The sequence below is a fragment of the Saccharothrix luteola genome, assembly GCF_020859565.1.
In the GTDB taxonomy this organism is placed as follows: domain Bacteria; phylum Actinomycetota; class Actinomycetes; order Mycobacteriales; family Pseudonocardiaceae; genus Actinosynnema; species Actinosynnema luteola.
The window spans coordinates 171,992-227,014 of the sequence record NZ_JAJHUO010000010.1 but is presented as its reverse complement, the minus strand read 5'-3'; the positions used below and the strand labels follow the sequence as shown (position 1 = coordinate 227,014).

Below are 55,023 nucleotides of genomic sequence, written 5' to 3'. Positions count from 1 at the left end.
GTCGCCGGTGGCGTCCCACGGCTCGGCGATCAGCTTGCACCGCGACAGCACCGGGTCCTGCGTGATCGCGGTGAGCATCGCCGACGCCCGGTCGAACCGGCCGCCGCCGGGCCTGCCCAGCGTGGACGCGAGGTCGAACCGGAACCCGTCCACGCCCAGCTCGGTGGCCCAGTACCGCAGCGAGTCCGTCACCAGCCGCACGAACTGCGGCGACCCGGCCTCGGTGGTGTTGCCGCAGCCGGTGATGTCGAGCGTGCCGCCGCCGTCGATGTGCAGGTAGTAGCCGGGAGCGTCGAAGCCCCGGTAGGACAGCGTCGGACCCTCCGGGCCGCCCTCGCACGTGTGGTTGAACACCACGTCGATGATCACTTCGATCTCCGCGTTGTGCAGCGCGGCGACCATCGTGCGGAACTCCTCCACCTCACGCCCCGGCTCGCTGGCGTAGGCGGGGTGCGGCGCGAAGAAGCTCAGCGGCGAGTAGCCCCAGTAGTTGTGCCTGCCGTCGCGGATCAACGACGGCTCGTCGACGAACGCGTGCACCGGCAGCAGCTCGACCGACGTCACGCCGAGCCGCGTGAGGTGCTCCAGCACGGCCGGGTGCGCCAGCCCCAGGTAGGTGCCGCGCTGGTGCTCGGGCACGGCCGGGTGCTGCTTGGTGAACCCGCGCACGTGCAGCTCGTAGAACACCGCCTCCTCGAACGGCACCTCGGGCTTCACGCCAGTGTCCGGCCCGCCGGGCGAGGTGACCACGGACAGCGGCACGCTGCCCAGCGAGTCGACCGGTGACGGTCCGCCGAGCATCGGGTCGTCCACGTAGCCCAGCGCCGCGTCGAGGTCGGACAACGTCCCCGTGATCCGCGTCGCATACGGGTCGACCAACAGCTTCGCCGGGTTGCACCGCAGGCCCCGTGACGGGTCGTACGGCCCGTGCACGCGGTAGCCGTAGCGCTGGCCGGGCGTGACGCCGGAGATCAGCCCATGCCAGACGCCGAACGTGCGCTCGGTGAGCTCGACCCGCTCCTCGGTGCCGTCTTCGCTGATCAGGCACACTTCCACGGCGTGGGCGGGCGGCGCCGAGACCGCGAAGCGCACACCTCCGGCCTCGGGGTGCGCCCCGAGGGGGAACGGTCGGCCCGCGAGCAGGATCGAGTCGGCAGCCATGCGCCCGATCTTTCCAGCACACACGCCCCGTGTGGGCATGAGCGCGCTGAGGTTCACCGACCCGCCCATACCTCCCCCCACCGGACCACCCGCGGAACGGGGTGCAGAACAATGGCGGCGGCGGCGCATCGACGGGGCGAGGGCAGGCGTGGAAAACGAAGATCTGGTCATCCACATGCAGGGTGTTTCGGTTCGACGTGGCAAGACCACGCTGGTCGGGGACGTCGACTGGAGCGTGGAGCTGGACGAGCGCTGGGTCGTGCTCGGGCCGAACGGCGCCGGCAAGACGACGCTGCTCCGGTTGGCCGGCGCGGAGCTGCACCCGACCAAGGGCAAGGTGCACCTGCTCGGCGAGCGGATCGGGCGGACCGACGTGGCCGAGCTGCGGCCCCGGATCGGGCTGTCCTCCTCGGCGTTGAACGGGCGCATCCCGGCCGACGAGAAGGTGGTCGACCTGGTGGTCAGCGCCGGGTACGCGGTGCTGGGGCGCTGGCGCGAGGAGTACGACCGGCTCGACACCGGCCGCGCCAGGGAGCTGCTGGCCGCGATGGGCATCGAGCACCTGGCCGACCGCACCTACGGCACGTTGTCCGAGGGCGAGCGCAAGCGCACGCTGATCTCGCGCGCGTTGATGACCGACCCGGAGATGCTGCTCCTGGACGAGCCCGCGGCGGGCCTGGACCTGGGTGGGCGCGAGGACCTGGTCGCGCGGCTGTCCGAGCTGGCGATGGACCCGGACGCGCCGGCGACGGTGCTGGTCACGCACCACGTGGAGGAGATCCCGCCCGGCTTCACGCACGCGCTGCTGCTGCGTGACGGGGGCATCGTGGCGCAGGGCCTGCTGGCCGACGTGCTGACCGAGGAGAACCTCTCGAAGACGTTCGACCAGCCGCTGGAGCTCCAGCGGTCGGGTGACAGGTACTTCGCCCGCCGCAAAACTACCGAGGGGTAACCTGCGAGGCGCACCGACGTCAGGGTCGAGGAGGACCGCGTGGCTGAGTTCGTGAGGCTCGAAGTCGAGGACGGGATCGGCACCATCCGGCTGGACCGCCCGCCGATGAACGCGCTCAACCGGCAGGTCCAGGAAGAGATCCGGTCGGCCGCGCTGGAGGCGACCGACCGGGCCGACGTCTACTCGGTGATCGTGTACGGCGGGCCGAAGGTGTTCGCGGCGGGCGCGGACATCAAGGAGATGGCGGAGCTGTCCTACGCCGAGATGGCGGCCCGCGCGGGCGCGTTCACCTCGGCGTTGCGCGCGGTGGAGGAGATCCCGAAGCCGACCGTGGCGGCCATCACCGGTTACGCCCTCGGCGGCGGGTTCGAGCTGGCGCTGTGCGCGGACCGGCGGATCGCGGGCGACAACGCCAAGGTCGGCCAGCCGGAGATCCTGCTCGGCGTCATCCCCGGCATGGGCGGCACGCAGCGCCTGCCGCGGCTGATCGGGCCGTCGCGCGCCAAGGACCTGATCTACACCGGCCGGTTCGTGGGCGCCGAGGAGGCGTTGCGCATCGGCATGGTGGACGAGGTCGTGGCCCCCGACGACGTCTACGAGGCGGCCAAGCGGTGGGCCGGCCGGTTCGTCAACGGCCCGGTGCGCGCGTACGCCGCCGCCAAGGCCGCGATCGACGGCGGGTTGGACACCGACCTCGGCAGCGGGCTGAAGCTGGAGAGCCAGCTGTTCGCGGCGATGTTCGCCACCGAGGACCAGAAGACCGGCATGGCGTCGTTCATCGAGAACGGCCCGGGGAAGGCGAAGTTCAGTGGCCGTTGATCCCAAGCCCAACCCGCACGCCACCGCCGAGGAGATCGAGGCGGCGTACTCCGACCCCAAGCTCGCCAACGTGCTCTACCACGACTGGGAAGCGGGCACGTACGACGAGAAGTGGTCGATCTCGTACGACGAGCGCTGCATCACCTACGCCACGGACCGGTTCCGCGCGGTCGCGGGCGACACCGGGCCGTACGAGCACGCGTTGGAGCTGGGCTGCGGCACCGGGTTCTTCCTGCTCAACCTGATGCAGGGCGGTGTGATCAAGCGCGGCTCGGTGACCGACCTGTCGCCGGGCATGGTCGAGGTGGCGCTGCGCAACGCCGGGCAGCTCGGCCTGCCGGTCGACGGCCGGGTGGCCGACGCCGAGCGCATCCCGTACGACGACGACACGTTCGACCTGGTGGTGGGGCACGCCGTGCTGCACCACATCCCGGACGTGCCCGCCGCGATGCGCGAGGTGCTGCGGGTGCTCAAGCCGGGCGGCAAGTTCGTGTTCGCGGGCGACCCGACGAACGTCGGCAACCTCTACGCCCGCAAGCTCGGCCAGCTGACCTGGTGGCTGACCACGAACGTGACCAAGCTGGCACCGCTCAACGACTGGCGCCGGCCGCAGGAGGAGCTGGACGAGTCCTCGCGCGCGGCGGCGCTGGAGGCCGTGGTCGACCTGCACACGTTCGACCCGTCGGACCTGGAGCGGACCGCTCGCGGGGCGGGCGCGGTCGGGGTGCGGGCGGTGACCGAGGAGCTGTCGGCGGCGTTGTTCGGCTGGCCGGTGCGCACGTTCGAGGCCGCCGTGCCGCGGGAGAAGCTGGGCTTCGGGTGGGCGATGTTCGCCTACAAGACCTGGCAGCGGCTGTCCTGGGTGGACGAGAACGTGCTGGCCAAGGTGCTGCCGCGCGAGGTCTTCTACAACGTCTCCGTGACGGGTCGCAAGCCGGTCCGGTGAGCTACGCCTTCAGCCTCGACGACGTGGCGTACCTGCGTTCGGACGCCGGGTGCGCCGCGTTGTCGGCGCTGGCCGACCTGCCGCTGACGCCCGCGTCGCGGCTGGCGGACGTGAACCGGGCCAGGCAGGTCTCGCCGACGCACTTCGCGGCGGTGCTGGAGACGTTGTTGTTGCGGCGCAAGGCGGTCGGCAAGGTCGGTTTCGCCGACGGGCTGTTCACCTCCGACGCGTTGCAGCAGGCCACCGCCCACCCGGTGGCGGCGCACCGGGCGCGCCGGTTCCGCGGACCCGCGCACGACGTGACCTGCTCGATCGGGGCGGACCTCGCGGCGCTGCCCGAGGGGTCGATCGGGTCGGACCTGGACCCGGTGCGGTTGGCCATGGCGCGGCACAACCTGGGTGACGCGGTGCCGCTCGTGCGGGCGGACGCCCTGCGGCCGGTGTCGCGCGGCACGGCGGTGCTCGCCGACCCCGCGCGGCGTGACGCGAGCGGGCGGCGCACGTGGCGACCCTCGGACTTCGCGCCGCCGTTGGACGAGCTGGCCGACGCCTACGCTTCGCGCGACCTGGCGGTGAAGTGCGCGCCGGGCGTGGACTTCGCGGTCGCGCCGTGGGCGGACGAGGTCGAGCTGGTGTCGTTGGACGGGCAGGTGCGCGAGGCGTGCCTGTGGACGCGCGGCCTGGCCACGCCCGGCGTGTCGCGGCGGGCGACCGTGCTGCGGTCGGGCGGTCCGGAGTGGACGATCACCTCCGCCGACCCCGACGACTGCGGTGTGCGCGAGCCGGCCGAGTGGCTGGTCGACCCGGACGGCGCGGTGGTGCGGGCCGGGCTGGTGCGGCACTACGCGGCCCGGCACGGGTTGGCGCAGCTGGACGAGCGGATCGCCTACCTGACCGGGCCGGTGCCGCCGCCGGGCGTGCGGGCGTTCCGGGTCGTGGAGCACGGGCACTACAGCGAGAAGGCGTTGCGGTCCGTGCTGCGGGCGCACGACGTGGGCCGGCTGGAGATCCTGGTGCGCGGGCTGGACGTGGATCCGAACGCGTTGCGGCCGAGGCTGAAGCTGTCCGGGTCGGGTGAGGCGACCGTGGCGCTGACCCGCGTCGGCCGTCGTCCCGTCTACCTACTCGCGCACGCCGAGCGCACCTAGCCTCTCGAAGAGGAACGCGCGCAGGCCGTCGAGGTCGGCGTCCAGGGTGATGTCGAGCGTCTTGGGCGCCTCCACCTCCAGGCGCTGGTCCACCGCGAGCGCGCCCCGGTTCGGACCGTACGAGCAGTCGACGTCCACGGGGAACGGCGTGCCGCTCAGGATGCCGGGCCGGACCGCCTCGGCCACCGCGACCGCGTCGTGCACCGCCATGCCGTCCCAGCCGAGGAACCGCCGGTAGGTCTCCAGGTAGGCGGGGGTGAGGCCGACCAGGGTGGCGGCGACCCGGGAGGTCTTCGCCAGCGCGTCCAGCCACTCGGCGCTGACCGCGCAGCGGCGGGTCAGGTCCATCGGCACGAGCGTCGTGGGCACGTCCTCCTCGACCAGGACGCGGCGGGCGGCCTCGGGGTCGCTCCAGACGTTGAACTCGGCCGTGGCGGTGACGTTGCCGCCGTTCACCCCGCCGCCCATGACGACCAGCCTGCCGATCTTCGGCTTGAGACCGGGGTGCGCGGCCAGCAGCAGCGCGATGTTGGTGAGCGGGCCGATGGGGACGATCGTGACGGGTCGGTCGGCCTGCTCGAGGAGGTCGCGCAGGAGCGTGACGGCGTCGCGCGCGTCGGGGCCGCGAGTGGCTTCGGGGAGCGTGTCGGCGTACCCGGAGAGACCGTCCGCGCCGTGCGCGCTGGACAGGTGCGGGTGGGGGTGGACGAGCGGCCGGGCCGCGCCCACGCCCACCGGCACGTCGTCGCGGCCCAGGAGCGCCAGCAGGCGCAGGGCGTTGCGGGTGGTGTTCTCCAGCGACACGTTGCCGAAGACGGTGGTCACCCCGATCAGGTCGACCTCGGGGCTGGCCGCGGCGAGGGCGATGGCGAGCGCGTCGTCCACGCCGGGGTCGGTGTCGATGATCAGAGGTGTCGTCACGGTGTCATCTTGCCGCTGCTCCGCGGACGGCGGTGGTCCTGGTGCGGGTAGTGGAGCCGGACGCGGTCGTGCCGGGTCACGGCCCCGCGCGCGACCTGCTGTGTCTGTCCGGGGTGTCCGCTCGCCCGCGCTGCGGCGCGGGGGGGGGTCCTGGTGCGGGTCGGTGGGCCGGCGGAGCCGCCGTCCGCGGAGCAGCGGCAATTCAATACAGTGCGCTCGTGACGAGCATGTGGGGTGCCCCGGTGTGGACGAGGTGGCGCCGGTCGCGCCGCGATCCGGCGCAGGCCAGGTTCCTCACCCTGGCGTCGCTGCGCTGGGTCCTGCGGCACCGCGCGTACACGCCCTGGTACCTGGTGCGGTACTGGCGGCTGCTGAAGTTCCGGATCGCGAACCCGCACGTGGTGCTGCGCGGCATGGTGTTCCTGGGCAAGAAGGTCGACCTGCACTGCCGCCCCGGCTACGGCCGGCTGGAGATCGGGCGCTGGGTGCACATCGGCGACGGCAACGCCATCCGCTGCCACGAGGGTTCGCTGCGGATCGGCGACAAGGCCGTGTTCGGCAAGGACAACACGGTCAACTGCTACCTGGACGTGGAGATCGGCGCGGCCACGCTGATCGCCGACTGGGTCTACATCTGCGACTTCGACCACGTCACGGCGGACATCACGCTGCCGATCAAGGACCAGGGCATCGTGAAGTCGCCGGTGCGCATCGGGCCGGACTGCTGGCTCGGCACGAAGGTCACCGTCACGCGCGGCACGCGGATCGGGCGCGGCTGCGTGATCGGCGCGCACGCCGTGGTGCGCGGCGACGTGCCGGACTTCAAGATCGCCGTCGGCATCCCGGCGAAGGTCGTCAAGGACCGCCGCGCGGACTACGAGGCCGACGCCGTGCGCCGCGCCGCCGTCGCCGACATGGCCCGCAAGGCGCAGGAAGCCCTCGAACAGTCGCGCAACGGCTCCTAGACGGGCTGGAGCTCCTCGCCCGCCTTGCGGTCGTACTCCTCCTGCGCGGCGCGGATGTCGTCGATGTGGGTCTCCGACCACACCCTGATCGCGTCCATCAGGCCGCCCACGTTGTCACCCAGCGGCGTGAGGCTGTACTCGACGCGCGGTGGCACGCTCGGGTAGACGGCGCGGTGCACGAGCCCCGCCCGTTCCAGGTCCCGCAGGGTCTGGGTGAGCATCTTCTGGGTGATGCCGTCGAGGCGCCGCCGGAGCTCGCCGAAGCGCAGGGTGCCGGGGCGCAAGCCTCCGATCACCAGGCACACCCACTTGTTGGTGAGCAGGTCGAGCACGGCACGTGACGCGCACGTGCGGAGGTAGGCGTCCGCGCCGCCGTGAGCGCGCAAGTCAGGGGTGGTATACACGAGGTACCTAATTACCATTCAGGTGCCTACTTCACAAGAGGTACCACCGAAGATGATCCTTTGACCATGACGAACGAGATGCGAGCGGTGATGGTCGAGGCCTTCGGCGGGCCCGAGGTCATGGAGGTGCGGACGGTCGCGCGGCCCGAGCCGGCGCGGGACGAGATCGTGGTCGAGGTGCGCGCGGCCGGCGTGAACCCGTTCGACTGGAACGTGCGGCGCAACGGCTACTGGTTCACCACGCCGTGGGTGCCCGGCTGGGACGTCTCCGGCGTGGTGGTGGACGTGCCGGCGGGGGAGAACCGGTTCCGGGTCGGCGACGAGGTGTTCGGCATGCCACACCTGCCGCGCCAGGCCGGCGCCTACGCCGAGTACGTCGCCGCGCCCGCGCGCCACTTCGCCCGCAAGCCCGCCAACCTCGACCACGTGCACGCGGCGGCCCTGCCGCTGGGCGCGCTCACCGCGTGGCAGGCCCTCACCGAGGCCGCCGACGTCAAGCCGGGTGACCGGGTGCTGGTCCACGCCGCCGCGGGCGGTGTCGGGCACCTCGCCGTGCAGCTCGCGAAGTCGCTCGGGGCGTGGGTGATCGGCACCGCGAGCGCCGGCAAGCACGACCTGCTGCGCGAGCTGGGCGTGGACGAGCCGGTGGACTACACGACGCGGGACTTCGGCGAGCTCCGGGACGTCGACGTGGTGCTCGACCTGATCGGCGGCGACTACGAGCGGCGGTCGATGGGCGTGCTCAAGCCCGGCGGGCTGTACATCGGCCTGCCGGACCCGACCCGGCTGCCCGCCCTCCGCGTCATGGCGGACGAGCTCGGCGTGCGCGCGGCGGTCGTGTCCGTGGTGCCGGACCACGCCGTGCTGGAGCACGTGGTCGGGCTGGTGGAGCGCGGTGAGCTGAGGGTGGTCGTCGCCGAGACGTTCCCGCTGGAGGACGTCGCCAAGGCGCACGAGGTCGGCGAGGCGAACCGGACCACCGGCAAGCTCGTGCTCACCGTCTCAGACCGCTGACGACCAGGTCGACCGTGCCGACGAGGAAGTCGTCGGCGACCGGGCGGCCGGTCACCAGCAGGTGGAAGTAGGGCGGCCCGAGCACCGCCTCGATCACCTGCTCGGCGTCGACGGGCGCGATCTCGCCGCGTGCGACGGCGCGGTGGACCACCTCGGCGTCCACGGCGAGGCGCTCGGCCCAGAACGCGCGGCCCGCGGCGGCCAGGGTGTCGTCGTGCGGCGAGAGCGCGATGGACGCCCGGACCATCGCCTGCACCTCCGCCGTGGTCAGGTTCGCGATCGCGGCCCGGACCAGCGCGAGCAGGTCCTCGCGCAGGTCGCCGGTGTCCGGGATGGGCACCCGGGCGGTCGCGCGGGCGCGGATCGCGTCGAGCAGCAACGCCTCCCGCGTGCCCCAGCGCCGGTAGAGGGTCGTCTTGTTCACGCCCGCGCGCCGGGCCACGCCTTCCAGGCTCAGGTTGTGGTAGCCGGCCGACGCCAGCTCGGCGAGGCCGGCTTCCAGCACCGCGGCGCGGACCTGCGCGCTGCGGCCACCGGGGCGACGGCGTGGCTCGGACACGGCGAGGACCTTAACGCAACCCGTAGTTGCGCGAACGGTGATCCGTCTAGAGACTAAAAGCAACACCACGTTGCTTTTAAGGGTTCGGAGGGGGATCGTTGTGATGAGCGGGGACCACAGCAGGCGTGCCGTGCTCGGCGGGTTGCTCGGCGCGGGGGTGGTCGCGGCGGCGCCCGGCCTGGCCGCCGCCGAGGAGCGGGGCGCACGGGGCCGTTACGCGGGCAAGGTCGTGCAGATCACCGGGGCGACGTCGGGCATCGGCGCGGCCACGGCGCGCGCGTTCGCGGCGGCGGGGGCGAAGGTGGCGTTCTGCGGCAGGCGGACCGCGTTGGGGCAGGAGGTGGAGCGGTCCATCCGGGCGGCCGGCGGCGACGCGACCTACATCGCCGCCGACGTGCGGGTGCCGTCGTCCGTGCGGCAGTTCGTGGACGGCGCGGTGCGGCGGTACGGGCGGGTCGACATCGCGTTCAACAACGCGGGCGTGCAGGTCAACGCCGACCTGGCCGACGTCACCGTCGAGCAGTGGGACGACGTGATGAACACCAACGCGCGCGGCGTGTTCCTGGCGATGAAGCACCAGGTGCCGCACATGCGGGCGGGCGGGGGCGGGCACATCATCGTCAACTCGTCGATCGGCGCGATCGTCGGCAGGCCGGGTCTGTCCACGTACCAGGCGTCCAAGCAGGCCGTGCGGGCGCTGGTGCAGTCGGCGGCGCTGGAGTACGGCGTGGACGGCATCCGGGTCAACGCGATCATGCCGGGCATCACCGACACCCCGATGATCCGGCCGGCGGGGCTGGACGACGCGACGTGGAACCGGGCCAAGGTCGCGCTGGGGCAGCTCAACGTGGACGGCCTGAAGCGGATCGCGTCACCGGACGACATCGCCCGCGCCGTGCTCGCCCTGGCGTCGGACGACCTGGGGTACCTGACCGGCGCCGCCGTCCCGGTGGACGGCGGCATCGTCGCGGGCCGCCGGATGCTCCTGCCGGAGCTGCCTTCGTGAACCCCTAGGATCGGCGCAAACCCGCCCTCCTGCCTCGTGGAGCGCCCGTGTCACGACCCGACTTGTTCACGTACACGGGCGCTCTGCGCGTGCTGGGGAAGTACGAACGGCCGTGGTTGGACAAGGTCGACCTGGCGTTGGGCGGCGCGATCCTCGCCGGTGGCGCGCTCGGCGGCGCGGCCGTGCTCGGGCTGGTCGACCCGAAGAACGAAGCCATGTCGTCGTTGCGGAAGGTGCTCGACGGCACAGCCGCGAAGCTGACGGGCTTATCCGGCGTGCACCGCCAGGAACTCGTGTCCGCCGCGCACACCGTGATCGCGGTGAACTCGGTGTTCGACGCGTTCCGCGACCTGGTCGGTCCTGGGTTCGACCGGCTCGAGATCACCGATCGCGAGAAGTTCCGGGCGCTCGGCGTCGAGCCGACCGGGAAGAACGAGGCGGCTGCCCTGCCCGCGTTGGCGGACCTGGACGTCCCGGCTCCCAACGCCACGCGCGGCTTCCAGCAGAACCTCGACGGCCCGCTCACGCACTTCTTCGCGACCACGGCCGAGGCGGTGGCGGACTTCCTGGCAGGGCTGTCGGTGGTGATCGGATCGGACGTGCACCGGGTGGCGGCTCGGGGGAGCCGCGAGAAGTACGTGCACCACTACCTCGGGTTGGCGTCGGCGGTCCCGGAGTTCGAGGTCTGGACGTTCATCGGCGAGCACTCGGCCACGCGCGCCGCCGTCGAGGAGGGCAATGCGCGGCTGGCGCGAGCCCTGGCCGCCCAGACGGAGTCCCTGGAGCGGTTCGCCCGGCTGCTGGCGCGGTCCACGCCGGCCACGCCCCGGCCGGACCGGTCGTACCGGGGGAAGTTGGAGAAGGCGGCGCTGGCCACGCTGTCCAAGCCCTTGCTCCGGACCAACCCGGACAACCAGCCCGTCAACGCGCGGTTCCCGTCCGTCGAGCGGGGTTTCGTCGCGCCCCGGTACCGGGTGACGGTGCACGACGGGAAGGCCGTGCCGTCGTCCGAGGAGTGGTGGGCCTCGCACACGGCGGTCGAGGAGGACATCGACGCGTTCCTCGCGGCGCACCTGTCCAGCCCGACGAGCACCGACCGGCCGCTGCTGGTCCTGGGTCACCCGGGCGCGGGCAAGTCGCTGCTGATGGAGGTGCTGGCGGCCCGGTTGCCCGCCTCCGGCTACACCGTGGTCACCGTCCCGCTGCGCAAGGTCGACGCGGACGACGGCGTCCGCGGGCAGATCGAGACCGCGTTGAGCGACGTGCTCGCGGAGCAGGTCGACTGGGGCAGGCTCGCCGACGAGTGCGGCGACAGCATCCGGGTCGTGCTGCTCGACGGGTTCGACGAGCTCGTGCAGGCGAGCGGGGTGACGCAGTCCAACTACCTCCGGCAGGTGGCCGACTTCCAGGAGCGCGAAGCGGAGATCGGGCGGCCGGTGGCGGTCGTCATCACGTCGCGGACCCTCGTGGTGGACCGGGCCCGCATCCCCGACGGCGTGCCGATCGTGAAGCTGGAGGAGTTCGACAACGCCCGGGTGGGGAAGTGGCTGGACGCGTGGAACCAGGCGAACACCGCCACCCCGGACTTCCGGCCGCTCGCACCGGACGAGCTGCTCCGTCACGGCCGCCTGGCCAGGCAGCCGCTGATCCTGCTGATGCTGGCCATCTACGCGGCCGACGCGGAGAGCAGGCGACTGGACGACGAAGACCTCTCCCAGGCCGAGCTGTACGGGCGGCTGATCGACTCCTTCGTGCTGCGGCAGGCCCGCGACAAGGGCCGCGTGCGGCCGTCCGAGGCGCAGGTCGCCAAGCGGGTCAAGCAGAGCAAGTGGCAGTTGGGCATCGCGGCGCTGGCCATGTTCAACCGCGGTCGGCAGTACGTGGAGAAGGCGGAGCTGGAACGCGACCTCACGCCGTTCACCCCGGCGCCGGAGGTGGTGCAGCGCAGCACTTTCGACGACCCCCTCGGGCTCGCCGACCGCACCGTCGGCGACTTCTTCTTCATCCACACGGCGCAGCTCAACGAGCGGGACGGCACGTCCGCGGGCCGGCGGACCTACGAGTTCCTGCACGCCACGTTCGGCGAGTACCTGATCGCCGAGGTGACCCTGAACCTGCTCCGCACCATCGTCGCGGACCGGGAGCGGAGGGAATCACGGCCGTTCGACGACTTCGAGCTGCTGGACGACGCCCTGCTGTACGCGCTCGTCTCGCACCAGGCGTTCACCAAGAGGCGACCGATCCTGGACTTCGCCTCCGGCCTGTTCCGGGCCCTCGACGAGCCCACCCGCGCCGGCGTCCTCGCCGTGCTGGACGAGCTGATCCGATCGGTGCACCAGCGGGTGAAGAACGACCAGCACCCGGCCTACGACCCGTCCGGCGCGACGCTGGTGTCGAGGGTGGCGGCCTACTCGGCGAACCTGATCTGCCTCCGCGTCCTCCTGGCCGGCTCGCCCGTGCCGCTGGGCGACCTGTTCCCGAGCCTGGACGACTGGCGGTCCACGGTTCACCTGTGGCGTTCCGGGCTGGACGCGGAGGGGTGGAAGAGCCTGCTGCCGTTGCTCACGTTGGACGGAGATCACCTCGTCGCCGGGGTGGACATGTCCTACGGGTTCAAGGTGCGTGAAGCCCAGCTCCTGGGTGATGCCCACCTCGAAGGCATGGTCCGCACGGGGGAGATGTTCGTCGGCCCGGACGTGACTTCGTCCGCGGCCGAGCAGGCTTTGTTGTCGAAGCTCGCCGACTGGATCGCCATGAACACCGGGATGGCGGGCTTCCCGATCACCCTGCCCTTCGACCTGCGTGCGCTGGAGAAGATCCTCGACGACCTCGACGCCGGTGTGCCGCTGAACGAGAAGACGCGCAACGTGTTCCTCTTCGAGGTCTCGCGGGAGTCGTGGCGACTGTCCGCGGACGTCGTGCGCCGGGTGGTCGAGCACATCACTTCCGGGGAAGACGGGCAGTTCGAGGTCATGCCGTCCGAGGTGTGTTCGGTGGTCTGTGCTCACCCGCACCTGCTGGACGACGTCGCGGGCTTGGCCGACCGCATTGTCGAGGGGTTCGCCGGTGACCCGGCCGACAGCCTGTCCGGCCTCGTGATCGCGTGGCGCGCGGACGAGGCTGCGGGTGGTGGTCGGCCGGGTCTGCGCAGGCTCCTCAGGCAGCTCGACGCCATTGCCCGGCGAATCGACCACGGGAAGTGGAGCACCAGCTACTTCCCCGTGGAGTTCTTCGAGTACCTGTGCTCGCCGGCCGCGGCGGAGTGGGTGTTCGACGAACAGCTCCTCATGGTGTTGGAGCGGTCGTCAGACGACGCGTTGAGCCGGGTCGATCCGCGGCACTTCCGGGCGGTGATCGGGGAGTTCGAGCAAGGGCCGGCTCCCGAGAGGCGCGTCCTCTACTACGTGCGCGGATTCCTCGCCGCGCACAAGGTCGAAGGACGCTTCGCGGATCTTCCCGAGGCCTTGGCCGCACTCGACCGCCTGGCGGAGGACTAGAGGAACACGTTGCCGGTCGGGATCTTGGGACGGCCGAGCGGCGAGTGGTCGCGGACGGTCGTCGAGCGGTAGACCGCAGCCGTGTCCTCGGCGATCTTCGACCAGTCGAAGTCGGTGGCCAGGCGGGACTTCGCGGCGCGGGCACGGCGGACGGCGGCGGGGCGGTCGTCCAGCACGGACCGGACCGCGCCGGCCAGGGCCTCGGTGTCGCTCGGCGCGAACGACAGACCCGTCACGCCGTCCAGGACCACTTCACCAAGGCCGCCGGCGGTGGACGCGACGAGGGGCGTGCCGGCCGCCGCAGCTTCCAGCGCCACGATGCCGAACGGCTCGTACTTGCTCGGCAGCACGACCGCGTCCGCCGCCGCCAGCGCCGCCGCCAGCGCCCGGTCCGACAGGTGGCCGACGAAGTCCACCGCCCGTCGCACCTTGTGCTTGCGCGCCTGCTCCACGAGCCAGTCGCGGTGCGTGCCGGTGCCGGCCACGACCAACCGGGTGCCCGGGTGGATGCGGCGGATCCGGGGCAGGGCGGCGATCAGGTCCTGCACGCCCTTCTCCCACTCCAACCGCCCGAAGAACAGGAGCAACGGCGCGCCCGACGGGCTGTGCGCGGCACGCGCGGCGGCCACGTCGGACGCCCGGACCCGCCACCGGCGCGGCTCGATGCCGTTGTGCAGCACCGTCACGGACGACGGCTCGACCTCGAACAGGTGCGCCACCTCCGCCCGCATCGCCGACGAGCACGTGATCAGCGCGTCCGCACGGTTCGCCAGCCACCACTCGACCGAGTGGACCTGCTGGTTCAACGTCTGCGACAGCCACCCGCTGTGCCGACCGGCCTCGGTCGCGTGCACGGTCGCCACCAGCGGCGCGCCGCACTGCTCGGCCAGCGCGATCGCGGGGTGCGTGACCAGCCAGTCGTGCGCGTGCACGACGTCCGGCCGCCAGTCGCGCAGCAACGCCGACCCGGCTCGCGTCATCGCGTGGCCCATGGCCAGCGTCCACGCCACCAGGTCCCGCTCGAACACCAGGTGCGTCGGGTCCTCGGCCACCCGGATCAGCCGCACGCCGTCGACCGCGGTGTCGGACGTCGGATGAGTGACCGCGTCCGTCCCCGAGGGCTGCCGGCACAGCACGACCACGTCGTGCCCCTGCGCCGCCAGGTGCCCGGCCAGCGCGTGCACGTGCCGGCCCAAACCGCCGACGACGACCGGCGGGTACTCCCAGGACAACATCAGCACGCGCATGGGCCATCCTCGCATCTCTGCACCGCTACCCTGGGAAGCTCTGGAGAAATCGGGGGTACGGTCATGCAGCCTTGGGTCTGGGCGGTCCTGTTCTGCGCCGTGGTGCTGGCGATCGGGTTCGTGGTCGACCGGAGGGCCCGGGCCAAGCGCGCCGGCCTCGAACGACCCGCCGACACGAAGGGCCGCTCGAAGGCGGACCCGGTCGTGCAGGCCCGGATCGACAACCCGGGTTCGGCGGGCGTCGCGCTCCGCCAGCACGGCAACGACCTCTCGGGCGGCGGGGGCGTCAACTAGCCAGCCCCCGCGCGTCGAGGTGGCCGAACGGACCGTCGACCAGGCGCAGTTCGGCCGCCCGCTCACGCCCGCGTCCCGCCCGCCGCAGCGCGACGAGCTCGTTGAACCGGTCCGCGTGCACCTTGGCCCGGTACCGGGCGTAGTCGGCGGCCGAGTCCTTGGTGACCATGAACGCCCAGTCGCTGGACAACGCCAGCAACGCCTCCCGCACGGCCTGGTCGGCGACCGGGTCGCGCGCCGCGCCGGACAGGTCGAGCGCGAGCAGCTCCCGCTGCACCTCCGCGTTGCCGTGCACGATGTCGCCGACCTGGGGCCCGTTCCACACCTGCCAGTCCTTGCCCGAGCCCCACGACGACGGCGGCACGTCGACCGGCGCGCCGACGTGCCCGGCCTCGACCGCCCCGCGCAACGTCGTGACGCGCACCCCGGCCTCGGGCAGCCGCCGCAGCACCGCTTCCAACCACGCCGGGCCCTCGTGCCACCAGTGCCCGTACAGCTCGGTGTCGTACGCGGCGACCACCAGGGGCGGCTCGCCGTGCTGCTCCTTCAACGCGCGCAGCCGCCGCACCACCGTGTCCACGAAGTCCGCCGCGTGCCGCCGGACCGCCTCCGCCGCCAGGTCCGGGTCGTAGGGCCGCTTGTCGGCCGGCTCGACCTTCTTGCCCGTCACCCGCGACGGCTTGAGCCCGCTGGGGTGGTCGTAGGTGTGGAAGTCCCGGTACGCCGGGTCGCCCGGGTAGCCGACCTTGGGCGACCACACCCGGTACGAGACCTCCAGGTCACGCCCGAAGGCCACCACGTCCGACGTGCCGACCGGACGGCCCGCGGCGGTGTCGCCGCGCAGCGCCGGGCCGTCCACCAGGAACCGCCGCACGCCCGCACGCGCGTAGTCGTGCTCCATGCCCGGCGCGTAAGCGCACTCCGGCGCCCAGATGCCCTCGGGCGTCGAGCCGATCCGGTGCGCGGTGTCGGCCAACCCGGTGCGCAACGAGAACGCCCGCAGCCGCGGGTCGAGCAGCGGCTGGAACGGGTGCGCGGCCGGTCCGCCGAGGAGCTCGACGGTGCGCGAGTCCACAAGGGACCGCAGGATCGGTGAGAAACCGTGCCGCCACCGCGTTTCGAAGCGGTCCAGCGCCCACGCCGACGCGCGGTGCTCGCGTGCCGCCAGGTCGGGCAGCCGGGACGACGCGCTGTGCGCGCGCAGCTGCCAGTTGCCCAGCCAGTCGTGCAGGCCCCGCAGGCTGTACGGGTCGTCGAGCTGCGCGGCCAGGACCGGCGTGACGCCCAGCGTGAGCACGTCCTCGCGGCCCTCGGCGGCGAACCGCTCCAGCAGGTCCACCACGGGCAGGTACGAGTGCGCCCACGCCTGGTACAGCCACTCCTCGCCGACCGGCCAGGCGCCGTGGTGCGCCAGCCACGGCAGGTGGCTGTGCAGGACCAGGCAGAACGTCCCCTCGCGCGTCACGGGCGCACCGCCACGGCGACCAGGTCCAGGCTCGCGTCCAGGTCGTCGGTCGTGATCTCGAAGTCCTCGCTGCGCACGGACGCCACGGCGGCCAGCAGGTCGTCGGGCCACGTGCCGCCGTCCACCACCACGGCCACCTGCGCGTCGATGATCGAACCGCCGAACCGCTCGTCCAGCGCGCGCAACGCCGGACCGTGCCGCAGCCCGGCCAGCAGCTCGACCCGCAGGCCCGCGCCGACCAGCAGTTCGTGCAGCTCGGCCGGCGCCAGCTCGCGGGTGTGGAAGGGGTTCAGCGGGGTGTCGCGGCCGGGGGAGAAGGTGATCCGGTTCGGTGTCGTGACCAGCAGCCTGCCGCCGGGCCGCAGCACCCGCGCGCACTCCGCCAGGAAGCCCTCCTGGTCCCACAGGTGCTCGATGACCTGGAGGTTCGCCACCACGTCCACGCTCTCGTCGCGCAGGGGCAGCGACGCCAGGTTGCCCCGCAGCACCGCCAGTTCCGGGTACGCCCGGTGCGCGTGCGCCGCGGTCAGCCGGTCGTAGTCGAGCGCGACGACCCGCGCGGCGTGCCCGGCGATCAGCGCGGCGCCGTAGCCCTCGCCGCAGCCCGCCTCCAGCACGACCGCGCCGACGCAGTGCCGGACCAGGTCCAGGTACGCCGCCTCGTGGCGCCTGAACCAGTAGTTCTCCTCGGCGATCCCGGGCACGGTGCGCTCACCGGTGAGGGGCAGCGGCTCGACGGTCACCCGGCCAGCGTAGTTGCCCGTTACTCGCGGGTAGGCATCGCCTGTCCGTAAGAGCGTCACTGTTTCGTGTGAACTTTTCGCCGGTTCATGGCGGATTTATGTTGCTGTGCGCATTCACAATACGCCGGTTGATTACCGTGGAATGACTCCATTGGGTGACCTGAACCAAATTCCCGGTGATCTTCCCTGATGGTGTTTCGCCTGCAAGAACGGTGCTTGGACCGTGTCGCACCAGGGTAGTCGTGGGTGGTCATGTGCCGGTTGGGTGCCTTACGCTCGTACCCTCGGCCAATCTTCGAACGAGCGGGGCCGCCATGGGTGCGAAAGAGTCGGACATCGTTCCGCTGCACGCGGGTTTCGACGTGGTCTACCGGGGTTTTCACCGCCGACAGGTGATCGAACACCTGGAGAACCTGGACGAGCAGCTCAAGTACACGACCCTCGACCGGGCCGAGGCCCTGGCCCAGGCCGCCGACCTGCGCAAGCTGCTGGAGATGACCAGGGGCGACCTCGACGCGGCCCGGGCCCGCATCGAACGGCTGGAGATGTCGCCCAACACGACCTCCGGCGCGTCCGAGCGCCTGCACCGGATGCTGACGCTCGCCGAGGACGAGGCGAACGACCTGCGGGTGCGCGCCGAGCGTGACACGGAGGCGTTGCGCGAGCGCACCGAGGCCGAGTTGGCCGACCTGCGGCGCCAGGTCGACGAGGAGTGCACCGCCCGACGGGCCGAGGTCGAAGCGCACGCGCGCGACCGGCGCGAGGCGGCCGACCTGCGTGCCGCCGACCTGGACCAGCGCGAGGTCGACCTGGAACGTCGTCAGGCCGAGGTCGAGGCGCACCTCAGGGCTCGCGCGGAGGAGGTGGAGGCCGAGTGCGCCGCCGCGCTGGCCAAGGCGGAGCAGGACGCGGAGCAGTTGCTGCGGGAGGCCGCTGAGCGGTGTGCGCAGCTGGAGGCCGAGTCCGATGCCAAGCGCGCCAAGGCCCAGAACTTCTTCGAGCTGACCATGAACCGGCGGCGCAACGAGGCCCAGCAGCACTTCGCCGAGCAGGAGGAGCTGGCGAAGGCGCGGGCGGCGTTCCTGATCAAGCTCGCGGCCCGCGAGGCGAACCGGCGGATCGAGGAGATCCAGCGGCAGTCCGACGACTTGCGCGAACTGCGCCACCTGGTGGCCGCACAGCTGGCGTCGGCGCGCGTGGCGCTGGACGAGGCGGCCGACCGCGTGCCCAACCTGATCCCGGAGCAGACGACCGTCGAGCAGGCGAGCGCGGGGGAGACCGCTGTGGGCCAGTCGGGTGTCAGCCAGTCGAGTGCGGGCCAGGCTGGTGCGGGCCAAGCGGGAGACGGGGCCGCGGGCGACGGGCTCGCTGAACCGGTCGAACCGATCGCCGCCGAGACGATCAGCGCCGGGAAGTCGAAGGGCGAGCAGGCGGACACCGACGGCCAGCGGGTCGGTGCTTGATGGCGGCAGCGCCGGCGGCCGGCCGGTCGAGTGAGGATGCGTGATGTCCGGGGTGGCGTTCGTGTTCGGGTTGTGCGCCTTGTCGTTCGCGGCGGGCTGCGTGCTGACGGCGGTCATGCTCCGCCGCGAACAACCGCCCGAACCGACGCCGCAACCGGCGCCCGCCGCGCCGATGCCCCGGTTCGAACCGCACTTCCCGCCGGAGGACTACGCGACGAAGCCCATCCACCGCAACCCGGTGATGGGCATCCCGACCGCACTGCCCGAGCCGGACCGCCCGACCCCGCGCCCGAACCTGGTCGCCGTCCCGGATCCGGTGTCGCGCAACGGGAAACCCGCGCGCCAGGACGAAGTGCGGCGGATGCACGTGGTCCGCGCCGAGCCCGAGCCGGCAGGGCGGGTCGTCGGCATCGCGACCCTGGCGGGACCAGCGGAGCCCGCCTTGGCGGCGATCGAGTCGACCGAGCCGAGCGCCGGAATCACCGACCCGGACAAAGCCGCCGACCTCGACGAGGTCGATGAGGTCGACGAGCCAGGCGGGACCGTGGAACCAGGCCCGGAACCGGCTGCTGGACCCGAGGTCATCCAGGTGGTGGCCGGGCCCGAGCCCGGTGGGCCCCGCCGCGCGTTCGAAGCGGCCCGCCCGGAAGTCAACCGGTAGCGGGCCGCTGAACGTCGGCGCTCGGTCAGCGCTTGCGGAGCTTGCGGAGCAGTTGTTGGGCCTTGGCCTTGTTGCGGGGGTCGCGTGCCACGTGCTTGACCTGCTCGGTGACCCGGCGGCCCTGCGGACTGCGGGCGAACGCGGCGAGTTTGCTGAACAGAGATGCCATGTCCACCTCCTTCCCTGTCCGCTCAACGCTCAAACCCCGCACCGAGTTCCCAACCGGGCTAAACCGGCGAAACGGTCACGCCCACCGCGCCCGGCCCGACGTGCGCGCCGATCGCCGAGCTGACCTGGGTCACCAGGAACCGCCGCACGTTCGGCAGCTTGGCGCGCAACTGGTCGAGCACGGTCCGGGCGCGGTCGGCCGCGTCGAAGTGCTCGACCGCGATGTCGACCTCCGCCCCGCCCGCCCGCTTGGCCGCGATGTCGATCAGCTTGCGGATGGCCCGCTCCGCGCCGAGCACCTTGTCCAGCGGCGTGATCTGCCCGTCGGAGACGGTCAGCAGCGGTTTCATCGACAGCGCCGAGCCGAGCAGTGCGGTGGCCTTGCCGATCCGCCCACCGCGCTGCAGGTACTCCAACGTGTCCACGTAGATCAGCTCGGTGCTGCGCCGGACGCTGTGCTGCGCGGCGGACAGCACGCGGTTCGCGTCACCACCGGCGGCGGCCGCGGTCGCGGCGGCGACCACGGCGTACCCGAGGCTCATGCCGCACGTCTGCGTGTCGACCACGTGCACCGGCACCTGCACCTGGGCGGCTGCCTGCCGGGCCGCCTCCACGGTCTTCGACAGACCGGTCGACACGTGCAGCGACACGATCGCCTCGGCGCCGGAGGCCGCCGCGTCGGCGTAGGTCCAGAAGAACGCGCCGGGGTCCGGTGGCGCGGTGGTCACGTCGAGCTGCCCGCGCAGGGCGTCCACGAGCTTCGGCACGGGCACGCGGACCTCGTCGTCCACCCAGTCCCCGATGCGCACCTGGATCTGCGCGACGGTCACGCCGAGCTTCTCGGTCAACTGCGGCGGCAGGCAGGCGGTGGAGTCGGTGACAATCGCTACTCGCCGTGGCATGCGCTCGAACCTAGCCGAGTAGGGGGAGGGTCTGTAACGCCGTCGTGCGGACTGGCGACAATGTCCGAATGGCCCGGTGAGCGCCAGTGAGCATCATCACCCGCAGCGGGTGCTTGCTGCTGTTTGCACCTCTGCTACCGGTGGGTAACATCCAGGTGGCAGACACCACCATGCCAATGCGGCGATGACATGGCAGGGTCACGAACAATCCGGCGACCGCAGGCAACTACCGTCGCCCACCCACGTCGCCGCCCGTCCGCAGGAGGTCGAAGAGGACCCATGAACATTGTCGTCCTGGTCAAGCAGGTGCCCGACACCTGGTCCGAGCGCAAGCTCGCCGACGCCGACCACACCCTCGACCGCGAGTCCGCGGACGCCGTGCTCGACGAGATCAACGAGCGCGCCGTGGAAGAGGCGCTGCTGCTCCAGGAGGCGCACGGCGGCGAGGTGACCGTCGTCGCGATGGGTCCCGACCGCGCGACCGACGCGATCCGCAAGGCGCTCTCCATGGGTGCGGACAAGGCCGTGCACGTCTCCGACGAGGCCCTGCACGGTTCCGACGCGCTCACCACCGCCAAGGTGCTGGCCAAGGCCATCGGCACGATCGAGGGCTTCGACCTGGTCATCGCGGGCAACGAGGCCACCGACGGCCGCGCGGGCGCGGTGCCCGCCATGCTGGCGGAGCTGCTGGGCGTGCCGCAGGTGACGCAGGTGCGCAAGCTCACGGTCGAAGGCGGCACGGTCAAGGCCGAGCGGGAGACCGACGAGGGCGTCTCGCACCTCGAAGCGAGCCTGCCCGCCGTGGTCAGCGTGAACGAGAAGATCAACGAGCCGCGGTACCCGTCGTTCAAGGGCATCATGGCGGCGAAGAAGAAGCCGGTCAGCAAGCTCACGGTCGCCGACCTGGGGCTCGACGCGGGCGAGGTCGGCCTCGGCGCCGCCTGGTCGCAGGTGCTGGAGTCGGCCCCGAAGCCGCCGCGCGGCGCCGGGCAGCGTGTCGAGGACTCGGGTGACGGCGGTTCGAAGATCGCCGCGTACCTGGTCGACCAGAAGCTCATCTGAAGGCGAGGAATCCAATGTCTGAGGTACTCGTCCTCGTCGACCACGTCGACGGCGAGGTCAAGAAGGTCACCTATGAGCTTCTATCCGCCGCGCGCCGTCTCGGCGAGCCGGCCGCGGTGGTGGTCGGATCGCCCGGGACGGCGGGCAAGGTGAGGGAGTCGCTGGGCCGCTACGGCGCGGTGAAGGTGTACGCGGTGGAGTCCGACGACGCCGTGAACCACCTGGTCACGCCGAAGGTGGACGCGCTCGCCGCGATCGCCGCCACCGCGTCGCCCGCCGCCGTGCTGGTGTCGGCGACGTTGGAGGGCAAGGAGGTCGCGGGCCGGCTGGCCGTGCGCCTGGACTCCGGTCTGCTCTACGACGCCGTCGACCTCGACGGCGAGGGCGTCGCCACGCAGTCGATCTTCGGTGGCGCGTACGTGGTGAAGTCCAAGGTCACCAAGGGCGTGCCGGTCATCGCCGTGCGCCCGGGCGGCGTCGAGGCGTCGGAGTCGCCCGCGGACGCGGTCGAGCAGGCCGTCGAGGCGCCCGCCGCGAACCCGGCGCTGGTCACCAGGGTGACCGGGCGCGAGCCGGTCGCCGGTGGCGACCGCCCCGAGCTGACCGAGGCGTCGGTCGTCGTGTCCGGTGGTCGTGGCGTGGGCAGCGCGGAGAGCTTCGAGGTCGTGGAGAAGCTGGCCGACAGCCTCGGCGCGGCGGTCGGCGCGTCCCGGGCCGCGGTGGACTCCGGCTACTACCCGCACCAGTTCCAGGTCGGCCAGACCGGCAAGACGGTCTCGCCGCAGCTGTACATCGCGCTGGGCATCTCCGGCGCGATCCAGCACCGGGCGGGCATGCAGACGTCCAAGACCATCGTCGCCGTCAACAAGGACGCAGAGGCGCCGATCTTCGAGATCGCCGACTTCGGCGTGGTCGGCGACCTGTTCGCGGTCGCGCCCCAGCTGACCGACGAGGTCGGCAAGCGCAAGGGCTGACCTGCGGGTTCGTTCGCGGTTCCGATCGAGGGCCGCTCCGCTTCGCGCGGGGCGGCCCTCGTGCTGCCCGCGGCCTCACCGTGCCTTAACCGACCTGCCACTGAGGCGTCATCGGAACGACCTGCTCCCGGTCGCCAACCGGTCGGTAGACCAGACCCATGACGCAGCCGCAACTGCTTGTCAGCACCGGTGACGCCGCTTCCGACGCGCCGCGCTACTCCCTGTTGGTCGCGCGTGACAGCGACGAGGTCGTGGCCGCGCAGCGGCTGCGGCACCAGGTGTTCGCCTCCGAGATGGGCGCCGTGCTGCACAGCTCCGTGCCGGGGCACGACGTCGACTACTTCGACCAGTTCTGCGACCACCTCGTGGTGCGCGACGACCGGACCGGCGACATCGTCGGCACGTACCGGATGCTGCCGCCCGAGCGCGCCGCCGAGGCGGGCCGGCTGTACTCCGACGGCGAGTTCGACCTCTCCGCCCTCGACGCCCTGCGGCCCTCGCTCGTGGAGACCGGCCGGTCGTGCGTGCACCCCGATCACCGCAACGGGGCCGTGGTGTCGCTGGTGTGGGCTGGCATCGCCCGGTACATGCTGCTGTCCGGGCACTCGTGGCTGATCGGCTGCGCTTCCGTGCCGCTGCACGACGGTGGTTCGTTCGCGGCGGGCGTGTGGGACGTCGTGCGGGCGAAGCACCACGCGCCCGAGGAGTACCGGGTCGAGCCGCTGACGCCGTGGGACGTCGACGCCGCGGCGCGGCCGGACCGGACCGTGCTGCCGCCGTTGCTGAAGGGCTACCTGCGGCTGGGCGCGTGGGTGTGCGGGCGGCCCGCGCTGGACGCCGACTTCGGCGTGGCCGACCTGCCCGTGCTGCTCGGGATGGACCGGGTCGACCAGCGCTACCTGAAGTTCTTCCTCGGGGAGACGGCGTGAGCAAGCACGCGTGGATGCCCGTGTCGCCGTGCGGCGACGGGTGCGTGGACCACTCGACGGCCTCCGTGGGCGCGGTGCGGGTGGCGTGGCGGGTGCTGGCGGCGTCGGCCGTGATGCTGTCCGGGCTGGTCGTGGTGCTCGTCGTCCTGTGCGTGCGCGGGCAGGCGCGGTCGGCGTTGTTGCGGCGCTGGTTCCGGGCCCTGCTGGGTGCGTTCGGCGTGCGGCTGCGGGTCGTCGGGCCGGTGTTCCAGGAGAACCCGGGACGTGGCGTGCTGGTGGTGTCCAACCACGTGTCGTGGCTGGACGAGCTGGCGATCGACGCGGTGCAGCCCATCCGGATGGTGGCCAAGCGGGACATCCGGGACTGGCCGGTGCTCGGCAGGCTGATCACCGCGGCCCGCACGGTGTACCTGGACCGGGAGCGGTTGTCGCTGCTGCCGGGGACGGTGGCCGAGCTGGCGGCGGCGCTGCGGGACGGTGCGGCGGTCGGCATCCACGCGGAGGGCACGACGTGGTGCGGCGTGGCGTCCGGGCGCTACCGGCCGGCGCTGTTCCAGGCCGCGCTGGACGCCGGTGTGCCCGTGCGGCCGGTGGTGCTGCGGTACTCGCAGGACTCGAAGACGTCCACCCGGCCCGCGTTCGTGGGTTCCGACACGTTGGTCGACTCGATGCGGCGGGTGCTGCGCTCGCGCGGGCTGGTGGTGGAGGTGCACGTGCTGGACGAGGTCGCGCCCGGTCGTGCGGCGACGCGCCGTGAGCTGGCGGCGCTCGTGCAGCAGGAGGCCGAACGGGTGGCCTACGGGACGGTCGAGGTGCCCTCGCCGCGCCGGCACGCCACCGCGACGACCGCTCAGGCCGCCTGACGGGTCCGGGGGGGGGGGGGGGCCCCCCCCCCCCCCGGCTCAGGGGACCTCAGCAGGCCTTCACCGCCACGGAGTGGACCCGGCCGGAGATGTTGTAGATGGTGACCTTGCCCCAGCCGCCGCTCTTGGTCACGTCGTAGGTGTAGCCCGACTCCACCCGCTGGCTGCGCTTCGCGCCGGCCGCGACGTTCGACTGCTGCACGACGAGCGTGCCCGCCTTCGAACCGCTGGCGTAGATGATCGAGTACAGCTTCGGGCCGGAGCAGTTGTTGGTCCAGCTGATGTAGCCGTAGCTCGCGGCGGACGCCGGGCCCGCCGTGACGGCGAGGCCGCCGAGGGCCAGGCCCAGGGACGCGAGCAGGACGGTCAAGCGTTGGCGCACGGGTTCTCCTTCGGGCACGAATGGATCACGTGCAGCCAACACCACGCCGCTGATCACCACGCCGGTCGTTCGCACCACACCGTCCGCCGCCGGCTGTGGTGAGCTGCCCGGACTGCGTCATATTGCCTTGACCTCCACCCAGGTGGAGGTTGAACCATTGAGCCGTGACGACGACGACCGACACCCCCGCCAAGAGCAACCTGTGGACACCTGAACGGCGGGGCCCGACGGTCGGGATCATCCTGCTCGTGACGCTGCTCGCGTTCGAGAACATGGGCGTCAGCACGGCGATGCCGCGCATGGTCGCCGACCTCGACGGCAACGACCTGTACGCGTGGCCGTTCCTGGCGTTCCTCGCCGCCAGCGTGGTCGCCACCGTCCTGTCCGGACGGCTCAGCGACCTGCGCGGGCCGCGGCCGTCGCTGCTGGTCGGCCCCGCGCTGTTCCTGGTCGGCCTGATCGTCGCCGGCCTCGCCCAGGACATGCCGCTGCTGCTCCTCGGCCGCGTGCTGCAGGGCATCGGCGGCGGCGCGCAGGTGGTCGCGGTCTACGTCCTGATCGGCCTGGTCTACCCGGAACGGGACCGGCCGGCGGTGTTCGGCCTGCTCGCCTCGGCGTGGGTGGTGCCGTCGCTGGTGGGGCCGGCGCTGTCCGGGTGGCTCACCGAGACGCTGAGCTGGCGGTGGGTGTTCCTGGGGCTGGCGCCGTTCGTGCTGATCGGCGTGCTGCTGCTGGTGCCCGTGCTGCGGAACCTGCCGGCGCACACCCCCGACGGCAACGCCCGGCGCGGGCTGCCGCTGGCCGCGCTCGGCGCGGGGTTCGGCGTCGCGGCGCTGAGCTGGGCGGCCCAGCACCCCACCGGCGTCAACCTGGTGATCGGCCTGGCCGGGCTGGTCGCGCTGGCGCCCGCGCTGCGCGTGCTGCTGCCCAAGGGGACGCTCACCGCGCGCCGCGGCCTGCCGGTCACGATCCTGGCCCGCGCGCTGCTGGCGGGCTCGTTCTTCGCCGCCGAGGCGTTCATCCCGCTGACGCTGACCGCCGTGCACGGCTATTCGGCCATCGCCGCCGGCATCCCGCTCACGCTGAGCGCGCTGGGCTGGTCCAGCGCCGCCTGGTGGCAGTCGCGCAAGCCGGACATCCCGCGCGAGAAGCTCGTGCGGTGGGGGTTCGTGCTCAACGCGGTGGGTATCACCGGAGTGACGCTCATCGCACCGTCCTGGGGTCCGGCGTGGGCCACCCCGCTGCTGTGGGCGGTCGCCGGAGCGGGGATGGGGTTGGCCATGTCGAGCTTGAGCGTGCTCACGCTGGGCGCGTCGTCCGAGGTCGACCGGGGGTTCAACTCCTCGGCCCTGCAGATCAGCGACATGCTCGGCTCGGCGCTGCTGGTCGGCCTCGGCGGTGTGCTGGTCACCACCTTCGCCTCGGCCGCGGCGCCGACGGCCGCCGTGGTGCCGTTCGACCTGCTGATGGCGGGCGTCGCGGTGCTCGGTGCGGTGCTCGCGGGACGCCTGGGCCGGGCTACCCTGGAAAGCTGATGGCCTACTTCGACCACGCCGCCACGACCCCCATGCTCCCCGAGGCGATCGAGGCGATGACTCGGGCGTTGTCCACCACGGGCAACGCCTCGTCGTTGCACACCTCGGGCCGGCGGGCGCGGCGGCTGGTGGAGGAGGCGCGGGAGGACATCGCGGACGCCCTGGGCGCGCGGCCCTCCGAGGTGATCTTCACCAGCGGCGGCACGGAGAGCGACAACCTCGCCGTCAAGGGCGTCTACTGGTCCCGCCGCACGTCCCGCCGCCGCCGGGTGGTGGCGTCGTCGGTCGAGCACCACGCCGTGCTGGACGCCGTGCAGTGGCTGGTCGACCACGAGGGCGCCCAGGTCACCTGGCTCGAGCCCGACGGGCTCGGCCGCGTCCGCCCCGAGGCTCTGCGCGACGCGCTGGACGACGACGTCGCCCTGGTCACGGCGATGTGGGCGAACAACGAGGTCGGCACGATCAACCCGGTGCGCGAGCTGGCCGAGCTGGCCGCCGAACGCGCGGTGCCGTTCCACACCGACGCGGTGCAGGCCGTCGGCGCGGTGCCGGTGGACTTCACCGCCTCGGGCGCGTCCGCGTTGACGCTCAGCGGCCACAAGCTCGGCGGGCCGTACGGCGTCGGCGTGCTGCTGCTGGGACGTGACGTGGCGACGACGCCCGTGCTGCACGGCGGCGGGCAGGAGCGGGAAGTGCGGTCCGGCACGTTGGACGTGCCGTCGATCGTCGCCCTCGCCGCGGCGGTGCGGCACGCGGTGTCCCACCAGGCCGCGACCGCCGCCGCGCTCGCCGCGCTGCGCGACGAGCTGGTGGCGTCGGTGCGGCGCGTGGTGCCGGACGTCGAGGTGAACGGCGACCCGGTGCACCGGCTGCCCGGCAACGCGCACCTGACGTTCCCCGGCTGCGAGGGCGACAGCCTGCTGATGCTGCTGGACGCCAAGGGCGTCGAGTGCTCCACCGGCTCGGCCTGCACGGCGGGGGTGGCGCAGCCCAGCCACGTGCTGCTGGCCATGGGCGTCGACCCGGTGGCGGCCCGCGGCTCGCTGCGGTTCTCGCTGGGCCACACGTCCACGGCGGCGGACGTGCGCGAACTGGCCGAGGTGATCGGCCCGGTGGTCGAACGCGCCCGCACGGCGGGCATCGCGGGGTTGAAGAGGCTTGCGGGCAAGGCGACGGCGGAGGTGTGACGGGCATGCGGGTGCTGGCGGCGATGAGCGGCGGGGTGGATTCCGCCGTGGCTGCGGCGCGGGCGGTGGCGGCGGGGCACGAGGTGACCGGCGTGCACCTGGCGTTGTCGGCGAAGCCCGGCACGTTGCGCACCGGCGCGCGCGGCTGCTGCACGATCGAGGACGCCCGGGACGCGCGGCGCGCGGCGGACGTGCTCGGCATCCCGTTCTACGTCTGGGACTTCGCGGAGCGGTTCACCGAGGAGGTCGTGGACGAGTTCGTGGCCGAGTACGCGGCCGGTCGCACGCCCAACCCGTGCCTGCGGTGCAACGAGAAGATCAAGTTCGAGGCGCTGCTGGACAAGGCGATCGCGCTCGGCTTCGACGCCGTCGCCACCGGGCACTACGCCCGTTTGTCCACTGTGGACGGTGTGCCGGAGTTGCGCCGTTCGGCCGACGACGGCAAGGACCAGTCGTACGTGCTGGCGTCGCTGACGCACGAGCAGCTGGCGCACGCGATGTTCCCGCTGGGCGACTCGACCAAGGCGCAGGTGCGCGCCGAGGCCGCCGAGCGCGGGCTCCAGGTCGCCGATAAGCCCGACAGCCACGACATCTGCTTCATTCCCGACGGCGACACCCAGGGCTTCCTGACCAGGAAGCTCGGCGAGCAGCCCGGCGTCCTGGTGGACGACGAGACCGGCGCGGTGCTCGGGCGGCACGTCGGCGTGCACGAGTTCACCGTCGGCCAGCGCAAGGGCCTCGGCATCGACGCGCCCGCGCCCGACGGCCGGCCCCGGTACGTGCTGTCGCTGGAGCCGGTGACCGGCACCGTGCGGGTCGGCGCGGCGGAGAAGCTCCAGGTCACGGAGATCGTCGCGCAACGGCCCGTGACGCGTGTCACGTTCGACGGTCCGGTCGAGTGCGTGGCGCAGGTGCGGGCGCACGGCGGTCTCGCACCTGCGGTGGCCGAAGTTGTCGGTGGAGAGCTGCTGGTCCGCTTGCGCGCGCCGCTGAGCGGCGTCGCCCCTGGTCAGGCGGTCGCGGTGTACCGGGAGGACGCGGCGGCGGGCGACTTGGTGCTCGCCAGCGCCACCATCAGTTCGACGCGTTGAGGTCCGGCTTGGTGTTTTGTCGGTGCCGCCTGCGACACTGCGTGCGTGCCGTATGACAACGCACGACGCCGGAGGTCGCTGGTGGACATCGGGATCCGGGTGAGGGTGCTCTCGAGCAAGCTCGATCACCCGTCCGCGCAACGTCTCGACGCGGAGCAGTTCGAACGGCTGCGCGCGGAGGTCCGCACGCTGCGCTGGGTGGTCCGGGAGCGCCTGCACCGGCCCGAGTGGGCCGACCTGATCGCCGAGGTGGAGGGCATGGTGGAACGGGTGGAGCGGCTCGACCCGGCGCTCGCGCTGGAGGTCGAGGTGCCGTCGCAGGCGGGCGGGTCGCTGGGGCGCGTGGCGCCGGACCGCGGTTCGGCCGAGCGGGGGTCGGCCCAGCCGGGTGACCGGGTGCCGCTGAGCGGTCAGACGAACGCGTTGTAGGCCGCCAAGGCGGCGATGGGGGCGCAGTAGGCGATCGAGACGAGGGCGACGGTCCGGGTGCGGTGGCGCTCGGACCACGTCGTGAGGCTCAACGCCCAGGCCTGCGCCGGCAGCAGCAGGACGCCGCGCATCGCCACGCCGTGCGCGAGCTTCCAGGTGCCGCCGCGTTCGGCGACCACCAGGCCGCCGAACGCCATCGCCACGGCCGGCGTCACCGCGCCGACCCGTGCCGCCAGGCGCAGGTCCGGTGCCAGGTGCCGGGCCCGGAACGCGGCCACGGCCAGGGCGAGCACCGACACCACGATCGTCACGCCGCCCGGCGTGAGGCCGAAGGACAGGCCGAACGTGACCGGTTTCCGCCACGACACCGGGCCCTCCCACGGCCCGCCGACCACGGCGAACACCACGAGGTGTGCCAGGCCGGAGGCGACCAGCATGGCGGCCACCCGGTAGGCGGAGCGCGTCGACGTCATGCCACCCGATCATGGTCACTCCGCCGGGTCACGGCGTCGGGCGCGGAGCGGCGTTCCGGTCTACGCCCGCGGACGTACTAGGCCGTCCAGTCGGTGTTCGCGCCGCACAGCACCACGCAGGCCGGCTCGCCCGGCACCTGCCCCGCCAGCCACGCGGCGAACGGCACGGCCGCCGCCGGTTCCACGGCCAGCCGGAACTCCTCCCAGAGCCGGTCGCGCGCGGCCAGGATCGCGGTGTCGGGCACGAGCACCGACGTCACCGGGTGCGTGCTCAGGACCTCGAACGGGACGTCGCCGACCCGGGTGGCGCCCAGCGCCGACGAGGCGACCGAGACCACCTCGGAGTCCACCGGCTCGCCCGCGGCCAACGCGTGGTGCAGGGCGCAGCACCGCTCCGGCTCCACCGCCACCGTGAGCCGACCCGACGCCAGCGCCGTGCCCGCGGCCAGTCCGCCGCCGCCCACGGCGACCGCGATCGCGTCCACGTCCGGCGCGTCCTCGACCACCTCGGCGGCCACCGTGCCCTGACCCGCGACGACCAGCGGGTCGTTGTAGGCCTCGACGTAGAAACCGGGCGTCTCGCGGGCCGCCAGCACCGCCTCGGCGTACGTGTCGCCGTGCCGGATCAGCTTCGCGCCCGCCGCCTCGATCCGCCGCACCTTGCCCTCCGGCGCGCTGACCGGCACGAACACCGTGGCGTGCAGCCCGAGCAGTTGCGCGGCCTTCGCCACGCCGAGGCCGTGGTTGCCGCCGGACGCCGTGACCACCCGATCCGGTGAACCGGCGGCGAGCAGGGTGTTGAGCGCGCCGCGCAGCTTGAACGAGCCGGTGAGCTGGAGGTGTTCGAGCTTGAGCACGATCGGCCTGCCGTCGACCTCGGTGCGCCACAACGGCGTGCGGCGCACGTGCGGGCGGATGCGGTCAGCGGCGGCGGCGACGTCGGGGGTCATGCCTCCAGCATGCGCTCATCCGGCGAACCACCTGTAGGCCCACATGACCAGCGTCACCGCGCCGACCACGAAGCACAGCAGCACGATCACCAGGCCGACCAGCACCAGCGCGTTCGTGCCCCACGACGAGTCGCGGTCGTCGGCCACCGACAATTCGGCCCGCAACTGCTCGTTGGCCGCGGCCCGCAACGCCACCAGCCGTTCCCGCGCGGTCGCGGTCGACGCGCCGGCCTCGCCGCTGGTCCAGTTCATCGCCCGCAGCCGCGCCAGCGGCGTGCGGTAGGCGCGTTCGAACGCCGCCACCTCCGCCTCGTCGCGCGCCTCGGCCAGGTAGCTCCACCGCCCGGCCTGCGCCGCGTCGCCGAGCAGCCGGTACACCTGCGCGAGGCGCTCGCGCAGGTCCAGCCGGTCGGGGTAGCTGGCGACCAGCCCGACCAGCCGCTGTCGCGCCCGCAGGACACTGGCCAAGTCACCGCGTTCGACCTCTTCGGCGGCCTTGTGGAGCGTCGGCTCGAGCGGCATGAGCGACATCGTCCCAGCACGCGCAACCGTAGGATCTCCGGGTGATCGCGGTGTCGGTGGTGACGTTCGGCCTGGCCTGGTGGCTGGGGCTGTACCTGCTCGTGCGTGATCCACGCAAGCCCCTGCTCCAGCGAGCCTCGATCGGGTTGCTCGCCTACGCGCTGGTGATCGTCCTGCCGTTGCCGACGATGGCGATGGCGGTGCCGGCGGTGGCGTGGACCGGGGTCGTCGTGTGCTGGCTGCCGGTGCGCTACGACCGCTGGTGGCGGTACAGCGCGCTGCCGCTGCTGGTGGCGGCCTACTTCGCGCCCGTGGTGGTGCTGATCCCGTTGGCGGCGGCCCTGGTGCTGTGCCTGCGGGTGCGGCGGGCGTTGCTGGGTGCGGCGACGATCCTGTTCGGGCTCAGCTGCGCGTTGTTGTTGGTGGACGTGCTGCCGGCGCCGCTGGTGATCGCGTCGGCGGGGTTCGACCTGCTGGTGTTCGGGGTGGTCGTGGCCGTGGCGGACGCGTTCGACGAGGGTGAGGCGATCCGGGCGGACATGGTGCGCTCGCTGCTCACGTCGGCCGGGCTGGCGGCGGTGTTCGGCGGGCAGGTGGCGTTGTTCCTGGACGACCGGCTGGTGCCGCTGCTGTTCGGCACGGTCGCCGCCGCCATCGCGGTGCAGGTGCTGGCGAACCCGCTGGCGTTGCTGGTGGACCGGGTCGCGGTGCCCGACGTGGCCGCCTCGCGCGCGGAGCTGCGTGACGCGGCCGAGGCGCTGCCCCGCCGTGCCCCGCTCGACCCGACCGAGTTCGTGAAGCTGACCAGGCGTGCGTTGAGCAATTACGGCGACCTCGGGAAATTGGTCGCCAGCCCGTTGACGGAATTGCCGGTGATCGACGCCCGGCTCGCCGCGCGGGGCGCGTCGGACCAACCGCTGGAACGCGCGGCCGAGTTGAAGTCGTTGTTGCTGGAGAGCATCGGCCGGCTCAAACCGCGGGACGGCGAGTTCGGCACCAGCGACGAATGGCGGCACTACAACGCGCTGTACTTCTACTACGTGGTCGGCATCCGGCCGTACAGCAGGCGGACCAAGCGCGAGGGCCTCGACCCGGAGGCGCGGCGGGCGCTGGCGTGGTTCGTCAACCAGGTGCCGGAGCGGACGCTGCACAACTGGCAGAACGCGGGGGCGAAGCTGGTGGCCGAGGACTTGTCCGCCCAGGTCGAGGCCTCGTGACTGGCAGGCGTTGGCAGTGTTCGGCGTACCGCCGGCAGTACCACCGGCCCTAGCTTTCGAGCCATGACGACAACTCAGGTTCGCAACGACGGTCTCCTCCGCTTCGCCCTCAAGCTCGACGGTGTCGCCTCGGGCGGGCTGGGCCTGCTGGCCCTGCTCTTCGACCTCGACACGGGATTGCCACGCGGTCTGGTGATCGGCCTCGGCGCATTTCTCGTCGCTTACGGCGTCGGCGTTTTCGTGCTCGGCCTCCGACCCGTTCGCCCACTGGTCGCGGTGGTGGTGATCGGCAATTCGGTGTGGGTGCTGGACAGCTTCCTGACCGCGTTCGCCGGGTGGTTCCCGGTGACCGGGCTCGGCGTTTTCCTGATCGTTGCCCAGGCGATCGCCGTGATGGGTTTCATCACCCTCCAGGTGCTGGGTCTGCGTCGGTCGGCCTGAGGGTCCGGCTCCGGCCGCGGAACTCCGCCACCACCTCCTCGCCCCGGCGGACGGTGATGTCGTAGATCCCGCTGCGGCCGAACCGCACCCGTTCCACCGCCTCGGCCACCAGTTCGTCACCCTCGTGCACGGTGGCGATGAAGTCGATCTCCGCCTGCGCCGCCACGGTCACCGAGCCGTGGCGGTTGCACGCGCAGGCGAAGGCGGTGTCGGCGAGCAGGAACACGTACCCGCCGTGCCTGATCCCGTGCCCGTTGACCATCCGGTCGGTGACGGTCATGGCCAGCTTGGCCGTGCCGTCACCGAGTTCGAGCGCCCTGATGCCGAGCGCGGTCGACGCGGCGTCGTTGGCGAGCATCTCCGCGGGTCCGTTCATCCCTGCACCTTAGGGCGGCGGTGTCAGCGGTCGTGTCAGCCCGGTGGCCGCCCGGTGTCAGGACGGCGGGCGATCGTGGTTCCCGTCAGCAGGTCAGCACGGACGAACACCCCGGAGAGCACGATGCAGACGTTCGACACCCCCGCCCCGATCGCCACCGTCCTGGACATCCCCTCGGGGAGCGTCCAGATCATCGCCGCCGACCGGGTCGACACCACCGTCGAGGTGCTGCCGGCGGACGCCGCGAAGCGCCGCGACGTGAAGGCGGCGGAGCAGACGACCGTCACCTACGCCGACGGCGTCCTGCGGATCGAGACGCCGACCGGCAACCAGGTCCTCGGCCCGTCCGGCTCGGTCGCGGTGGCGGTCCGGCTGCCCGCCGGCTCACGGGTCGAGGCGAAGGCCGCCGCCGCGGAGTTCCGGGGCGAGGGACGGCTCGGCGACGTCGTCTTCGACGGCGCGCACGGCGTGGTCACGCTCGACGAAGCGGACAGCGTCCACCTCACCGCCCACGCCGGTGACGTCTCGATCGGCCGCCTGGGCGGTCCGGCCGTGATCAGCACAGAGAAGGGCGACATCCGCATCGCCGAGGCCGTGCGCGGCACCGTCACCCTGTCCACCCAGGCGGGCGGGATCTCGATCGGCGCCGCCCACGGCGTCTCGGCCACCCTGGACGCCGGCACGTCCTACGGCCGGATCCGCAACGCGCTCGTGAACGCCGGGGGCTCCGCCGACCGGCTCGACATCCGCGCCACCACCTCGTACGGCGACATCACCGCGCACAGCCTCCCCGGCGACGCGGTCGACCAGTCGCGGTCGGCCTCCGCCGGGCCGGACCGCCCGGAGTTGCAGCAGGCCGTGCAGGCGGTCGTCGACGCCGGTTTCGCCAGTGCGGAACTGCGCGTGCACGACGAGCGGGGCGACTGGGTCGGCCGCGCCGGCGTGAGCGAGCTGGGCGGGACCGCCGAGCCGCCGGCCAACGGGCAGGTGTGGGCGGGCAGCGTCAGCAAGCCGTTCACCGCGACCGTGGTGCTGCAACTGGTGGCCGAGGGCCGGATCGGGCTGGACAGCCCGGTCGCCGACAGCCTGCCCGAGCTCGGGCTGGACGAGCGGATCACGGTGCGGATGCTGCTGCGGCACACCAGCGGCTTGTACAACTACACGGGCGACGTCGAGCCGGACGGGACGTTCGTGATGGGGCTGCCCTCGACCGGCAAGGCGTGGGTGGACAACAGGTTCCACTCCTACCGGCCCGAGGAACTGGTGCGGTTCGCGTTGTCCAAGCCGGCGCGCTTCGAGCCGGGGACGGATCAGAGCTACGCCAACACCAACTACACGCTGGCCCTGCTGCTGATCGAGAAGATCACCGGCCGGACCTACGCGGAAGAGGTGCGGCAGCGGATCCTGGAGCCGCTCGGCCTGTCGGACACCGTGGTGTCGGCCGACTCGCCGGACCTCCCGGGCCCGCACGCCCACGGCTACTACCGCTACCAGGACGCAGGCGAGTGGAAGGTCGTCGACGTCTGCCGCCAGAACCCGTCCCTGCTGGCCGGCGCCGGCGACCTGATCTCGACCGCCGAGGACCTAAGCACCTTCATCTCCGCGCTGCTGGGCGGCAAGCTCCTGCCGGCCCCGCTGCTGACCGAGATGACCACCCCGCACGGCAAGCTCAACCTCGGCCTGGGCCTCTGGGTCCAAGACCTCGGCCCGCACGGCACCATCGTCCACCACAACGGCGGCGCCCCCGGCGGCTACGGCGCCCTGATGATCAGCACCCCCGACGGCACCAAGACCCTGACCGCTTCCCTGACGACCGGCGAAGTCGACCCGGCCGGGGTGTTCCCCACGGCGTTGGACGGGCTGATCAAGGCGGTGTTCTGCGCCGACCCGGCCCAGCCCGCCGACTGACCACCAACCCGGACGGGCCGCGCTGGACTCAGCGCGGCCCGTTCTCGTTTTCCCAGGTCAGGCGGTGAAGCCCTTGAAGATGTTGGTGAACTCGTACTGGGTCTGGCTGATGCTGCTGCACGTCGGCGAGATGCCGCCGCCCGGGCAGCCGCCGTTGTCCCGGCCGACCGACCAGAAGCCCAGCAGGCCGATCCGGTTCGCGTTGGCCCACGCCACCAGCTTCCGCGCGTGAGCCTGGGTGAAGACCTTGCCGTTGAAGTTGCGGCCGATCATCGGTGTCACGCCGAGCAGCCGCTTCAGCTCCGCGTCCGACTTGGCGGGCCAGATCTGCTTCAGCTGCCGCAGGCTGCTCTCCGCCGCGGCGATGACGGCGTCGCCCCAGTCCGGCCGGGAGGAGCCGAACTCCATGGTCATGGGGTTGACGAGGACGGTCAGGCCCTTGGCCGCCGCGTTCTGCAGGATCTGCACCGAGTACGGGTCCATGCCGTAGTCGTCGCCCTGCACGCGCATCGTGTAGCTGATCGACGTGCCGCGCTCGGTCTGCAGGCGCTTCAACGCCGTGTTCACCATGTCGTGCGGGATGGTGGCCTCGACGTCCACGTCCAGGTGGTTGCTGCCGACGGCGTCGAGGACCTTCTTGTACGCCGCCAACAACGCGTCGGCGCTGGGGCACGAGTACTCCAGGTACGGCCCGGCGGCGCCGCCGGTCGCCACGATCACATCACCGCCCAACGCCTTCAGCGCACGCACGTCGTTGACGATCCGGCTGTCGTTCAACGGGATCGTGCCACCCCACGAGGGGTTGCAGCCGCTGCTGTCCGCGAGCGCGAAGGCGAGCGTGAACACCTTCTGCCCGGTGGCGCGGGCGACCGACTCCAGCGACGGCGTCGGCATGGTGATGTCCACGTACGGCGCGGACTTCAGGCTGCCCGGTAGGGGTGGCTGGTCCGAAGTCGTAGTGGTGGTCGTGGTCGTCGTCGTGGTCGTCGTGGTCGTGCCGCCGGTGCACGGTTGGCCGTTGAGCTTGCAGTTGGCGGGCAGGCCCGTGCCGTTCACCAGGAACCCGAACGACGTGGACGCGCCCGCCGCGAGCCCGCCGTTGTACTCGCGGTTGGTGAACGTGTGGTGCGAGCCGCTGCTGGTCAGCGTGGCGTCCCAGTACGAGCCGGGCGCGCTGCCCGCCGGCAGGTCGAACTCGACCTTCCACCCGGACACCGCGCTCGACCCCGCGGTGACGGTGAACTTGCCCTGGTAGCCCGAACTCCACGCGGAGTCCTGGGTGAACACGGCCGTCGGTGTCGGCGCGGCGCCCGCGGGGGCGGCCAGCAGCAGACCGGCGGCGGTGGCGCCTGCCGCGAGTACGGCCAGGCTCGTGCGCTTGAAGGACATGGGAACCTACTCCCGTGCAGGGGGAACGGGGTGGGAGTGGTGCGGGAGCGCGGGGCGCGGCACGCCCCCACACCACGTCGTGGCGGTGCCCGCGAACACCGTCGGCACCGACAAGGTGACCGTAGGTGGACTGGACCACCTCGTCAATGGGTCTAGACCTTTTCAGTCCCGAACGGCCGACCGCCCGTAGTGGGAGACTGTCCGGGTGGATGCCCTCCCTTGGTCCGCCGGCGCCGCAACCGGCATCGGCTCGCTACCCGGAACCGACCCTCTGGAGGCCGCCAGGATCGTTCTCGGCGAACTCCCCGAGCTCCCTCACCTGCCCGAACTCCCCGCACGGGGCGTCGGCGCGGACATGATCGGCCGCACCGCCGCGCTCCTGGTCGACCTGCCGGTCGAGGTGGTCCCGTCCGGTTGGCGGACCGCCGCGCACCCCGGCAAGGACCACCGGCGCGCGGTCGACCTGCTGCGCCGCGACCTGGACGCGTTCGAGGAGGCCGCCGAGCCCGTGCCGCCGCCGGTGGTGAAGGTGCAGTCCGCCGGGCCGTGGACGCTCGCCGCGAGCGTCGAGCTGCCGCGCGGCCACCGCGTGCTGACCGACAAGGGCGCCCTGCGCGAGCACACCGAGTCGCTGGTCGAAGGCCTCAACCGGCACGTCGCCGAGGTCGCCAGGCGCACCGGGGCGAAGGTCGTCGTGCAGCTGGACGAACCGGGCCTGCCCGCCGTGCTCAAGGGCCTGCTGCCGACGCCGTCCAAGCTCGGCACGGTCGCCGCCGTCCCCGAGCCGGACGCGCGGGCCGTGCTCCAGACCGTGATCGACGGCCTCGACGCGGACGTGATCGTGCACTGCTGCGCGCCGAAGCCGCCGATCACGCTGATCCGCGGGGCGGGTGCCATGGCCGTCTCGTTCGACGTCACGATCCTGGACGACACGATGTGGGACGAGCTCGGCGAGGCGTGGGAGGAGAAGACCCAGCTGTTCCTGGGCCTGGCCCCGAGCACCGACCCGAGCACGCCGAGGACGCTGAAGTCGCTGGCCCAGCCCGCGCTCGACCTGGTGGACCGGCTCGGTTTCCCGCGGTCGATCCTGGGCACGCACGCGGTGCCGACGCCGACGTGCGGCATGGCCGGCGCGAGCGAGAAGTGGGTGCGGCGTGCGTTGGCGCTGACGCGTGACGTGGGCAAGGCGTTCGTGGAGCCGCCCGAGGACTGGTGACCCCCGCTACAGGGCGCTGAACGGCGCGGCGTAGGTGAAAGCGCCGGTGAGGGCGGGTGTGTAGGCCGACAGGGTCCGGGCCTGGAAGTACGGGGCCCAGTCCGGGTCCGGCGGGGTGATGCCGTAGGTCGACGCCAGTGCGAAACCGAAGCGGGAGTAGTACGCCGGGTCGCCCAGGAGGATCACGAGGGGCTCGTCGAGGGCGTCGGCGGCGCCCAGGACGGTGTGCATCAGGGCCTTGCCGACGCCGGAGCGCTGGTGGGCGGGCAGCACGCTCAGCGGGCCGAGGCCCAGGGCGGGAGCCTCACCCACGGACCCGCGCGTGCACACGACGTGACCGACGACCGCGCCGTCCACCTCGGCGACCAGGGACAGGGCCGGGATCCAGCCGGGGTCCGCCCGGAGCGCGTCGACCAGCCACACCTCCCCACCCGGTCGCGCCGCGAACGCGGCCTCCGTCACGTCGTGGACGGCCTGGGTGTCGGCGGTGGTCTCGCGTCGGATCAGCACGACCCAGCACCCTACGACCCCACCAGGTGAACCCCCGAAGGCATTTCCGCCCCGCGCAGGAACGCCAGCAGCACGCTCTGGAACGCACGCCCGGCCGACGTCGGCGCCACGTCCGTCCGGTGCGCCAACGCCACCGTCCGCGTGGTCGCCGGCGTCAACGGCGTCCCGTGCAACGACCGCGTGGCCAGCACCGTGCTCGGCACGATCGCCACCCCCAACCCCACCTCAACGAACCGCAGCACGGCGTCCATCTCCCCGCCCTCCACCGCGAACCGCGGCTCGAACCCCGCCTGCCGGCACGCCGCCAACGTCGTCTCCCGCAGGTCGTACCCCGGCCGGAACATCACCAGCGGCTGCTCGCGCAGGTCCGTCAACCGCATCCGGGACACGCCCAACGGCGCCGCCGACGCCACCACCAGTTCCTCCCGCAGCACCGGCACCACCGTCAACGCCCGATCGGCGTCCGCCGGCGACACGATCACCAGCGCCAGGTCGAGCTGCCCCGCCTCCAACGCCGCCACCAGGTCACGCGACCCGCCCTCCGTCACCGACACCTGGATCCCGGGGTACGCGTCGTGGTACCGCTTGATCACGTCCGCGAACAGGCTGACGCACAGGCTCGGCGTCGCACCGACCCGCACCCGCCCCCGCCGCAGCCCCACCAGCTCGGCCACCTCCAGCCGCGCCGTGTCCACATCGGACAGGATCCGGGCGGCCACCGGCAGCAGCGCCTCACCCGCCGGCGTCAACGTGACGTTCCCCCGCGCCCGGCTGAACAGCTCCGCGCCCAGCTCCTTCTCCAACGCGTGGATCTGCTTGGACAGTGAGGGCTGCGCCACACGCGCCTCCGCCGCCGCACGCGTGAAGTGCCGCGTCCGGGCCACTGCCAGGAAGTACACGAGCTGCTGCAGCGTCATAGCCACAGGCTATCTTCAGGCAGCTCACGATGTATTGGACGACTCGTCACGCCGGTTCCTACCGTCAGCGACGTGGACACGATCGGGCTCTACCGCACCACCGTCGGCAAGAAAGTCGTCATGGCGGTCACCGGCGCCGGACTGCTGCTGTACGTCGTCGTGCACATGCTCGGCAACCTGACCGTCTTCTCCGGCGCGGACGCGATCGACGGCTACGGCCGGTGGCTGCGCGAGATCGGCGCGGTCTGGCCGACGCGGGTCGCGCTGCTCGCGTGCGTTGGCCTGCACTTCGTCGCCGCGTACCAACTGACCGCGAGAGCGCGCAAGGCCAAGGGCCGGTACGAGCACCGCAGGCGCGTCCAGGGCAGTTACGCGGCCCGCACCATGCGCTGGGGCGGAGTGATCATCGCCCTGTTCGTGGTCTACCACCTGCTCGACCTCACCGTCGGGTGGCTCAACCCCCACGGCGTGCCCGGCGAGATCCACGCGAACGTGGTCGCCGACTTCCAGCACTGGTACGTGGTGCTGGCGTACGCGGTCGCCGTGCTCGCGCTGGGCTTCCACATCCGCCACGGCGTGTGGAGCGCCACCCAGACGCTCGGCGTCACCACCTCGCGCGTGATCGGCCTCGGCGTCGCCGTGGCGATCTGCGCCGGTTTCCTCTCCGTTCCCTTCGCCGTCTTCACCGGATTGGTGAGCTGACATGCCCTACCCGGACAGGACCTACACCGAAGGCGCCCCGATCACCGACCAGCGCGTGCCGGCCGGGCCGATCGAGACCCGCTGGGACCGCCGCCGCTTCTCCGCCCGGCTGGTCAACCCCGCGAACCGGCGCAACCGCAGCGTGATCGTGGTCGGCACCGGCCTCGCGGGCGGCTCGGCCGCGGCGACGCTGGCCGAGCTCGGCTACCAGGTCAAGTCGTTCTGCTACCAGGACAGCCCGCGCCGCGCGCACAGCATCGCCGCGCAGGGCGGCATCAACGCGGCCAAGAACTACCGCAACGACGGCGACAGCGTGCACCGGCTGTTCTACGACACCGTCAAGGGCGGCGACTTCCGCTCGCGGGAGTCGAACGTGCACCGGTTGGCGCAGATCAGCGTCGAGATCATCGACCAGTGCGTGGCGCAGGGCGTGCCGTTCGCCCGCGAGTACGGCGGCCTGCTGGATACCAGGTCGTTCGGCGGGGCGCAGGTCTCACGCACCTTCTACGCCCGGGGCCAGACGGGACAGCAACTCCTCCTGGGCGCTTACCAGGCGTTGGAGCGGCAGATCGCCGCCGGACGCGTGGAGATGCACCCGCGCACCGAGATGCTCGACCTGATCGTGGTGGACGACCGGGCGCGCGGGATCGTCGTGCGCGACCTCGTCACCGGCGCGGTGTCCACCCACTTCGCGGACGCCGTCGTGCTCGCCACCGGCGGCTACGGCAACGTGTTCCACCTCTCCACCAACGCCAAGGGCTGCAACACCACCGCGATCTGGCGGGCGCACCGGCGCGGCGCGCTGTTCGCGAACCCGTGCTTCACCCAGATCCACCCGACGTGCATCCCGATCAGCGGCGACCACCAGTCGAAGCTCACCCTGATGAGTGAATCCCTGCGCAACGACGGCCGCGTGTGGGTGCCGCGGGACCCGCACGACACGCGTGCGCCGAACGACATCCCCGAAGCGGACCGGGACTACTTCCTGGAGCGCATGTACCCGGCGTTCGGCAACCTCGTGCCGCGCGACATCGCGTCCCGGGCGGCCAAGAACATCTCCGACGAGAAGCGAGGCGTGTACCTCGACTTCGCCGACGCCATCGACCGCCTCGGGGCGCTCGCCGTCGAACAGCGCTACGGGAACCTGTTCGAGATGTACCAGCGCATCACCGGCGACGACCCGTACCGGACGCCGATGCGCATCTACCCCGCCGTGCACTACACGATGGGTGGGCTGTGGGTCGACTACGACCTGCGCTCCACGATCCCCGGCCTGTACGTGATCGGCGAGGCGAACTTCTCCGACCACGGCGCGAACCGGCTGGGCGCGTCGGCGTTGATGCAGGGCCTGGCGGACGGCTACTTCGTGCTGCCCGGCGTGATCGGCGACTACCTGGCCGACGCGCCGTTCGGACCGCTCGACGACAGTCACCCGGTCGTGGCCGACACGGTGTCCGAGGTGCGCGGTCGGGTGAAGACGTTGCTGGCCGTGGACGGTGACCGCACGGTCGAGTCGTTCCACCGCGAGCTCGGCCGGTTGATGTGGGACGAGTGCGGCATGGAGCGCGACGAGGAGGGGTTGCGCAAGGCGCTGGAGCGGATCCCGGAGCTGCGCGAGGAGTTCTGGCAGCGCGTGAAGGTGCCCGGCACGGGCGAGCGGCTCAACCAGGAGCTGGAGAAGGCCGGGCGCGTCGCCGACTTCTTCGAGCTGGCGGAACTGATGTGCGTGGACGCCCTGCACCGCGCCGAGTCGTGCGGCGGGCACTTCCGGTCGGAGAGCCGGACCCCGGACGGCGAGGCGTTGCGGGACGACGCGAACTACTCCTACGTCGCCGCCTGGGAGTACACGGGCGTGGGCCAACCGCCCGTGCTGCACAAGGAAGAGCTGGTCTTCGAGCACGTCACGCCGAGCACCCGGAGCTATTCGTGAAGCTGACCCTGCGGATCTGGCGGCAGAGCGGTGCCACCGGGCGGCTGGTGGAGTACGCGATGGACGACCTGTCACCGGACATGTCGTTCCTCGAAGCGCTGGACGTGCTCAACGAGCGGTTGATCACGTCCGGGCAGGAGCCGGTGGCGTTCGACCACGACTGCCGCGAGGGCATCTGCGGCATGTGCGGGATGATGATCAACGGGATGGCGCACGGGCCGGAGAAGGCCACCACGGCGTGCCAGCTGCACCTGCGGCACTTCCGCGACGGCGACGTGGTGACCGTGGAGCCGTGGCGCGCCGAGCCGTTCCCGGTGGTGCGCGACCTGGTGGTGGACCGGTCGGCGTTCGACCGGATCGTGGCGGCCGGCGGGTACATCAGCGTGCCGACGGGGTCCGCGCCGGACGCCCACGCGACGCCCGTGCCCAAGCCGGACGCGGACACGGCGTTCGAGGCGGCGGCGTGCATCGGCTGCGGCGCGTGCGTGGCGGCGTGCCCCAACGGGTCCGCCATGCTGTTCACCGCCGCGAAGGCGACGCACCTCGGCGTGCTGCCGCAGGGACAGCCGGAGCGTTACTCGCGGGCGCGGGACATGGTCGCCGAGCACGACGCGTCGGGCTTCGGCGGCTGCACGAACACCGGCGAGTGCACGTCGGCGTGCCCCAAGGGCATCCCGCTGACCACCATCGCCCGGCTGAACGCCGACCTGCTGCGCGCTCACACCACCCGCAGCGACAGGTAACCCGTCCCGCACACCAGGAGCGTGGAGAGCAGCCCCAGGAGGAGCGCCCTGGGGCTGGTCCGCACGAGGGTCTTGAGGCGCACCGACGTGCCCAGGCCGAACAGCGCGGCGGCCAGCACGACCGTCGTCGCGGTGCCGGCCACGTCCCGGACGGCCGGTGGCACCAGCGGGCTGACCAGCATCAACGCCAGGAAACCGAGCAGGAAGCCGGGCACCGGCGGCGCGCCGCGACCGCCGACACCGGCCACTATCGGCGCCAACAGCGCCACCCGGCCGAGCTTCACCGCCATCGCCGTCGCCAGACCGCCGGCCGGTGCTGCGGCGGCCACCTGCGCGACCTCGTGCACGCTCAGCCCGATCCACTGCGGTGAGCCGTTCAGCAGCGGCAACGCGATCATCGCCAGGGTGCCGTAGAGGGTGACGAGGGCGACGCTGGTGGCCACGTGCTCGTCCTCGCGGTCGACCCGGCCCTCGACGGCGGCGATGGCGGAGGCGCCGCAGATCGAGAAACCGCTGGCCACGAGGATGTACAGGCCGCGCGGCAGGCCCAGCCGGCGGCCGAGCGCCACCGTGCCGAAGAACGTCACCGAGACCGTCGCGAGGATCGCCACCAGAACGCCCGGTCCCAGGTTGAGCAGTTGCACAACGGGGAGTTGCAGACCGAGCAGCACCACCCCGGTGCGCAACAGCTTGCGCGTGACGCCGGTCAGATCCGGCAGGCGTCCACCCACCAGCACACCCAGGACCAACGCGGCGATCAGCACGCCGTCCAGCCTCCGTCGGCGCCGGCGCTTCCGGTAGGCGGCCGTCGACGCCGCAGTCATACCCTGTGGCTATGACCCCGGACCTCGAATCGCTGCGCCTGCTGGTGCTCGTCGGGGAGCTGGGCAGCCTCGGCCGGGCCGCCGAGCACCTCGGCATCGCGCAACCGTCGGCGAGCAAGCGGTTGTCCACACTGGAACGGCGACTCGGCGTCGTGCTGGTCGACCGCGGCCGGCGCGGCTCCGTGCTCACGCCCGCGGGCGTGGTGGTGACCGAACGGGCACGGCGGGTGCTGGACGAGGTCGCCGGCCTCGTGGAGGGCGCGCGGGCGCTGCGGTCGGAGCAGGAGGCCGAGCTGCGGGTCGCCGCGAGCATGACCGTGGCCGAGCACCTCGCGCCGAGCTGGATCGGCGAACTGCGCCGCACCCGACCCGACCTGCGCGTGGGACTGCGGGTGACGAACTCGGAGACGGTCGGCGCACTCGTCCGCGACGGCGCGGTCGACCTCGGCTTCGTCGAAGCGCCAGGCCCGCTACCAGGGCTCTCGTCCCGGAAAGTGGCCGTGGACCGGCTCGCGGTGGTCGTCGCGCCCGGCCACCCGTGGTCACGCCGACGCCGACCGCTCACCCCGCCGGAACTGGCCGCGACACCGCTCGTGATGCGCGAACGCGGCTCCGGCACCCGCGACACGCTCGACCGGGCGTTGCCCGACGCGTGCCCGCCCGCGCTGGAACTCGGCTCCACCACGGCCGTGCGCGGCGCGGTGGTCGCCGGGGTCGCGCCCGCCGTGCTGAGCGTGCTCGCCGTGGACGTCGACCTCGCCGAAGGCCGGCTGGTCGAAGTGCCCGCGGAACTCGACCTGCGACGCGTGCTGCGCGCCGTGTGGCCGGGCGGGCGCAAGCTCGTGGGACCCGCGGCGGAACTGCTCGCCGTGGCCGACCGCCGGGGCTCGGCGCCACCGCAGTTCCGGGCACGGCCGCGGTCCGGCCGTAGTTCAATGGAGCCATGAGCTGGTTCCGCCGACGCACCGAACCCGAACCCGCGCCCGTCCACCTGCCCAACCCGGCGGAGGCCGCGGCGGCGTTCTGGCAGGAGTGGTTCGAGCTGCTGCCGACCGTGAGCGCGGCCCTGGGCGACGGCGAACCGTACCGGGTGGAGGGCGACCTGGGCGCGATGGTCGCGGCGATGCACCCCGACCTGGAGTTCTCCCTCGAACGCGGCCACCGGGCGATCTACGCCCTGGTGATCACCGGTCGTGAAGACCCGAAGCTGCGGCCCTACACCGACGCGTGGATCGGGGCCGCGCCCGCCGAGGACATGATCTGGGAGTACCACGACTCGGTGCCCGCGGTGCCGGACCCGACCCTGGTCACCATCAACCTCGGACCGCGCCGGCTGCGACTGGCCGACGTGCGGGTGGTCGCGCAGGTCTCGGACGGCCTGGTCGACGTCGCCGTCTACCACCCCGGGTTCGCCGACCTCGACGACAAGGCCAGGCAGACCATGACGTTCCTCCCGTTGGACGTCACGCTGGGTGAGCGACTGGCCGGTGAAAGACTCGGCCGGGTGGAAACCGCGTCCGCCGAGCCGGAGGGCACGATCGGCCTGCTGGAACTGCGCGACCTGGTCCGCGCGATCGCCGGGGATCGCTCCTGAAATTGTCGGACCCCCTGGTTACCCTCATGCCGTGACCAGCAGCGACTCGTTGAACCCGGCCCAGGCGCCCGCCGAGGGCGTCGAGGACGTGCCCGCCGACGTGCGCGAGCGGCACGCCGCTTTGGCCGAGGTGGTGCGCGGGCACCAGTTCCGCTACTACGTCCTCGACTCGCCGACGGTCAGTGACGGCGAGTTCGACGCGTTGCTCCGGGAGTTGGAGGCGCTGGAGCAGGCGCACCCCGGGCTCGCCACGCCCGACTCGCCCACGCAGCTCGTCGGCGGCACGTTCTCGACCGAGTTCAAGGCCGTCGACCACCTGGAGCGGATGCTCAGCCTCGACAACGTGTTCTCGGCCGAGGAGCTGCAGGGCTGGTTCGAGCGGGTGCGCAAGGAGGTCGGCGCGGACGCGCACTTCCTGTGCGAGCTGAAGATCGACGGGCTGGCGATCAACCTGCTCTACGAGCACGGGCGCCTGGTGAGAGCCCTGACCCGCGGCGACGGGCGAACCGGCGAGGACGTCACGCTCAACGTGCGCACGCTCCCGGACGTGCCGGAGACGTTGACCGGCACCCACGAGCACCCCGTGCCCGCGCTGGTCGAGGTGCGCGGCGAGGTGTTCTTCGCCGTGGAGGACTTCCTCGAGCTCAACGCGCGGCTCGTGGAAGCCGGCAAACCGCCCTTCGCGAACCCGCGCAACACCGCCGCCGGGTCGTTGCGTCAGAAGGACCCGAAGGTCACGGCGTCGCGCCGGCTGCGGATGATCTGTCACGGGCTGGGCAAGCGCGAGGGGTTCGAGCTGACCCGGCAGTCCGAGGCCTACGAGGCGCTGCGGGCGTGGGGGCTGCCGGTGTCGTCGCACACCGTGGTGCTGGGCACGTTCGAGGAGGTCGGCGCGCACGTCGCGCACTGGGGCGAGCACCGGCACGACGCCGTGCACGAGATCGACGGCGTGGTCGTCAAGGTGGACGAGGTGGCGTGGCAGCGGCGGCTCGGCAGCACGTCGCGCGCGCCGCGGTGGGCGATCGCGTTCAAGTACCCGCCGGAGGAGGCCACCACCACCCTGCTGGACATCAAGGTGCAGGTCGGGCGCACGGGCCGGGTGACGCCGTTCGCCGTGATGGAGCCGGTGAAGGTGGCGGGTTCGACGGTCGCCCGCGCGACGTTGCACAACGCCGGTGAGGTCAAGCGCAAGGGCGTGCTGATCGGCGACCGCATCGTGATCCGCAAGGCCGGTGACGTGATCCCCGAGGTGCTGGGTCCCGTGATCGACGCCCGGCCTGATGACGCGTACGCGTTTGAGATGCCCCTGACGTGCCCCGAGTGCGGGCACGCGTTGCGCCCGATGAAGGAGGCGGACGTCGACATCCGGTGCCCCAACGCGGCGGGGTGCCCGGGTCAGCTGCGCGAGCGCTTGGCGTACCTGGCGTCGCGGTCGGCGTTGGACATCGAGGTGCTGGGCTTCGAGGCGGCGGCGGCGCTGGTCGAGTCCCCGGTGTACGGCGACGAGGGCGACCTGTTCGACCTCGACGCGGACAAGCTGGCGCGGGTCGACCTGTTCCGCACCAAGGACGGCGACCTGACCGCGAACGCCGTGAAGCTGCTGGACAACCTGGAGGCGGTCAAGCAACGTCCACTGTGGAGGGTCCTGGTCGCCCTGTCGGTCCGGCACGTGGGCCCCACCGCCGCCCGTGCCCTGGCTCAGGAGTTCGGCTCCCTGGACCGCATCGTCGCCGCGACGGAGGAGGAACTGGCCGCCGCCGAGGGCGTGGGCCCGACCATCGCCACCGCCGTGCGCGAGTGGGTCGAGACCCCGTGGCGGCAGGCCGTCGTGGCGAAGTGGCGAGCCGCTGGCGTGCGCATGGCCGAGGAACGGGACACCTCGATCCCGCGCAACCTGGAGGGGCTGTCGATCGTGGTGACGGGTTCGCTGGAGACGTTCTCGCGGGACGAGGCCAAGGAGGCGATCCTGTCGCGCGGTGGCAAGGCGGCGGGCTCCGTGTCGAAGAAGACGGCGTTCGTCGTCGTGGGCGAGTCGCCGGGTTCGAAGGCGGAGAAGGCGGAACAACTGAAGGTCCCGGTGCTGGACGAAGCAGGCTTCCGCGTCCTGCTGACCGAAGGCCCCGAAGCCGCCACCAAAGTCGCCACCATCACCCAAGACCCCACCGACCTCCCAACCCCCACCACCGACTCCACCACCCCAGCCACCCAACCGCAAACCCCCGCAACGCCCTGACCAGCAGTTTCCCCAACTACAACCACCACCATCGAGTGATCACGACAGGAGGACTGAACCAAAACGCCGTTATCCCCAACCTCAAACGTCGGTTGAAACAACGAGGCCGGCAACCAACCCCCACCCCAACCCGTCCAACCCCCACCTCCACCCCGCCCAACCCCCGCTGCTCCATCCCGCCACCACCGCCACCACCCCGCCACCGCCCACCCCAACATCCACACAACACCGCCCCGAAACCCGGTCCAACCCAGCCACCACACCGCCGTCCGACCTGGCCCGCCCGAGCAGCCCGGCCCGGCCCGCCTGGCTCGCCCGACTCGGCCCGCCCGAGCAGCCCGACCCCCCCGAGTCGACCCGTCTGACCAGAGCCGGCTCACCCGACCTGGCGCACCAGGCACAGCCAGATCGACCCGGCCTGACCGATCCGGCTGCCAAGCCCGGCCTGCGAACCCGGCCCGCATGACCCGGCCCAGCCCCTGGGGTCCGACCCCGGCCGCCCGACTCGGCCTGGCCCAGCTCGATCCGAGCCCGCGTAACCCTGTCCGCGTAACCCTGTCGGGGCCCGCCCAACCCAATCCGGCCCGCTCAGCCGGCCGGGCGGACAGCCGGCCGAGCGAAGCCCGCCGCGGTCGCGGAACGGGTTGGGCGAGGAGTCGGCACGTCACATCGGCCGGTACACCGAGATGTGGCCCTTGCTGGCACCGGTGAACGGGCGGCGGGTCCAGGATTCGTGGCGTTCGGTCAGGTGCAGGCCGGCGCGTTCGGCCATCAGGTCCAGTTCGCCGGGGTAGGTGTAGCGCTGGGCGTGTGGCTTCAGGCGGATGCCGTCGGCGGTGAAGATGATCTTCTGGCTGACGAACCGCTGCGCCGCCAGGTCGACGTCGTAGACCTCGATCGCGGCCGACTCGACGTCCGCCCACAGCGCCTGGACCCGCTTGCCGCCTGGGAACTGCGACGGGTCGGGCACGTACGTCTCGATCACGAACGCGCCGTCCGGCTCCAGCACGCGCGCGACGTTCGCGAAGCAGTCCGCCTGCCGCCGGGCGTCCACCAGGTTGAAGATCGTGTTGAACACCAGGTACACGAGCGCGAAGCGGCCCGTCACCGGCACGTCGGCCATGTCTCCGATGGTCACCGGGACGTTCGCCCCACCCGGTTTCGCGGCCAGCTTCGCCGCCATCAGCTCCGAACCCTCCACCCCCTCCACGGGCACACCCCGCGCCGCCAACGGCAACGCCACCCGCCCCGTGCCGATCGCCAACTCGAGAGTCCGCCGCCCACCCGCCATCGGCGCCAGGAAGTCCACCGCCGGAGTCGGGTCGAGCTCGGTTCCGTCGTCGTAGTCCTCCGCCCACACCTTCCCGAAGAACGCCGGATCACCGATCACGTCATAGCTGGACAAAGTTCACTCCCATGGGTCAGTTGGTCCGCCGCGTCACGCGCAGCAGATATTCCTTGCGGTGCAACAGGTTCTGATCTGGCCGCAGACGCAGCACGCTCCCCGGCGGTATCGCCCCCACCGCGCCGGAACCGGCCCGCACCTTCGCCACCTGCCCCGCCCGAACGGCGCCACGGCACGCCATCCCACCTGGCTCGAACACCCCACAGCGACCCGCTCGCGCGAGCGCACCGTCCCGGAGAACACCCGCACGAACGCGACCCGCTCACCACCGGCCCCGCGTTCACCCTCGACACCACCCGGGGCGCCCGGCCCGTCGTGATCGCCGGACGCCGGGGGCAGGAACTCCGCCAACCCCGTCGGCAACTCCGGCACGCAGGGGCACGCAGGCGCCGGTGATCGCCGACCCGAAGTAGACAGGGTGCCCGTGAGGTAGGCCGCGAGCACGGCGTCGTCGTCCTTGGCCGGCACCGGGCCGTCAAGCACGCCGAGCACCCGTTCCACCTCGGCGACGACCCCGGCGGCGTGCAGCCGCTCGGTCAGGCTCGTCCTACCGGCGTCGACGTGCGCCAGGATCCCCGGGTTCGGCGTTCGCACCAAGCGTCACGTCCTCTTCGAGACAGGCGATTACGACCTTCTGGAAGGGCATGACAGCTCCCACGATCGTCCTCCTCGGTGAGGTGTCAGGGACGCCGGCCACGAAAGCAGCCGGCGAGAACGGTCCGCAACCGATTAACCCGCCGGCGTCACGTGCGGGAAGCGCGCGACCCACCGCTTCTGCCACGGCGTTTCCACCGCACGCCGGTTGTAGTGGGCCCGCGCCCACGCGACCACGTCACCCGATGGGACGCCCGCCAGCACGGCCAGGCAAGTGATCACGGTGCCGGTCCGCCCGACACCGCCACCACACGCCACCTCGACCCGTTCACCGGCCACGGCCCGCGCGTGCGGGTCCCTGATCAGCACCACGGCGTCCGCCGGGCGCCTTCGGCAGCCGGAAGTCCGGCCACTCGACCCGCTCGTGCTCCCACGAGGGAACGTCCGCGCGCGCCATCACCGCGCGTCGCATCCGGGGCGAACCCAGGTACAGCCCGTAGTCGGCGTGCCCTCTGGCGTCGGGTTCCGCAGTCCACGACCGCGCACGAGAGCACCGTCGGGCAGTTCGATCGCTCCGGGACGGCTCATCGGCACATCATCGCGACCCGCACTCTTGCGGCGCCCGGGAGGTCCCGCGCACGACATCGGGCCGGAATCTTGATCGCACCGTGTCGGGGCAGTTGTCTGGACGACAATCGGGGACGGTCCGATGACGTGGAAGGGAACCAGATGGCCGACATCGTGGTGAGGCCCGCCAGGGAAGACGAGTGGGCGGCGGCGGGTGCGATCACCGTCGCCGCCTACCAGGCCGACCGCCACATCGACAGCCACACCGGCGGGTACGCCGACACGCTGGTCGATACGCGCACCCGCGCCCGTGAGGCGGAACTGCTGGTGGCGGTGGACGTGGAGAACACCGTGCTCGGCACCGTCACGGTGGTCCGGCCCGGCACCCCGTACGCCGAGGTCAGCCGGGACGGCGAGGTGGAGTTCCGGATGCTGGCGGTGAGCCCGTCGGCACGCGGGCGCGGCGTGGGCGAGGCGTTGGTGCGCGCGGTGATCGTGCGGGCGCGTGAGCTCGGCGCCCACCGGTTGGTGATGAGCAGTTCCGAGCACATGACCACGGCGCACCGCCTCTACCAGCGGCTCGGTTTCCAGCGGCGGCCCGATCGCGACTGGCGGCCGGTGCCCGGCGTCGACGTGACCGCGCTCGGGTTCAGCCTCGAACTCGCATGATCTCGTCGCGCAGCGAACGGTCCCGCGCGGCCCGGTCGTAGAGCAGTTCCACCAGCGTCGCGTGGTCGAGTTCGGTGAGGCGGACGCGCAGCTCCTCGTCCTCCGCGTCCGGCGGTGGCACGGTCAGGCCGCGTTCCAGCAGCACGAGGCCGACCGCGACGCAGTGCTTGCAGAAGAAGCCCTGCGACCCGTACGGGCAGGTGCACGCGCCGTCGAGGCGGGTGTCGTCCCACTGGAGCGTCACCCGGTACTCGGCCGCGCCGACCACGACGCCTTCCACGTGCCGCGAGCGGACGGCCAGCTCGACCACGGCGTCCCGGTAGGTCAGCCCGCGCCAGTACGACTTGGCGCCCGCGTGGTGGCGCAGGAGGGCTGAGGTCAGCGTCGGCATGGCGGTATCCAACACCTTGTGGTTCGGTGGGTTTCGTGCTCCAGGCCTGTCTGAACGGCGCCCGTGAGCCGGGCAGCCACCCTAGTGTGCCGATCACGCCGCAGCAGCTGGCGGCCGACGCCGCGGCGTGCGGCGAGTTGGGCGTGACGTCGTTCCACCTGCACCCGCGGGACGTGGTGGGCTTGGAGGTGCTGGCCGGCCCGGAGGTCGCCACTTCGGTGTCCGTGGTGCGGTCCGTGGTGCCGCGGGCGGAGATCGGCGTGACGACCGGCGCGTGGATCGTGCCGGACCCCGTGCGGCGGGCGGAGCTGGTGCGCGGGTGGGCGGGGCTGGCGGCGGGACGTCCGGACTTCGCGTCGGTCAACGTGCACGAGGACGGGTGGCTCGCCGTCGCGGACGCGTTGCGCGACGCGGGCATCGGCATCGAGCTGGGCGTGTTCCACGTCGAGGCGGCGCGGGCGTTGCTGGACGTCGGTGTGCCTTCGGGGACGGTGCGGGTGTTGGCGGAGGTGCAGCCGGGGGAGACCGCGCAGGACGCGGCACGGCTGCTGGACCTGCTCGGACCGCTCGGGGCGCCGATCCTGCTGCACGGTGAGGACGACAGCGCGTGGCCGGTGCTGGACTACGCGGTGACGCGCGGGCTGGACACCCGGATCGGCCTCGAGGACACGCTCACCTTGCGTGACGGCACGCAGGCCGCGGACAACGCGCAGCTGGTGAAGCTGGCTCTCACGCGCGAAAAGCACTGGTAGCGCGGTCGCGTGCCGTGGTTTCGTTGCGCCATGGTGTCCACCGACCGGCTCCTCGCCTTCGCGGCCATGTCGTTCCTGCTGATCGTGATACCGGGGCCCAGCGTCCTGTTCGTGGTCGGACGGGCGTTGGCGCAGGGTCGTCGGGCTGCCCTGATCACGGTCCTGGGGAACACGCTCGGCGCTTATGCCCTGGTCGTGGCCGTCGCGTTCGGCATCGGGGCGGTCGTGGAGCGTTCGGCGGTCGTGTTCATGACGTTGAAGCTGGCCGGGGCCGCGTACCTGGTGTACCTGGGGGTGAAGGCGGTGCGGCAGCGCGGGTCGCTGCACGCGACGTTCACCGCCGGGGGTCCGGCGCAGGGCGGGCTGCGCACGTTGTGGGAGGGCTTCGCGGTCGGCGTGGCGAACCCGAAGACGATCGTGTTCTTCGCCGCCGTGCTGCCGCAGTTCGTGGACCGCGCGCAAGGCCACGTCATCGCCCAGATGCTCCTGCTCGGGCTGGTGTTCAACGTCATCGCGGTGGCGTCCGACAGCGTCTGGGGCCTGGCCGCCGCCACCGCCCGCACCTGGTTCGCCCGCTCACCCCGCCGCTTGGCCGCGGTGGGCGGCGCCGGCGGCCTGGCCATGATCGGCCTGGGCGTCACCGTCGCCACCACGGGCCGCCAAACCTAACCCGAGAGTCCTACGCTCAAGCGTCGAGAGTCCTACGTTCAGGACACCTGAATTCACCGTTCGACCGACCGACCGGTATGCCTGAGCGTTGAACTCGTGGTGCGCGAACGTAGGACTCTCGCGGCGCGAACGTAGGACTCTCGCGGTTAGTCGGGGAGGACGACGGAGACGATGCCGGCCAGGTGGGCCAGGCGGGCGACTTCGGCGGCGCGGAACATCGGGCCGCCCGGGCGGCCCACCAGCAGGACGCGGTCCGGCTTGCCGAGTGGGGTGGCGGCCAGTTCGGTGCCCAGTTCCTGCCACGTTTCGGGGACCCACGAGTCCTCGCCGTCGAGGACGGTGGCGCGCGGCAGCGGCAGCCACGGCGGGGTCTGCAGCTTGGTCTCGGGCGCGGCCGACGAGGAGGTCAGGCGGTGCACGACGCCGCCGTCCCACGACACGACCACCGCCCACCCCGCACGGATGATCTTCGGCACGCCCTCGGTGAACACCGCGAGCCCGTTGCGGGGGTCCTCGGCGACCTCCTCCACCAGCTCCAGCTCGCGGTGGGTGTCCAGCACGCCGGCGTACGGCCGGACCGCGTCCACCTCGACGCCTTCGATGGACTCCGCGGCCGTGATCAGCACGTCGGGCAGCCGTCCGGAGGGCAGTTCGACCACCAGGTCGTCGATGGCCAGGCCCGCCCCGCGCTCCACCACGTCCACGCTGAGGATGTCGGCCCCGATCTCGCCGAGCGCGGAGGCGACCGCGCCCAGGGTGCCGGGACGGTCCGGGAGCTGGACCCGGATCAGGAAGGACACGGTGCACGCCTCCAAAGGCTGTGGTGGAGCATCGAGGTGGAAACTCGCCGGTCGATGATTCTCGCAGACGCAGCTTCGCTTTCCGACCCACCAGGCGCGTTGCGCACGGGTAAAATCGCGCACCCCCGCGCGCGAGCGCGGGTAACCCGGTCGGAGGTCGGCCTGACCAGCCAATAGACTCGGCAGGTCCCAAATCCGAAAAACCGACCCACGGGGGTTGACGAGGTGCCCAGCATCTCCCGCGACGAGGTCGCGCACCTGGCCCGCTTGGCGAGGCTCGCCGTCACCGACGACGAGCTGGACCTGTTCGCCGGCCAGTTGGACGTGATCCTGCAGTCGGTGGCCACGGTGGGCGACATCGCCACCGCGGACATCCCGCCCACTTCGCACGCCGTTCCGCTGACCAACGTGTTCCGCGAGGACGTGGTGCGTCCCAGCCTCGGTCAGCAGCAGGCGCTCGCGGGCGCCCCCGCCGCCGAGGACGGACGCTTCCGCGTGCCCCGCATCCTGGGGGAGGAAGCATGACCGCCGACGTTATCTTCCGCGCGGAGGCGGAATCATGAACAGTCTGATCCGCAGCACCGCCGCGGAGCTCGCGGCCAAGATCGCGAGCCGCGAGGTCTCCGCCGTGGAGGTCGCCCAGGCGCACCTCGACCGGATCGCCGAGGTCGACGGCGCGGTCAACGCGTTCCTGCACGTCGACACCGAGGGCGCGCTCGCCGCCGCCCGCAAGGTCGACGAGGACATCGCCGCCGGGGCCCACGTCGGCCCGCTGGCCGGCGTGCCGATCGCGCTCAAGGACGTGCTCACCACCAAGGGCGTGCCGACCACGGTCGGCTCGAAGATCCTCGAGGGCTGGATCCCGCCCTACGACGCCACGGTCACCCGCCGGTTGAAGGAAGCCGGCGTGGTGATCCTCGGCAAGACCAACATGGACGAGTTCGCGATGGGCTCCTCCACCGAGAACTCCGCTTACGGCCCGACCCGCAACCCGTGGGACACCGACCGCATCCCGGGCGGCTCGGGCGGCGGCTCGGCGGCGGCGCTGGCCGCGTTCCAGGCCCCGCTGTCGATCGGCACGGACACCGGCGGCTCGATCCGCCAGCCCGGCGCGGTCACCGGCACGGTCGGCGTGAAGCCCACCTACGGCGGTGTGTCGCGGTACGGGCTGGTGGCGTTCTCGTCGTCGCTGGACCAGGCCGGGCCGTGCGCCCGGACCGTGCTGGACGCGGCCCTGCTGCACGAGGTCATCGCCGGGTACGACCCGATGGACTCCACCTCGATCGACGCGCCCGTCCCGCCCGTGGTGGCCGCCGCGCGCGAGGGCGCGAACGGCGACCTGTCCGGCGTGCGCGTCGGCGTGGTCACGCAGTTCAGCGGCGAGGGCTACCAGCCGGGCGTGCTGCGCAGCTTCGAGGCGGCCGTGGCGCAGCTCAAGCAGCTGGGCGCGGAGGTCGTCGAGGTCTCGTGCCCGAGCTTCGACTACGCGCTGCCCGCGTACTACCTGATCGCGCCGAGCGAGGCGTCGTCCAACCTGGCCCGCTTCGACGCGATGCGCTACGGCATCCGGGTGGGCGACGACGGCACCCGCAGCGCCGAGGAGGTCATGTCGCTGACCCGCGAGGCCGGTTTCGGCCCCGAGGTGAAGCGGCGCATCATGATCGGCACGTACGCGCTGTCGTCGGGCTACTACGACGCCTACTACGGCTCGGCGCAGAAGGTGCGCACGCTGATCAGCCGCGACTTCGACGCCGCGTTCGCCACCGTGGACGTGCTGGTCTCGCCGACCACGCCGACCACCGCGTTCCCGATCGGCGAGCGCACGAACGACCCGATGGCGATGTACAAGGCCGACCTGTGCACGATCCCGGCGAACCTGGCCGGCAACGCGGCCATGAGCGTCCCGAGCGGACTGTCCGACGACGACGGCCTGCCGGTCGGCCTGCAGATCATGGCGCCCGCGTTGCAGGACCACCGGATGTACCGGGTGGCGGCGGCGTACGAGGTGGCGCGGGACGCGGCGCTCGGCGCGACCGTGATCAGCGGCGTGCCGCAGTTGGCGGGTGCCAGGTGAAGCGGGGACCGGGAGGACGGGTGCGGACGGTCCTCGCGCTCGTCGGCGCCGCGGGCGCGGCCACCAGCGCGTTCTCCACGTTGAAGGCGGCACGCGGCAAGAACGACAAGCTCGCCCTGGCCAACGCGGCGGCGAGCATCCTGGTGGCGATCACGGGCGCGGCGCTGGCCGTGCGGGGTCTGCGGAAGGACGGGAAGGCATGACGTCGGTGCACGAGCTGATGGACTACGCCGAGGTCATCGAGCGCTTCGACCCGGTGCTGGGGTTGGAGGTGCACGTCGAGCTGCACACCAACACCAAGATGTTCTGCGGCTGCGCGAACGTCTTCGGCGGCGAGCCGAACACGCAGGTCTGCCCGGTCTGCCTGGGC

At 72.1% G+C, this 55,023-nt stretch carries 58 protein-coding genes (2 of these 58 only partly in view); 36 read left to right on the top strand and 22 right to left on the bottom strand.

The annotated features are described in order from the left end of the window. Positions 1–1,161, bottom strand: partial view of a glycogen debranching protein GlgX gene (glgX, locus tag LNK82_RS16325; RefSeq protein ID WP_230567829.1) — the 5' portion only. The gene continues 948 nt to the left of window position 1, outside the view; the window shows 1,161 of its 2,109 coding nt (coding positions 1–1,161); the start codon lies at positions 1,159–1,161; its stop codon lies off the left edge, out of view. Positions 1,162–1,336: 175 nt separating this feature from the next. On the opposite strand from glgX, the gene LNK82_RS16320 reads away from it, so the two are divergent. From LNK82_RS16320 to LNK82_RS16305, 4 genes are read left to right on the top strand one after another with little or no spacing between them, the layout of a single operon-like run. Continuing rightward, entirely contained in the window at positions 1,337–2,113 is a 777-nt protein-coding gene (locus tag LNK82_RS16320; RefSeq protein WP_230567885.1) for an ABC transporter ATP-binding protein, read from the top strand. A gap of 39 nt (positions 2,114–2,152) precedes the next feature. Beyond that, a complete protein-coding gene (locus tag LNK82_RS16315) occupies positions 2,153–2,932 on the top strand; it encodes an enoyl-CoA hydratase/isomerase family protein (protein ID WP_106613674.1) in 780 nt (259 codons plus the stop codon). Further along, a complete protein-coding gene (locus LNK82_RS16310; protein ID WP_230567828.1) occupies positions 2,922–3,878 on the top strand; it encodes a class I SAM-dependent methyltransferase in 957 nt (318 codons plus the stop codon). The genes LNK82_RS16315 and LNK82_RS16310 overlap by 11 nt, the downstream gene beginning before the upstream one ends. Further along, entirely contained in the window at positions 3,875–5,026 is a 1,152-nt protein-coding gene (locus LNK82_RS16305) for a THUMP-like domain-containing protein (protein ID WP_230567827.1), read from the top strand. Before LNK82_RS16310 ends, LNK82_RS16305 begins: the two co-directional genes overlap by 4 nt. On the opposite strand, the gene LNK82_RS16300 is transcribed toward LNK82_RS16305, so the two are convergent. Beyond that, positions 5,000–5,947, bottom strand: a complete 948-nt coding sequence (locus LNK82_RS16300) for a nucleoside hydrolase (protein WP_230567826.1) — start codon at positions 5,945–5,947, stop codon at positions 5,000–5,002. The two genes, LNK82_RS16305 and LNK82_RS16300, sit on opposite strands and share 27 nt — an antisense overlap. 218 nt (positions 5,948–6,165) lie before the next feature. Between LNK82_RS16300 and LNK82_RS16295 the strand changes: the two genes are divergently transcribed. Beyond that, positions 6,166–6,912: an acyltransferase gene (locus LNK82_RS16295; protein WP_230567825.1), complete on the top strand. Its 747-nt coding sequence runs from the start codon at positions 6,166–6,168 to the stop codon at positions 6,910–6,912. On the opposite strand, the gene LNK82_RS16290 is transcribed toward LNK82_RS16295, so the two are convergent. Next, complete coding sequence (locus LNK82_RS16290; RefSeq protein ID WP_230567824.1) at positions 6,909–7,334, bottom strand: winged helix-turn-helix transcriptional regulator; 426 nt, start codon at positions 7,332–7,334, stop codon at positions 6,909–6,911. The two genes, LNK82_RS16295 and LNK82_RS16290, sit on opposite strands and share 4 nt — an antisense overlap. 48 nt (positions 7,335–7,382) lie before the next feature. On the opposite strand from LNK82_RS16290, the gene LNK82_RS16285 reads away from it, so the two are divergent. Further along, the gene (locus LNK82_RS16285) at positions 7,383–8,330 is read left to right on the top strand and encodes an NADP-dependent oxidoreductase (RefSeq protein WP_230567823.1); all 948 of its coding nucleotides are present in this window, start codon (positions 7,383–7,385) and stop codon (positions 8,328–8,330) included. Here the strand turns inward: LNK82_RS16285 and LNK82_RS16280 are convergent. Further along, positions 8,311–8,889, bottom strand: a complete 579-nt coding sequence (locus LNK82_RS16280) for a TetR/AcrR family transcriptional regulator (RefSeq protein ID WP_230567822.1) — start codon at positions 8,887–8,889, stop codon at positions 8,311–8,313. The two genes, LNK82_RS16285 and LNK82_RS16280, sit on opposite strands and share 20 nt — an antisense overlap. Before the next feature lie 103 nt (positions 8,890–8,992). Between LNK82_RS16280 and LNK82_RS16275 the strand changes: the two genes are divergently transcribed. Together LNK82_RS16275 and LNK82_RS16270 are read left to right on the top strand one after the other, a co-directional pair. After that, entirely contained in the window at positions 8,993–9,895 is a 903-nt protein-coding gene (locus LNK82_RS16275; protein ID WP_230567821.1) for an SDR family NAD(P)-dependent oxidoreductase, read from the top strand. 47 nt (positions 9,896–9,942) lie between these two features. Continuing rightward, the gene (locus LNK82_RS16270) at positions 9,943–13,392 is read left to right on the top strand and encodes an NACHT domain-containing protein (protein WP_230567820.1); all 3,450 of its coding nucleotides are present in this window, start codon (positions 9,943–9,945) and stop codon (positions 13,390–13,392) included. On the opposite strand, the gene LNK82_RS16265 is transcribed toward LNK82_RS16270, so the two are convergent. Beyond that, positions 13,389–14,639 (bottom strand): glycosyltransferase family 4 protein, encoded by a 1,251-nt coding sequence (locus LNK82_RS16265; protein WP_230567819.1) that lies wholly within the window; start codon positions 14,637–14,639, stop codon positions 13,389–13,391. The genes LNK82_RS16270 and LNK82_RS16265 overlap by 4 nt on opposite strands. A 63-nt stretch (positions 14,640–14,702) precedes the next feature. Between LNK82_RS16265 and LNK82_RS16260 the strand changes: the two genes are divergently transcribed. Beyond that, positions 14,703–14,933: a hypothetical protein gene (locus tag LNK82_RS16260; protein ID WP_230567818.1), complete on the top strand. Its 231-nt coding sequence runs from the start codon at positions 14,703–14,705 to the stop codon at positions 14,931–14,933. Here LNK82_RS16260 and LNK82_RS16255 read toward each other — a convergent pair. Further along, on the bottom strand, positions 14,926–16,398 hold the full coding sequence (locus LNK82_RS16255; RefSeq protein ID WP_230567817.1) for a 1,4-alpha-glucan branching protein domain-containing protein: 1,473 nt from the start codon (positions 16,396–16,398) through the stop codon (positions 14,926–14,928). The two genes, LNK82_RS16260 and LNK82_RS16255, sit on opposite strands and share 8 nt — an antisense overlap. Continuing rightward, positions 16,395–17,141: a class I SAM-dependent methyltransferase gene (locus tag LNK82_RS16250; RefSeq protein ID WP_230567816.1), complete on the bottom strand. Its 747-nt coding sequence runs from the start codon at positions 17,139–17,141 to the stop codon at positions 16,395–16,397. The genes LNK82_RS16255 and LNK82_RS16250 overlap by 4 nt, the downstream gene beginning before the upstream one ends. Positions 17,142–17,455: 314 nt before the next feature. Here LNK82_RS16250 and LNK82_RS16245 point away from each other — a divergent pair, with 314 nt between their 5' ends. Together LNK82_RS16245 and LNK82_RS16240 are read left to right on the top strand one after the other, a co-directional pair. Continuing rightward, positions 17,456–18,604, top strand: coding sequence for a coiled-coil domain-containing protein (locus LNK82_RS16245; RefSeq protein WP_230567815.1), 1,149 nt, complete (start codon positions 17,456–17,458; stop codon positions 18,602–18,604). A gap of 43 nt (positions 18,605–18,647) precedes the next feature. Further along, the gene (locus LNK82_RS16240; protein WP_230567814.1) at positions 18,648–19,265 is read left to right on the top strand and encodes a hypothetical protein; all 618 of its coding nucleotides are present in this window, start codon (positions 18,648–18,650) and stop codon (positions 19,263–19,265) included. Positions 19,266–19,290: 25 nt separating this feature from the next. On the opposite strand, the gene LNK82_RS16235 is transcribed toward LNK82_RS16240, so the two are convergent. Both LNK82_RS16235 and LNK82_RS16230 read right to left on the bottom strand, forming a co-directional pair. Then, a complete protein-coding gene (locus tag LNK82_RS16235) occupies positions 19,291–19,434 on the bottom strand; it encodes a hypothetical protein (protein WP_197289936.1) in 144 nt (47 codons plus the stop codon). 58 nt (positions 19,435–19,492) lie between these two features. Then, on the bottom strand, positions 19,493–20,335 hold the full coding sequence (locus LNK82_RS16230) for a DegV family protein (RefSeq protein ID WP_230567813.1): 843 nt from the start codon (positions 20,333–20,335) through the stop codon (positions 19,493–19,495). Positions 20,336–20,614: 279 nt separating this feature from the next. Here LNK82_RS16230 and LNK82_RS16225 point away from each other — a divergent pair, with 279 nt between their 5' ends. The 4 genes from LNK82_RS16225 to LNK82_RS16210 all read left to right on the top strand — a co-directional run bounded on the left by LNK82_RS16225 (position 20,615) and on the right by LNK82_RS16210 (position 24,163). Then, complete coding sequence (locus tag LNK82_RS16225) at positions 20,615–21,397, top strand: electron transfer flavoprotein subunit beta/FixA family protein (protein WP_230567812.1); 783 nt, start codon at positions 20,615–20,617, stop codon at positions 21,395–21,397. Between the two features lie 14 nt (positions 21,398–21,411). Then, positions 21,412–22,371, top strand: coding sequence for an electron transfer flavoprotein subunit alpha/FixB family protein (locus LNK82_RS16220; protein ID WP_230567811.1), 960 nt, complete (start codon positions 21,412–21,414; stop codon positions 22,369–22,371). Positions 22,372–22,529: 158 nt separating this feature from the next. Then, positions 22,530–23,300: a GNAT family N-acetyltransferase gene (locus tag LNK82_RS16215; RefSeq protein ID WP_230567810.1), complete on the top strand. Its 771-nt coding sequence runs from the start codon at positions 22,530–22,532 to the stop codon at positions 23,298–23,300. After that, positions 23,297–24,163 carry a lysophospholipid acyltransferase family protein gene (locus LNK82_RS16210; RefSeq protein ID WP_230567809.1) on the top strand — a complete coding sequence of 289 codons (867 nt, stop codon included), beginning with the start codon at positions 23,297–23,299 and terminating at the stop codon, positions 24,161–24,163. The genes LNK82_RS16215 and LNK82_RS16210 overlap by 4 nt, the downstream gene beginning before the upstream one ends. 49 nt (positions 24,164–24,212) lie before the next feature. Here the strand turns inward: LNK82_RS16210 and LNK82_RS16205 are convergent, their stop codons facing one another. Then, positions 24,213–24,545 (bottom strand): hypothetical protein, encoded by a 333-nt coding sequence (locus LNK82_RS16205; protein WP_230567808.1) that lies wholly within the window; start codon positions 24,543–24,545, stop codon positions 24,213–24,215. 164 nt (positions 24,546–24,709) lie between these two features. Between LNK82_RS16205 and LNK82_RS16200 the strand changes: the two genes are divergently transcribed. From LNK82_RS16200 to LNK82_RS16185, 4 genes are read left to right on the top strand one after another with little or no spacing between them, the layout of a single operon-like run. Further along, positions 24,710–26,080 (top strand): MFS transporter, encoded by a 1,371-nt coding sequence (locus LNK82_RS16200; protein WP_230567807.1) that lies wholly within the window; start codon positions 24,710–24,712, stop codon positions 26,078–26,080. Further along, positions 26,080–27,267, top strand: coding sequence for a cysteine desulfurase family protein (locus LNK82_RS16195; protein WP_230567806.1), 1,188 nt, complete (start codon positions 26,080–26,082; stop codon positions 27,265–27,267). Before LNK82_RS16200 ends, LNK82_RS16195 begins: the two co-directional genes overlap by 1 nt. A 5-nt stretch (positions 27,268–27,272) precedes the next feature. Then, positions 27,273–28,358, top strand: coding sequence for a tRNA 2-thiouridine(34) synthase MnmA (mnmA, locus tag LNK82_RS16190; protein WP_230567805.1), 1,086 nt, complete (start codon positions 27,273–27,275; stop codon positions 28,356–28,358). Positions 28,359–28,403: 45 nt separating this feature from the next. Beyond that, positions 28,404–28,787, top strand: coding sequence for a hypothetical protein (locus tag LNK82_RS16185; protein ID WP_230567804.1), 384 nt, complete (start codon positions 28,404–28,406; stop codon positions 28,785–28,787). Here LNK82_RS16185 and LNK82_RS16180 read toward each other — a convergent pair. The 3 genes from LNK82_RS16180 to LNK82_RS16170 all read right to left on the bottom strand — a co-directional run bounded on the left by LNK82_RS16180 (position 28,769) and on the right by LNK82_RS16170 (position 30,732). Continuing rightward, complete coding sequence (locus tag LNK82_RS16180; RefSeq protein WP_230567803.1) at positions 28,769–29,260, bottom strand: hypothetical protein; 492 nt, start codon at positions 29,258–29,260, stop codon at positions 28,769–28,771. The two genes, LNK82_RS16185 and LNK82_RS16180, sit on opposite strands and share 19 nt — an antisense overlap. Positions 29,261–29,337: 77 nt before the next feature. Beyond that, positions 29,338–30,210 (bottom strand): serine/threonine dehydratase, encoded by an 873-nt coding sequence (locus LNK82_RS16175; protein ID WP_230567802.1) that lies wholly within the window; start codon positions 30,208–30,210, stop codon positions 29,338–29,340. A 15-nt stretch (positions 30,211–30,225) separates the two neighbouring features. Further along, entirely contained in the window at positions 30,226–30,732 is a 507-nt protein-coding gene (locus LNK82_RS16170; protein ID WP_230567801.1) for a DUF6584 family protein, read from the bottom strand. Between the two features lie 41 nt (positions 30,733–30,773). On the opposite strand from LNK82_RS16170, the gene LNK82_RS16165 reads away from it, so the two are divergent. Continuing rightward, on the top strand, positions 30,774–31,949 hold the full coding sequence (locus LNK82_RS16165; RefSeq protein WP_230567800.1) for a hypothetical protein: 1,176 nt from the start codon (positions 30,774–30,776) through the stop codon (positions 31,947–31,949). A 63-nt stretch (positions 31,950–32,012) separates the two neighbouring features. Further along, the gene (locus LNK82_RS16160; RefSeq protein WP_230567799.1) at positions 32,013–32,390 is read left to right on the top strand and encodes a hypothetical protein; all 378 of its coding nucleotides are present in this window, start codon (positions 32,013–32,015) and stop codon (positions 32,388–32,390) included. Here the strand turns inward: LNK82_RS16160 and paaI are convergent. Continuing rightward, positions 32,353–32,766, bottom strand: coding sequence for a hydroxyphenylacetyl-CoA thioesterase PaaI (gene paaI, locus LNK82_RS16155; RefSeq protein ID WP_230567798.1), 414 nt, complete (start codon positions 32,764–32,766; stop codon positions 32,353–32,355). The genes LNK82_RS16160 and paaI overlap by 38 nt on opposite strands. 123 nt (positions 32,767–32,889) lie before the next feature. On the opposite strand from paaI, the gene LNK82_RS47695 reads away from it, so the two are divergent. Then, positions 32,890–34,674, top strand: a complete 1,785-nt coding sequence (locus tag LNK82_RS47695) for a serine hydrolase (protein WP_308257222.1) — start codon at positions 32,890–32,892, stop codon at positions 34,672–34,674. 57 nt (positions 34,675–34,731) lie between these two features. Here the strand turns inward: LNK82_RS47695 and LNK82_RS16140 are convergent, their stop codons facing one another. Then, entirely contained in the window at positions 34,732–36,063 is a 1,332-nt protein-coding gene (locus tag LNK82_RS16140) for a glycoside hydrolase family 18 protein (protein ID WP_230567797.1), read from the bottom strand. Positions 36,064–36,268: 205 nt separating this feature from the next. Between LNK82_RS16140 and LNK82_RS16135 the strand changes: the two genes are divergently transcribed. After that, positions 36,269–37,279 carry a methionine synthase gene (locus LNK82_RS16135; RefSeq protein WP_230567796.1) on the top strand — a complete coding sequence of 337 codons (1,011 nt, stop codon included), beginning with the start codon at positions 36,269–36,271 and terminating at the stop codon, positions 37,277–37,279. A gap of 6 nt (positions 37,280–37,285) precedes the next feature. Here LNK82_RS16135 and LNK82_RS16130 read toward each other — a convergent pair whose 3' ends face one another. Together LNK82_RS16130 and LNK82_RS16125 are read right to left on the bottom strand one after the other, a co-directional pair. Then, on the bottom strand, positions 37,286–37,789 hold the full coding sequence (locus LNK82_RS16130) for a GNAT family N-acetyltransferase (RefSeq protein WP_230567795.1): 504 nt from the start codon (positions 37,787–37,789) through the stop codon (positions 37,286–37,288). 11 nt (positions 37,790–37,800) lie between these two features. After that, positions 37,801–38,706, bottom strand: coding sequence for a LysR family transcriptional regulator (locus tag LNK82_RS16125; protein ID WP_230567794.1), 906 nt, complete (start codon positions 38,704–38,706; stop codon positions 37,801–37,803). 72 nt (positions 38,707–38,778) lie between these two features. Here LNK82_RS16125 and LNK82_RS16120 point away from each other — a divergent pair, with 72 nt between their 5' ends. Genes LNK82_RS16120 through LNK82_RS16110 form a run of 3 tightly spaced genes read left to right on the top strand, consistent with a single transcriptional unit; the run spans position 38,779 to position 42,081 of the window. Next, entirely contained in the window at positions 38,779–39,408 is a 630-nt protein-coding gene (locus tag LNK82_RS16120) for a succinate dehydrogenase cytochrome b subunit (RefSeq protein ID WP_308257221.1), read from the top strand. A 1-nt stretch (position 39,409) separates the two neighbouring features. After that, positions 39,410–41,338: a fumarate reductase/succinate dehydrogenase flavoprotein subunit gene (locus LNK82_RS16115; protein WP_230567793.1), complete on the top strand. Its 1,929-nt coding sequence runs from the start codon at positions 39,410–39,412 to the stop codon at positions 41,336–41,338. Continuing rightward, positions 41,335–42,081, top strand: coding sequence for a succinate dehydrogenase/fumarate reductase iron-sulfur subunit (locus LNK82_RS16110; protein WP_230567792.1), 747 nt, complete (start codon positions 41,335–41,337; stop codon positions 42,079–42,081). Before LNK82_RS16115 ends, LNK82_RS16110 begins: the two co-directional genes overlap by 4 nt. Here the strand turns inward: LNK82_RS16110 and LNK82_RS16105 are convergent. After that, the gene (locus tag LNK82_RS16105) at positions 42,057–42,905 is read right to left on the bottom strand and encodes a YeiH family protein (protein ID WP_230567791.1); all 849 of its coding nucleotides are present in this window, start codon (positions 42,903–42,905) and stop codon (positions 42,057–42,059) included. The two genes, LNK82_RS16110 and LNK82_RS16105, sit on opposite strands and share 25 nt — an antisense overlap. A gap of 11 nt (positions 42,906–42,916) precedes the next feature. On the opposite strand from LNK82_RS16105, the gene LNK82_RS16100 reads away from it, so the two are divergent. From LNK82_RS16100 to ligA, 3 genes are read left to right on the top strand one after another with little or no spacing between them, the layout of a single operon-like run. After that, entirely contained in the window at positions 42,917–43,852 is a 936-nt protein-coding gene (locus LNK82_RS16100) for a LysR substrate-binding domain-containing protein (protein ID WP_230567790.1), read from the top strand. Next, the gene (locus LNK82_RS16095; protein ID WP_230567789.1) at positions 43,849–44,499 is read left to right on the top strand and encodes a hypothetical protein; all 651 of its coding nucleotides are present in this window, start codon (positions 43,849–43,851) and stop codon (positions 44,497–44,499) included. The genes LNK82_RS16100 and LNK82_RS16095 overlap by 4 nt, the downstream gene beginning before the upstream one ends. Before the next feature lie 31 nt (positions 44,500–44,530). Continuing rightward, positions 44,531–46,732, top strand: a complete 2,202-nt coding sequence (gene ligA, locus LNK82_RS16090; RefSeq protein ID WP_230567788.1) for an NAD-dependent DNA ligase LigA — start codon at positions 44,531–44,533, stop codon at positions 46,730–46,732. A 664-nt stretch (positions 46,733–47,396) separates the two neighbouring features. Here ligA and LNK82_RS16085 read toward each other — a convergent pair. After that, the gene (locus LNK82_RS16085; protein WP_230567787.1) at positions 47,397–48,137 is read right to left on the bottom strand and encodes a class I SAM-dependent DNA methyltransferase; all 741 of its coding nucleotides are present in this window, start codon (positions 48,135–48,137) and stop codon (positions 47,397–47,399) included. Between the two features lie 729 nt (positions 48,138–48,866). After that, positions 48,867–49,100, bottom strand: a complete 234-nt coding sequence (locus tag LNK82_RS48285) for a phosphatase domain-containing protein (RefSeq protein WP_372470498.1) — start codon at positions 49,098–49,100, stop codon at positions 48,867–48,869. 360 nt (positions 49,101–49,460) lie between these two features. On the opposite strand from LNK82_RS48285, the gene LNK82_RS16075 reads away from it, so the two are divergent. Continuing rightward, positions 49,461–49,967: a GNAT family N-acetyltransferase gene (locus LNK82_RS16075; protein ID WP_230567882.1), complete on the top strand. Its 507-nt coding sequence runs from the start codon at positions 49,461–49,463 to the stop codon at positions 49,965–49,967. On the opposite strand, the gene LNK82_RS16070 is transcribed toward LNK82_RS16075, so the two are convergent. After that, positions 49,948–50,358, bottom strand: coding sequence for an SWIM zinc finger family protein (locus LNK82_RS16070; RefSeq protein ID WP_230567786.1), 411 nt, complete (start codon positions 50,356–50,358; stop codon positions 49,948–49,950). The genes LNK82_RS16075 and LNK82_RS16070 overlap by 20 nt on opposite strands. 26 nt (positions 50,359–50,384) lie before the next feature. Between LNK82_RS16070 and LNK82_RS16065 the strand changes: the two genes are divergently transcribed. After that, a complete protein-coding gene (locus tag LNK82_RS16065) occupies positions 50,385–51,110 on the top strand; it encodes a 3-keto-5-aminohexanoate cleavage protein (RefSeq protein WP_230567785.1) in 726 nt (241 codons plus the stop codon). Between the two features lie 30 nt (positions 51,111–51,140). Continuing rightward, entirely contained in the window at positions 51,141–51,779 is a 639-nt protein-coding gene (locus LNK82_RS16060) for a LysE family translocator (RefSeq protein ID WP_230567784.1), read from the top strand. 146 nt (positions 51,780–51,925) lie between these two features. Here the strand turns inward: LNK82_RS16060 and LNK82_RS16055 are convergent, their stop codons facing one another. Beyond that, positions 51,926–52,579: an ACT domain-containing protein gene (locus LNK82_RS16055; RefSeq protein ID WP_230567783.1), complete on the bottom strand. Its 654-nt coding sequence runs from the start codon at positions 52,577–52,579 to the stop codon at positions 51,926–51,928. A 225-nt stretch (positions 52,580–52,804) separates the two neighbouring features. Between LNK82_RS16055 and gatC the strand changes: the two genes are divergently transcribed. The 4 genes in view from gatC to gatB are tightly spaced (at most 34 nt apart) and all read left to right on the top strand, a layout consistent with a single transcriptional unit that may run on beyond the window. Continuing rightward, positions 52,805–53,104, top strand: coding sequence for an Asp-tRNA(Asn)/Glu-tRNA(Gln) amidotransferase subunit GatC (gene gatC, locus LNK82_RS16050; RefSeq protein WP_015104569.1), 300 nt, complete (start codon positions 52,805–52,807; stop codon positions 53,102–53,104). Positions 53,105–53,138: 34 nt separating this feature from the next. Beyond that, the gene (gene gatA / locus LNK82_RS16045) at positions 53,139–54,653 is read left to right on the top strand and encodes an Asp-tRNA(Asn)/Glu-tRNA(Gln) amidotransferase subunit GatA (protein WP_230567782.1); all 1,515 of its coding nucleotides are present in this window, start codon (positions 53,139–53,141) and stop codon (positions 54,651–54,653) included. A gap of 20 nt (positions 54,654–54,673) precedes the next feature. Beyond that, positions 54,674–54,856 (top strand): hypothetical protein, encoded by a 183-nt coding sequence (locus tag LNK82_RS16040; protein WP_230567781.1) that lies wholly within the window; start codon positions 54,674–54,676, stop codon positions 54,854–54,856. Further along, positions 54,853–55,023: the 5' portion of an Asp-tRNA(Asn)/Glu-tRNA(Gln) amidotransferase subunit GatB gene (gene gatB, locus LNK82_RS16035; RefSeq protein ID WP_230567780.1), read on the top strand. 1,332 nt of this gene lie beyond the right edge of the window; 171 of the gene's 1,503 nt are visible here — the first part of the coding sequence; it begins with the start codon at positions 54,853–54,855; the stop codon falls past the right edge of the window. The genes LNK82_RS16040 and gatB overlap by 4 nt, the downstream gene beginning before the upstream one ends.

What these genes read in the sequence shown, in the direction of transcription:
- LNK82_RS16060 (WP_230567784.1), top strand. Translation starts at nt 51,141, where the DNA reads ATGGTGTCCACCGACCGGCTCCTCGCCTTCGCGGCCATGTCGTTCCTG.
- LNK82_RS16260 (WP_230567818.1), top strand. Translation starts at nt 14,703, where the DNA reads ATGCAGCCTTGGGTCTGGGCGGTCCTGTTCTGCGCCGTGGTGCTGGCG.
- LNK82_RS16170 (WP_230567801.1), bottom strand. Translation starts at nt 30,732, where the DNA reads ATGCCGCTCGAGCCGACGCTCCACAAGGCCGCCGAAGAGGTCGAACGC.
- LNK82_RS16230 (WP_230567813.1), bottom strand. Translation starts at nt 20,335, where the DNA reads ATGCCACGGCGAGTAGCGATTGTCACCGACTCCACCGCCTGCCTGCCG.
- LNK82_RS16095 (WP_230567789.1), top strand. Translation starts at nt 43,849, where the DNA reads ATGAGCTGGTTCCGCCGACGCACCGAACCCGAACCCGCGCCCGTCCAC.
- LNK82_RS16240 (WP_230567814.1), top strand. Translation starts at nt 18,648, where the DNA reads ATGTCCGGGGTGGCGTTCGTGTTCGGGTTGTGCGCCTTGTCGTTCGCG.
- LNK82_RS16235 (WP_197289936.1), bottom strand. Translation starts at nt 19,434, where the DNA reads ATGGCATCTCTGTTCAGCAAACTCGCCGCGTTCGCCCGCAGTCCGCAG.
- LNK82_RS16245 (WP_230567815.1), top strand. Translation starts at nt 17,456, where the DNA reads ATGGGTGCGAAAGAGTCGGACATCGTTCCGCTGCACGCGGGTTTCGAC.
- LNK82_RS16180 (WP_230567803.1), bottom strand. Translation starts at nt 29,260, where the DNA reads ATGACGTCGACGCGCTCCGCCTACCGGGTGGCCGCCATGCTGGTCGCC.
- LNK82_RS16220 (WP_230567811.1), top strand. Translation starts at nt 21,412, where the DNA reads ATGTCTGAGGTACTCGTCCTCGTCGACCACGTCGACGGCGAGGTCAAG.
- LNK82_RS16265 (WP_230567819.1), bottom strand. Translation starts at nt 14,639, where the DNA reads ATGCGCGTGCTGATGTTGTCCTGGGAGTACCCGCCGGTCGTCGTCGGC.
- LNK82_RS16140 (WP_230567797.1), bottom strand. Translation starts at nt 36,063, where the DNA reads ATGTCCTTCAAGCGCACGAGCCTGGCCGTACTCGCGGCAGGCGCCACC.
- LNK82_RS16275 (WP_230567821.1), top strand. Translation starts at nt 8,993, where the DNA reads ATGAGCGGGGACCACAGCAGGCGTGCCGTGCTCGGCGGGTTGCTCGGC.
- LNK82_RS16225 (WP_230567812.1), top strand. Translation starts at nt 20,615, where the DNA reads ATGAACATTGTCGTCCTGGTCAAGCAGGTGCCCGACACCTGGTCCGAG.
- LNK82_RS16320 (WP_230567885.1), top strand. Translation starts at nt 1,337, where the DNA reads ATGCAGGGTGTTTCGGTTCGACGTGGCAAGACCACGCTGGTCGGGGAC.
- LNK82_RS16175 (WP_230567802.1), bottom strand. Translation starts at nt 30,210, where the DNA reads ATGACCCCCGACGTCGCCGCCGCCGCTGACCGCATCCGCCCGCACGTG.
- LNK82_RS16125 (WP_230567794.1), bottom strand. Translation starts at nt 38,706, where the DNA reads ATGACGCTGCAGCAGCTCGTGTACTTCCTGGCAGTGGCCCGGACGCGG.
- LNK82_RS16285 (WP_230567823.1), top strand. Translation starts at nt 7,383, where the DNA reads ATGACGAACGAGATGCGAGCGGTGATGGTCGAGGCCTTCGGCGGGCCC.
- LNK82_RS16075 (WP_230567882.1), top strand. Translation starts at nt 49,461, where the DNA reads ATGGCCGACATCGTGGTGAGGCCCGCCAGGGAAGACGAGTGGGCGGCG.
- LNK82_RS16215 (WP_230567810.1), top strand. Translation starts at nt 22,530, where the DNA reads ATGACGCAGCCGCAACTGCTTGTCAGCACCGGTGACGCCGCTTCCGAC.
- LNK82_RS16070 (WP_230567786.1), bottom strand. Translation starts at nt 50,358, where the DNA reads ATGCCGACGCTGACCTCAGCCCTCCTGCGCCACCACGCGGGCGCCAAG.
- LNK82_RS47695 (WP_308257222.1), top strand. Translation starts at nt 32,890, where the DNA reads ATGCAGACGTTCGACACCCCCGCCCCGATCGCCACCGTCCTGGACATC.
- LNK82_RS16160 (WP_230567799.1), top strand. Translation starts at nt 32,013, where the DNA reads ATGACGACAACTCAGGTTCGCAACGACGGTCTCCTCCGCTTCGCCCTC.
- mnmA (WP_230567805.1), top strand. Translation starts at nt 27,273, where the DNA reads ATGCGGGTGCTGGCGGCGATGAGCGGCGGGGTGGATTCCGCCGTGGCT.
- LNK82_RS16195 (WP_230567806.1), top strand. Translation starts at nt 26,080, where the DNA reads ATGGCCTACTTCGACCACGCCGCCACGACCCCCATGCTCCCCGAGGCG.
- LNK82_RS16290 (WP_230567824.1), bottom strand. Translation starts at nt 7,334, where the DNA reads ATGGTAATTAGGTACCTCGTGTATACCACCCCTGACTTGCGCGCTCAC.
- paaI (WP_230567798.1), bottom strand. Translation starts at nt 32,766, where the DNA reads ATGAACGGACCCGCGGAGATGCTCGCCAACGACGCCGCGTCGACCGCG.
- LNK82_RS16105 (WP_230567791.1), bottom strand. Translation starts at nt 42,905, where the DNA reads ATGACTGCGGCGTCGACGGCCGCCTACCGGAAGCGCCGGCGCCGACGG.
- gatA (WP_230567782.1), top strand. Translation starts at nt 53,139, where the DNA reads ATGAACAGTCTGATCCGCAGCACCGCCGCGGAGCTCGCGGCCAAGATC.
- LNK82_RS16100 (WP_230567790.1), top strand. Translation starts at nt 42,917, where the DNA reads ATGACCCCGGACCTCGAATCGCTGCGCCTGCTGGTGCTCGTCGGGGAG.
- LNK82_RS16115 (WP_230567793.1), top strand. Translation starts at nt 39,410, where the DNA reads ATGCCCTACCCGGACAGGACCTACACCGAAGGCGCCCCGATCACCGAC.